The organism is Longimicrobium sp., assembly GCF_036388275.1.
Classification (GTDB): domain Bacteria; phylum Gemmatimonadota; class Gemmatimonadetes; order Longimicrobiales; family Longimicrobiaceae; genus Longimicrobium.
This window is the reverse complement of record NZ_DASVSF010000021.1, coordinates 1-57671: the sequence shown is the minus strand read 5'-3', so window position 1 is coordinate 57671 and position 57671 is coordinate 1. Positions and strand designations below refer to the sequence as shown.

Genomic DNA, 57671 nt, shown 5'->3' with positions numbered 1-57671 from the left:
TTGATTGTCCACGAATACCGGCCCTCCAGGCCCGCCCGGCTCAAGCTAAAAAACGCCGGCTTGCCGATCCCGCCGCACATACCTCGCGCCGGTCGTGCCCCCCGCTGCCATCCCATCGCGACCCTCATGCTGAACCCTGCCTGCTGTCCCTGGGATGCCCTGAGATCGTAGGGCGTCGTCGGACAGTAGCGCTACGGATTTTGGCGAGCGAATGCTGCCTCGTGCCGCGGCTGTACGGTGCGCGGTACGCCGCGTGCTGAAGCGGATGCGAGCGGCCTCAGAGCTGAGTACGAGTTGAATCCTCACGTCGTTGAACCTGCTTGTGATCAATGCCGAACCGAGCCCCATCGCATCAATTAGAAGCGAGGTCGCTACTCGCTTTTCAACAGCGCCTACCTTCCGCGTGGGTGTTCCGCTCTGAACAGCCAGACTACGGAATTGACGGTAGCGTCGAACTGTTCGCTCCAGATGGCAGCCCGACTGGCCTGCGTTTTTGGGTTCAAATCAAAGCCACTCAAAAACCGTCCCGTCGCCCTTCAGTCCGACTGCGCGTCGAGACCGGCCGGTATTATAAAATACTGGATCTCCCCGTCCTAATAGTGCTATGGGAGTTGGAAGATGACCGGTTATTTGCGCAGTGGTTTCACCAATTCGATCCGTTCTATGGCCGTCTAGGCACGAAGACACTCATGATCCCGTTTCGTGCCGAACACGAGTGGGACGAGCACAGGCCTGGGATCCTGGAGCAAGATCTCCAGATTCGCAGGCGTTACACCAAAGGTTGCATTCCGCTCCCGATTCCCGTTGAGATTCGGATTTTCAGCCCGAGTGTCGGAACACTGTCGGCGCCTCGTGCATTGCACAGCATTCGAGCGTATCTGCGGAAATGCGGCGCAATCTTCAACGAACAAAGCACGGACGGAGCCCTTTGGATTCACGCTGAATCTGAGAAGTTGGTCGTCAGTTTCAGAGGTGCGCCGAGCGTGACCATCCACTATTCGACTGCCTCAACCTTCGACAACACGCTTGGTGCTGACGTCGTGATATTGGCTGCGGTGGCAATCTCGCGGGTCGGTGACCACAACCTTGCCTCGACGCTCGCCAACATGGTAGCCGATGACTCGGCGATTCTTACCGCTCCCGAGATGTTGTTGATCATTGGCCATAGCCTCCTTGCCTCTCGTCGATTTGGGTTAGCGTTCGAGATGGCCGACAAGATGCTCAAGAACCCCGATAACCGATTTGCGACGGACCCTCTCCTCGTTCTCGGTCTCATGCCGGGGCTTTCCGATCGGGATCACGAGGCAGTTGAACGGCACCTCCGACGTAAGATCGACAGCTATGATCGTGAAACCGACGCACGCGAACTCGCCATCGCGATCTACAACCTCGGCAACCAGTTGCGCCAAGCGGGCCGTGATCGGGAAGCTCTGCGCCTATACCGGCGCGCTGGGGACATTCATCCACCGTATCTTCAGAGAGACTACTACTGGAAAGAGATTGCCGGTCTACTGTTCGGAGCGAGACGGTATCGTCTTTCGGCGGCCCTGTATGGCAAAGCGATCGCTTTGGGTGGGCGGCCGTCTTGGAGAGCATTGTACGCAGACGCATTGATGTATGCGGGCCGGTTTGCTGCGGCGGGCGATGCGTTCGATTCGTATTTGGACGCTGAGGAGAAATCGGACTACGAATGGGTGTTGAAGCGGCTCGTAGTAAGCATGCTGTCAGAGAGGTACGGAGACGAGGTCCGCAGAGAGACAGCAAGAGCGGCAACGCTACTTGAATTGGATTCGAATCCGGCTGTTGCAGGGGATGCCTTGCGTCTCGATCCGCTGGATGTCAACGGGTGGCTACGTCTAGCTGTCCAGTTGCAGCATCGCAGTGCTGTTGATGAGTGCGCAACCGCGTTGGTCACGGCTGCTGTCCTTGCTAGAAACAGTGCTGACCTTTGGCTGCAAGCGTTCCTGTCGGTCGTACGGATACCGGAACTCGGGCACTTGGTGAAGCCGGTTGCGTTCGCAGCGTTCGGAGCAATCGGAGAACAATGGAACGACTCCATCGATACCTTCGTAGCGCATGAGGAAATGTCCGATGAGGCTACGACTGCTTTGTACCAGGTGATCCTAGACCTCAGGGCAGAATACAACGCGACCTTCAGCCCGGCGCCTCTGGAAATGCGCATCGCGGGTGAAGGCGCGGAATACTCCAGCATCTTCGTGCAGCCTGATGGCCCCGCTACGCTACACCGGACGACTGAGCCCATAGCTCGGGCAGGACGTTTCAGAGGGGCCTCTATCACAGACAACGCCGCTACGCCCGCCGGGTTGGACGAACAGACCTAAACCGACGCGCAGCACCCCCCCCGACCCGATGTCGAACAAAACCCGGCGCTTGCCCGACGTCGCTCCATTCGTTCCTTTTCGTAAATCGGCGTAGCTGCTCCTCCTCCGCACTACCCTCCGGTTTACCCCTTGCTTTGATCTCGATGATGGATTTCTCCCCCCTTTCCGTGCTTCTCCTGCTTGTCGGCGTCGTCATCGGCGCTTTTGTAGCGTATTTCATCCTCCAGGCCCGAGCTGCAGCGGCCTCCAGTGCCGCCGCGGCGCAGCTCGCGTTGGCGACTGCCGCATTGGACGAGCGGGTGCGAGGGAAGGAGGCGCAACTCGCCGAGATGCGGGGCCGTGCGGAGGCCGCCGAGGCCGAAGCCGGGCGGCTGCGCGAGTTGAACACGGCCCTGGATCGGAGCGTCGCGACGATCCAGGCGGAACTGCGCCAGGAGCGGACGCTGGCCGCCGAAAAGGTGAAGCTGCTCGCCGAGGCGGAGCAGCGCTTCAAGGAGGCGTTCCAGGCACTGTCGGCAGAGGCGCTGAAGTCGAGCTCCACCTCGTTCCTTCAATTGGCCACGGAGCGGTTCGGGCGCCTCCACATTCTCTCGCAGAAGGACCTGGAGCAGCGGCACCAGGCGATCGACGCGCTGGTCAAGCCCATGGCGGAATCGCTCGCGAAAGTCGATGCCAAGATCGACGAAGTAGAGAAGAAGCGGGTGGAAGCGGATGGGACGCTGTCGGCGCATCTGCAGAGCATGCAGCAGATGCAGTCTCAGCTGAACACCGAGACCGCCAACTTGGTGAAGCCGCTCCGTGCACCGAGCGTCCGTGGCCGCTGGGGCGAGATCCAGCTGAAGCGCGTGGTCGAGATCGCGGGGATGGTGGAGTACTGCGACTTCGTTCAGCAAGAAACTGTGCAGACCGACGCGGGCAAGCGGCGCCCCGACATGGTGGTGAAGCTGCCCAACGGCCGGTGCGTGGCGGTCGATAGCAAGGCGCCGCTCTCGCATTACCTGGAAGCGCTGGAGGCGCCGGACGAGGAGAAGCGTGTCGCTTCGCTGCAGGCGCACGCGGGGCAGGTGCGGACGCACCTCAAGGAGCTGAGTGCCAAGGCGTACCAGGAGAACATCCAGCCCTCTCCCGAGTTCGTGGTGCTCTTCCTTCCGGGCGAGACCTTCTTCAGCGCGGCGCTGGAGCAGGATCCGTCACTGATCGAGTTTGGTGCGGAGAACCGCGTGGTCCTGGCCACACCGACGACCCTGATCGCGCTCCTGAAGGCGGTTGCGTACGGATGGCGGCAGGAGCAGCTGGCGGAGAATGCGCGCGAGATCAGCAATCACGGACGCGTGCTGTACGAGCGCCTTCGCACGCTGGCGGAGCACTTCACCGGGGTCGGGAAAGGGCTCGACAGCGCGGTAGACGCCTACAACAAGGCCGTGGGCTCGCTGGAGTCGCGCGTGCTTCGCCCGGCGGAACCCATCGCGTGGCGGTGGACGCGGCGACCGGCCGGGACGGCACGGGAGGGGGAGCTACGGGCTTGTCTGCCCGTGTGAAGGAGGAGGCCACGCTACCCAGCGGCAGCGGTGGCACGGGCGTGGCGACGGCGCCAGCAAGCGTCTTTGCAGGTGGCGGCACGGCTGGCGAGGGGAGGACGGCCGGCGGAGCGACGGCTTGCACCTGAGGCAGTGGGTACACCGGCCGCCACGGCACCGGGGGAGACACCGGAACGCCCCGGGGTTCGAGGGCGGGTGGGCGGGTGGGCGATGCGGGGACGCCAGCGGGAGCGGGGGGCGGCGGCGGTGGAGGCGACGCTCGCTCCAGGGGCGGTGCGTCGGACGGCGCCGCGCCGGGACCAGCTTGCGGGTGCACCGGCTGGGAGGCGTTCTGGTTTGGCGGCGTTCCTGGATTCCGGAGCCAGAGCCAGATCAGCCCGGCCGCGCCGGCCGCGATGATGAACCCCATGATGACGATCGATGAGAAAAGGTCGGGCAGGAAGGAAATGGAACATACGGCGCGGCGTCCGCCGAGGAAAGATTCCTGCGGCCGACATCTCTCTTGAAGCTGGCCTCAGGCCGGAGTTCGTGGGTCCCATTCCGGCCGAGCGCATCGGCTTCAGCCGGTTGCGCTGGAGCCCTCGTCGGCGACCACTCTGATGGGCGAAGCACCGTACTCCGGATGCGTGGTCCGCTCCCATTCCCGCTGGCGGGCGACCAGCGCCGCACGAAGAGGGTCCGGCGCCTGCACGCCGCTCGCGACCAGCTCGTCGCGCCAGACCAGCCAGTTCCGCTGCAGTTCGCGCACGAGCGCGGCGGTGCGCGGAGGATGACCGCGTGCGGGCGTCTCCTCCAGGTCCGGGAACCCGCGGTCGTGCAGCAGCACGCGCATGTCGAGATCGGCCGCCAGCTGCAGCCGCCACCGCGCAAGCTCGCCCGAAACCCCCTCCGCGTCATCCGCGGGCTGCCCCACGGGCGCGATTTCCAGCCGGGCCAGAAAGGCTTCGCGTTCCCGAAGTACGGCGGCGGCCCAGGGATATGCAATCCCGTGCGTTTCGTCCAGCCAGCGGAAGTAGTGCCGCAACGCGGCGGGGAGGCGTTCGGCCTCTTCCTCGCTCGCCCGCCCGAACCGCGGGTACCAGTCGTAAAGGAACAGCCGCAGGTCGTACTCCGTGGCCGCTTCGGCGGGGAGCCGTACCTGGTGGTCCAGATAGCGCGACCAGTCCAGCGCGTGAGCCGCGCGGCGGCGTGCCAGCGCCGGGCGCGTGCCCATGTCCAAGAGATGCGCTTCGAACTCCGGAATCCGCTGCACCTCCTCGCGAGGGCGCTCCGGCTGGCCGCGCCCTTCCTCGGCGCGGAGGGTGACCGCGGCCCCGCACGCACACACCGGCCGGGCACGCTTCATCGCGGGCCAGGGTACCCGGTCGAAGTCGAATTCCGGGCGCAGCTCCACTCGGTTGTCGGTGTCCACATACGGCAGGGAGGGGCGCCTACCCCGGCCCGCCGCAATCCATCCGGCTACGGCCGCGAGCACCGCAGCCAAGTGACGGACGTCGGCGGCAGTTTTCCTGCGCCCCAGGGCGGTGCCGTCGCCGATGGCCAGCGGATACGCGCGGGGATCCGGCACCTCCCACCCACCGCGTGCGATCAATCGCCGATACTCGCGCGGAAGGGCGGCCCGCTCCACGAACTTGATCGCCAGCACCGCCTCACGCGACTCACCGAACATGGACTCGTAGTCGGCCGCGTGGGTGAAGAGCGTCAGAACGTGGCCGTGGCCCATGGGATGGTGAAAGACGGCGATGGACTCCCGCCCGCGCCACCTGACCAGCAACGCCTCGCCGTCCGCCACGCGCTCCCACGGCCGGGCGCGGCGAAACCGGGCCGCCGCCCGAAAGAATGCGTCGGGCAGGTGCGGATCGGTGCCGGCCTCGTACCAGCCCTCCAGCGGAACGAGGTCCCACGCCACGTCGGGCTCGTCGATGAGCGTAACCAGGTAGCGGATGGTGTGCCGGACCTCGCGGAGCGAGGGTGAAACGCGCACGTCCAGGTCATACGGCTCGAACTCCGTGCTCAGGCGCGCCGCCACGGCCCAGTCACGGACCAGCAGGCGGGGCGGATACCCGGTGGCGCGGCGAGCGACGTGACGCACGGCGCCGGCAAGGACACGCGCCGCGCCCGCGGAGTCTGCCACCGACGAGAGCGGGACCACCTTGTTGTACGCCACGTCACCCTCCACCATCACTACGACGATGGCGCGGCCCGGCCGCGTGCCGCGCCACGGTTCGTCGAGCGGCTGGACATCGGCCTTCCACTGAAGCGAGTACCGCATCCAGGTCTCGTCGAAGGAATCGCCAGCACCAAAGCCGACTCCCATCATATCTCTCCCACGCTGGCCGATAGGGGGCGCCCCAAGCAAAATCGGGAAGAGCCTGGTGGCTCTTCCCGATGTGACGGATTCGCGCGATCTCGCCGGATCATGCGACGATGATAATGCTTTTTCGGCCAATCGCAATGGATGGCGCAGACCTCGTTGTCTTGTCGTAGGTCGCCCTCGCTCGCTCTGTTGCCGGTGAGGGCGGGCGCGAGTAGCCCATCCAGCCCGTCGGACCTATCGCCCGAACTTCTTGCGCTGCCGGCCGCGCTACCGGGCTTCCCAGTACGACTCGACGGCGTCGGTCAGCAGGTGCAGGAAGTTGTATCCGGTGTTGCTTTCGATCGCGTCGACGGTGGTGCGGTAGCTTTCCCACGAGGCGGTGGAGATGCCGGTGATGTTGGGCATGTCCACCGCGATCACCTGGATGCTGCCCGTCGACGTTGCCTGCGCGAGGCCCTGCCCGTACGGCATCAGCAGCGCGATCTTGTAGTTCCGGCGCGGAATGGCCACCTTGCCCGCGTTGAGCAGCGTGCCGCTGTACGAGTATCCGCCGGCCATCACGTAGACCTCCTTGTTGTTCGTCTGCGCCTGCGTCTGCAGGTACTGCTCGAACTTGTACCAGGGGCCGCCGTTCAGGTCCTGGTACTGCGGGAGGATGTTGGTCATCAGGAACGTCTGCTTGTTGTGCTCCGACGACCAGGTGCGCTCCTCGCTGCGAACCATGTGGCCGCGGCTGTACCCCGAGTTCGTGTAGTCCGAGTTCGTCACGCGGTAGCAGCCGCTGGGAAGCGCGGCGTCGGTGTAGAAGCTCGTCGAGCGCGCCGCATCGCCAAAGTGCGTCTTGTTCAGGTTCCACGAAACCCAGTTGGGCCCGCCGCGCGAGCAGTTGTACGAGATGTAGTGGGTGTTCTTGGAAAGCCGCACGTCGCTGGTGGACGAGCCCGCCGGGGCGCCGAATTCCACGTGGCTGCGGTAGATGGCGCTGGGGTAGGTGTAGAAGCTGGGGCCTTCGGGATTGGTCGTGACTTCGGTCGGTCCGTCGGTGGAGCAGGCGGCCAGGGCCAGCATGGCGGCAAGGCCCAGCACCGCGCGTGCGGTGATGCGAGGGGAAGGCATCAGCGTCCATTCCTTGGGGGTGTCCAGTACTCCGGGGGATACCCGCTGTTTGCAACGTCGATGCCCTGCCACGCCAAGGCCGCCGCATGTTCTCCGGGCTATGGATCGAGAGGCGCCATGCGCACGGGGAGCCGCGTGAGGACCGGATGCGTAAAGAGTTTGGCGGGCGAGCTTTACGATCCGATGGACGCCTGGCTTGCCGCCGGCGGGGAGCACGCCCGCGGCCCCAGGCAGGCGCTAGATCCCCCGCGCGAGGCCGAGCCGGAACAGCCGTGGCGGATGGTGAGCGCCCTTTTCTGAGCAGGCGGGAACACCGTTTTGGTGCAGCTGCCCACGGGAGACGGCGTCGCTCGGCTTGGCTTGCCCGGAGGCGGCCACGCGGCACGGGACAGATCCTGACGAGCCTTGCCCGCTGGTGCCGGCACGGCTACTTGTGAACGCATTCCACCGCGATTCCCCCGCATCGGATCACCCAATGACGCCCGACCCGCCCGCCGCCGCGCCCGAAGGCTTTCAGGCATTGTCCCTGGGGGCCTCGCTCACCGCCAGCGACCTGCGGAAAAGCCTGGCCTGGTACCACGAGGTGGTGGGCTTCGCCATCGAAAACCGTTACGAGCGCGATGGAAAGCTGATGGCGGTGGGGCTCCGGGCCGGCGACGTGCGCATCCTGATCGGCCAGGACAACGGCGACAAGGGATGGGACCGCACAAAGGGAGAGGGCGTTTCGCTGATGATCACCACCGGGCAGGACATCGACCAGCTCGCCGCGGGAATCAAGGAGCGTGGCGGCACCCTGGACACCGAGCCGGCCGACATGCCCTGGGGCCCGCGCATGTTCCGCCTGCGCGACCCCGACGGCTTCCGTCTGGCGATTTCGTCGGATCGATAGCCCCGGCCGTGGAGATCATGCGCACGCGGCACCCGTTCTTTCCGCTAGCCCTGCTCCTCGCCCTCTGCGCCACGGACGGTGCGGCACAGCAGCCCTCCGCCGCGCAGATGGTGGCGGAGGCGGCCCGCGTCGAGCACTCCGACCCCGCGACCACGCTCCGCCTCACGCGCCAGGTGCTTCCCTCGCTCGGGTCGCCTGCCTCCGACGCGCTGCGGATGCGCGCCCTGGTGCTGCGCTGCTGGGCGGCCGCCAGTGATGCGCCCGACTCGATCGCCGCGTGGGCAGAGGCGGGGCTGGCCGATGCCCTGCGGACGGGCGACGGGCGCGCCATCGCGAGCCTGCGCACCTGCCGGGGATACGCCCACCAGGAGGCCAACCGTTTCCGCGAGGCCGCCGCCGACTACGACAGCGCCGAGGCCCTGGCGCGGCGGCTCGGCGCGGCGGAGGAGCGGGCCGAAGCGATGATGCTGCGCGGCGAGCTTCGCTACTACCGCGGCGAGTTCACCGGGGCGATCTCCGACCTGGGCACCGCGCACCGCCTGTTCACCGCCGTCGACGATGCCGCGCAGCAGCGGTACGTGCTCAACGCCATCGCAAACCTGTACGCCGACAGCCGCGTGGCCCAGTACGACCGCGCGCTGGAGTACTACGGCCAGGTGCTCGCGTCGCACGAAAGCAGCGGCAACCTGCGCGGGATGGCCACTTCGTACTACAACCTGGGAAGCACCCTGCAGCGGATGGGAAAGCTGGAGGAGGCGCTCGCCCACTTTCGGCGCGGGCTGGCGATGGACCGCCGCCGCAACGACCCCGGTGAGGTCGCCACGGACCAGCGCGCCATCGGCGAAGTGCTGTACAAGCTGGGGCGCCCCGCCGAGGCGCTTCCCATCCTGGACGAAGCGCTCGCGTACTACCAGCGGGCGGGGGATGAGGAAGGCACCGCGCACGTGCGCCTGACGCGCGGCGTGACGCTCCGCCTGCTCGGCCGGGCGGACGAGGCGCTGGCCGACCTGGAGGCGGCGCGCCAGCGGTATGCATCCACCGACAACCGGCGCTTCCTCGAGAAAGTGCACGAGGAGCGGGCGATGGCGTTCGCGGCCGCGGGCGACTGGCGCCAGGCGTACCAGGCGCGCACGGAGCAGCTGGCGCTTCAGAGGGAGCTGAGCGAGCGCGGGCGCCAGGAGCAGACCTCGCGCCTGCGCGTGCAGTTCGACGCCGAAAAGAAGGAGCAGGAAAACCGCGCCCTGCAGCGCGAGAACGACCTTCGCGGGCAGGCGCTGGCCGCCGGTGCACGCGTACGCCGCCTGCAGGCCGCGGTGCTGGTGCTGACGGCTATCGTCATCGTCGCGCTCGCGCTGCTCATCACCCGCCAGTTGAAAGCGTCGCGCAGGCTGCGCATCACCTCTCTCACCGACGAGCTGACGCGCCTCCCCAACCGCCGCCACCTGCTGATGGTGGCCGACGAGCAGGTGAAGGCCGCCCGCGCGCGCGGAACGGGGTTCGGCGTGCTGGCGCTGGACATCGACCACTTCAAGCGCATCAACGACGACCTGGGCCACGACGTGGGCGACGCCGTCCTTCGCAAGGTGGCGGAGGTGCTGCAGGGGTCGCTGCGGGATGGCGACCACGTCGGCCGCACGGGGGGAGAGGAGTTCGTCGCCATCCTCCCCGGCGCCGCCGCCGGCAACGCCGCCGAGGCGGCCGAGCGGGTGCGCCGCGCGGTGGAGCAGGCGCCCTTCGCCGAACTCCATCCAACCCTCTCGGTTTCCGTCAGCGTGGGCGCCACCGTGTGGCACCCGCGCGACGGTACGTTCGCCGCCACCTGGAAGCGCGCCGACGAGCAGCTGTACCGCGCCAAGGCCGCCGGGCGCAACCGCGTAGAGGTGGACGCGCTGTAGTCCGGCATCACGCCGGGGCTGCCGCGCGCCTGTATTCCCGCCGGAGTAGAGACGGGGCGGGTCAGCGGGCCACGGTTCGCATCGCAACCCGTTCCGGCTCCGCCGCGCTCCCGCGCGTTACGGCGGGAACGCCGCCCACTGGCCCTGCCGGGTGATGATGGCCGGCTGCTGGCTGTAGCTCACGGCGACTCCGCCGGCATCCATGGAGCCTCTCAAGTCCCAGATCTGGTTGAAGAACTCGACGCACCACAGGCGGCCCTCGGTATCCACCGCGCAGGTGGTTTCGCCGCCGCCCGACATCCGCACGAAGGTGGGAGGCGTGACGCCCGCGCTGAAGCTGCCGCAGGTGTTACCACCGCTGCCGAGGCGGAAACAGTGCACCCTGCCGGCCGCGACGTCCACCGCGTTCGAGGCAACCCGGACGACCGGAACGCTGGTCTGCGGGAGGTTGCGGAACGTTCCCCAGCACTCGCCCACCCCGTCGAGGGTGATGGCGCAGGTGCCGTTGTCCCCCGCCACGATCCGCTGGTAGGCCCGTCCGCCGAGGACGGGCGTGGGCGACTGGCGCGCGGTCAGGTCGCCCACGCCGAGCGCGCCCGTATTGTTGCGCCCCCAGCAGAATGCCTGTCCGGACCCGGTAAGGCCGCAGGCGAAGGAGCGGCCCACCGTCACCTGCGTGAACCCGGGGTTCGCCACCAGCCGCGTGTGGGTGGCCCCCGCGCCCGGAAGGGTGCCCTGGCAGTAGGTTTCTCCTCCGGTGGTCACCCCGCACGACGCGTCGTAGCCGCGCGAGAAATCGGTCCACACGTGGCCGCCGGGCACCAGGCCGTCGGTGCCCGTTCCCGTGCACCACGCGTCGCCCCTGGTGCTCAGGGCGCAGAACCCGATCTCCCCGGTGAGGGATTCGGGGCGGAAGGTGAGCGGGGCCGGGGCGACCGAGGCCACCTTCGCCGTGTCGGCCAGCGACCCGAAGGTCGCGACCACGTACGTGACGCCCGCGGAGCGCCCCACCACACGCACCCCGTCGTACGCCGAAGCGGTGTCGGCTTCCACCACGGCGATGGCGGTGTCGAGCGTTCGCCACTGGATCGACGCGTCGTAGGGACTGCCAGCCGGGTCGGTGTGGAGGACGGTGCCCAGCGAATCCAGGAGCACCGAGGTGGGCCGGGCCACCACGTCACCGTCGGCGGTCACGCGGACCGAGTCGGGGCTCACCACCAGCCGTGCCGGCACCGGCGCGATCACGATCGTCGCGGTGTCGGCCAGCTCGCCGTAGCGCGCGGAGACGAGCGCGCTTCCGCCCGTCCCGCTGGTGGTGACGAGCCCCGCCTGCGTCACCGTCCCCGGCCCGGAGACGGTGGTCCACACCACCCCGGACACCGCGATCACGTTTCCGCTGGTGTCGCGCACCGTGGCCGTCAGCTGCACGGTGCCGCCCACGACCGTCACGGTGTCCGCAGAAGGGGTGACCTCGAGGCGCTCGAGGCTGCCGCCCAGGTCGGCGTTCACGTAGGTGGAATCGGCCAGGTTCCCGGTCTGCGCCACGATCCAGGTAACGCCCAGGCCGGTGGCGGAAACCAGGCCCGTGGAATCGACCGAGGCGATCCCCACGTCACGGGAAAGCCAGGTGATCCGCTTCCCGGCGATGGGCGCCCCGGCCGAGTCCCGCACCTCCGCGATCAGCCGGGCCGTGTCGCCGTACGCACCCAGGCGAACGGTTTCGGGAAGCACCGACAGGCTCGCCGCCACCGCCGAATCCGCTTGCGCCGTGAAGACCGCCGCAAGCCCGGCGGCGGCCACCGAAAACCGCTGTTCGCCCGTCTGCGGCCCCAGCACGGCGGACGCCTGCGTGTAGCCGGCCGAGTCGGTCGGCGTACCGCCGTTCACGCTGCCGCCTCCCGAGACCACCGTCCACGCCACGGCGGCGTTCGCCACGCCGTTCCCGTTGCGGTCCACCACCCGGGCCACCAGCGGCGCGGGGAGCGGCTGGCCCACCCGGGCGCGCTGTCCGTCGCCGGACGACTTCACGAGCTGCGACGGTGCCCCGGCCGTGACGGTGGTGCTGAAGACGACCGTGGCGCCCGACGCCGTGGCGGCGCGCAGCGTCTGCGTGCCCGGCGCCACTCCGCGCGTCCACGTGGCGCTCGCGCCCCCGGTCCCGGTCACGGATTCCGCGGGAGTGACCGAGCCGCCGCCGTCCACGACCGTCCACGAGACGGCGACGCCGGTCACCGGCCGCCCGGCCGCGTCGCGGGCCTCCACCGTCACCCCCTGGGCCGATCCCGCGGTGTCCGCCGCCACGTCGCCCGCCGTCTTCACCAGCGTCAGGCCTGCCGAGGTCGCGGTGGCCGTGAACTGGGCGGAGAGGGTGCCCGCCGTCGCGGTGAGCTGCTGGGCGCCGGCCGCCGGGGCCAGCGTCCACGCCGTGGAGGCATTCCCCGCCGCGTCGGTGGTGGAGGTGCCGGGAGCAGCGGTTCCCCCCTGCGCAGGGCTCCATGCGACGGCCACGCCCGCCACGGGGTTGCCCAGCGCGTCCACCACGCGCACCGTCAGCGGCTGCGGGAGCGCCGAACCCGCGGGCGCCTCCTGCCCCTGCCCCCCAACGACCTGCAGGGCCGTCGCGACCGCCGTTACGCTCACCCGCGCCTCACCGCTGGCGGAGTCTACCACGGCGCGGATGATGGCCGTGCCCGCGCTCAGCGCCGTCACCCGGCCCAGGCTGTCCACCCGCGCCACCGACGGCGCCGTGCTGGACCATGCGGCGGAACGGCCTTGCAGAACCGTTCCCGCCGCGTCGCGCGCGGTCGCCCGCAGCGTGGCGGTGTCGCCCGTGGCGAGCGCCAGGCTGTCGGGAGCCACGGCAACGGCGGCGGCGAGCACCGGGAGCGGCTGGCCGATGGGGAACTGCGACACGTCGCGGTCCACCGTGTAGCTCAGCCCGATCAGCGCGTCGACCGCGGTGATCTGCCCGTCTCCGTTGTTGTCGCCGTTCGGCATGATCCGGAAGCCGGCTGGCAGGGGGCGCCCCACCGTGTGCGACAGGATGGCCAGGGCGTCCAGCGCGGTGATCTGCCCGTCCTGGTTTACGTCGCCGCGCAGGGCCGGAGCCGCCTGCCCCGCAAGGGGGGCGGCGGTGCCGGACACGAGCGCCAGGGCAAGCGCGAAGGCATACAGGAGCGGGCGGGGCATGGCGGCCAGATGGGCTGCGAGAGATACCAGCGGGGGCCGTTCGGCCGCCGCAGATTCTGGTGCGGTGGCTACGGCGCCGAGCGCGACAGCCGCGGCTGCGCCGAAAGCTGCCGAATCCGGGGCTTCAGGTCGGTGAAGCCTTCGCTGGCGACGAGTTCTTCCAGCGACAGCTCGAAGGCCTCGGCCGTGACCGGGGCACGGGTGCTGAACCGGAGAGAAAGCACCGCCCCGCCGTCGATCCCCTCCATGGAGATTCCCGCGAAGCGGATCGTGCCGGCCTGCGGCTCGTTGGCCGCACCGGTGATGCCCCGCGGAATGCTGGAAGCCTGGAGCGTGTAGCGCCCGGCGTCGTACTTCAGCTGGCCCTGGTAGCTGCCGATGCGCTCGGCTACCTGCACCCGCTGCAGGTGAAGCTCCACCGTGGCCTCGCCGTCACCTTGGCCAATCAGCACCAGCACCGGGTGGATCCCCGCCTCCTGCACGGCCGGCTTCTCCGGGTCGGGGCGCTGCCCCGAGCCCAGCAGGTCGCCGCAGCCCAGCAGGGTCCCCAGCCCGATCCCCATCGCCGCAAGGGCCAGCCGCGTGCGGCCGGTCCGGAACACTCCGTTGATCATGATGGAACTCCTGTGGATGAACTGAACCTGCTCTAGGGTGCCACGACGAGAACGCGGCCACCGGCCGAAAGCGGGATGCCGTACACGTGGAACCCGGTGCTCGCGGGCGGTGCCGTCCAGGTGAGCGAAAAGGCGCGCTCGGTGCCGGGCTGCGCGCCGGCTGCCACCTGGAAGGTCACGGTGACCAGCGTGGGCCGCGGCGTGTTCTGCGGCTCGGTCGCCGCGAAGCTGAACTTGAAGACACCGGGGGTGGGCACGTGGGTGGCTACGGACCCGCTCACCCCCGCCTGGGCCGACTGGAAGCCGAGCACCGCGGGGTCGTACACGAGGTCGAACTGCGCGGCTCCCAGGTTGCCCGCGGCGCTCACCCGCGAAAGGTCCAGGACCACCGCGACCACGACCGTCTGGCCGGGCCGCACCGCCAGCTTCGGCTGGCCGCCCGCGAAGGCCGTGGCGAGCAGCGTCGACGGGCCCAGCACCGCGACGAGGGCCGTGTCCGCGGCGCCGTTCACCTGCGCCGCCACACCGGCCAGTCCCGCCGCCACGCCGCGCACGCTCCCGTCGGCCCCCACCGTGGCCACCGCCGCGGCGGTCGTGGTCCAGGTGGGCCGCGGGTCGGGGATGGCCGTGCCCGCCGCGTCGAAGGCCGCCGCGGCCAGCGGCGCGGTCGCCGCCGCGTCCACCACCAGGAACCGGGGAGTAACCTGCACCCGTGTGGCGATACGCGCCGCCACCGTCACCTGCGCCGAGGCGCTGCGTCCCTCCACGGTGGCGGTGATGGCCACCGGCCCGCCCGCCGCCACCGCCGTCACCACGCCCGACCCATCGACCGACGCGACGGCGGGATTGGCGCTGCTCCACGAAACGCTCCGCCCGGCCAGCACGTTGCCCCGGGCGTCGCGCACGGTGGCCACCAGCGTTCGCGTGGAGCCCTGGTCCAGCTGCGCGGACTCGGGTGAAACCGTCACCGAGGCGGCGGCCGCGGGGGTCACCGTCAGGGTGATCGTCCCCGACTTGCCGGACCCGGTTTCGGTGGCCGTGATCACGACGCTTCCGGGCGAAACGGCCGTCACCAGCCCAGCCGCCCCGACCGTCGCCGAGCCGCTTCCGCTGGCCCAGGTGAAGGTCTTTCCGGCCACCGGCATGCCCGCGCGGGTCAGCGCCGCGGCCGACAGCTGCAGGGTGGCGCCGGCCTCCACCGTCGTCGCGGGGGCCGTGACGGAAACCGCCGTCACCCGGGTGTCGGGGCCGGAGGTGTCACGGCAGGCACCGCCCGCCAGCAGGACGATGGCGGCGACCACTGCGGCCGCCCCCCTGGCGAGGGGCGCGCGCGAGGTCCATGCGCGCAAATTGCGGCGGGTGGCGATAAGGAGCATTCGGCCGGGGGAGAAAGCGTGGGGGTGGCGCACGCGATGGGTGCCCCCAACGATACCCCGAAGGCCGGGCAAGCACAAGCGCGGCAACGGTTTTCCAAGGTTGGCCGCCGCCCGCGCCCAGACGCCCGCCGAGTCGATGAGCAGCGCTCATTGCGCCGCCGCGCGCCAGCAGTCTCCGCAGGGCGCGAGCCTTGCACGGGGGTTGCGCCACCGAATCACATGGCGCTCGCGCCAGATCTTGTCCACCCGCGCACCGCGGTCCATGTCAACACGCCAGCCGCTTCCCGACGACGACGAGACGGGGGGCCTTCTGCGCGCCATGCAGCAGCGCGAAGACTGGTTCCGCGCCGTGTTCGAGGGCTCGGCCATGGGCATCGCGGTGGTCGACATGCAGGGCCGGGTGATCGAGGCGAACACGCCGTTCCAGCGCATCGTGGGCCGCACCGCCGGGGAGTTGAAGGACACGCCCTTCGTGGACCTGGACCACCCCGACGACCGCGAGCGCAACCAGGCGCAGTTCAAGCGCCTGGTGACGGGGCATATCTCCAACTACCAGATGGAGCTGCGCTACGTGGACCGCGCCGGAGAGCCATTTCCGGTGCGGCTGACCACGTCCGTCGTTCGCGCGGCGGACGGCCGCGCGCGCTTCTGCGTGGCGATGGTGGACGACCTGACGCAGCGCACCCGCGCCGAGGAAGAGCGCGAGGAGCTGGAGGAACGGCTTCGGCACCTGGCGCTTCACGATCCGCTGACCGGGCTTCCCAACCGCGTGCTGCTGGCCGAGCGGATGACGGAGTGCGTCACGTCGCTCAAGTCCGAGCCGGGTTCGCACTGCGGGGTGCTGTTCCTGGACCTCGACCGCTTCAAGAACGTCAACGACTCGCTGGGCCACGGCGTGGGCGACGAGATGCTGCGGCAGGTGGCCGTCCGGCTCGCCACCTGCGGCCGCCCCGGCGACACGGTGGCGCGCTTCGGCGGCGACGAGTTCATCATCTTCCTGTCGCGCGTCACCGGGCGCGAGGAGGCGCTGGCGGTGGCGGCCCAGGTGCGCGAGGTACTTTCGGCGCCGCTGGAGCTGGGCAGCTACCGCACCTACACCAGCGCCAGCATCGGCATTGCGCTCACCGAGTCGACGGACGAGTCGCCCGACGAGCTGCTGCGCAACGCCGACATGGCCATGTACCACGCCCGGGCCGTGGGCGGAAGCCGCACGGCGGTGTTCGACGCGTCCATGCACAAGGCCGTGCTGGAGCGCCTGGGGCTGGAGAACGACCTTCGCGCGGCGCTCACCCGCAGCGAGCTGAGGTTGTTCTTTCAGCCCATCGTCTCGCTGCGCACGGGCGAGGTGGTGGCGTGCGAGGCGCTGGCGCGATGGGAGCACCCCATTCACGGCCGCGTGCCCCCGGACCGCTTCATCAGCCTGGCCGAAGACACGGGGCTCATCGGCCCGCTGGGCTCGTGGGTGCTGGGCGAGGCCGCGCGGCAGCTGGCCGAGTGGCGCGCCACGCTTCCCATGGCCGCCAAGCTCGAGGTGACGGTGAACCTGTCGCCGGCGCAGCTGCGCGAGCCCGGCCTGGTCGACGAAGTGGCCGACACGCTGGGCGAGCACGGCCTGCCCCCCGCCGCGCTCAAGCTGGAGCTGACCGAAAGCTCACTGGTGGAAGACCCCGCGACGGCCGCCGGCGTGCTGCGAGCGCTCAAGAAGCGCCAGGTGCAGGTGTACCTGGACGACTTCGGCACCGGGTACAGCAGCCTGAGCACGCTTCACCGGCTGCCGCTGGATGCGCTGAAGATCGACCGCTCGTTCGTGGCGGGAATGGACGGCGGCACCACGGGGGCGCACAAGGGCGCCGAGATCGTGCGGACCATCGTGGCCCTGGCGCGCAGCCTGGGTGTGCGCGTCGTCGGCGAAGGGGTGGAGTCGCACGAGCAGCTGGCGGCCCTCCATGCCCTCGGGTGCGACTTCGCGCAGGGCTACCTGATCTCGCAGCCGCTCCCCGCGGACGAGTTCGCCGAGTCCTTTCTGACGGGCGATCCGCCGCTGGCGTGGCGCGAGGGCCATCGCTTCCTGTAAAATCCCGCGCGGCGTACGGTCGGCGGCCCCGTCCCACCCCATCCATGACCCGACCTCCCCAGCGCGCCACGGCCTTTGCGCCGGCCAGCGCCAGCAACCTGGCCGTGGGCTTCGACATCCTGGGCCACCCCGCCGGCCCCACGGGCGACCGCGTGACGGTGACGCGCCGGGGCGAGCCGGGCATCGTCATCACGGGGGTGACGGGCGTCGCCGGCCCCTTGCCCATGGACCCCGCCGCGAATACGGCCACGGTCGGGCTCCTGCGGATGCTGGACGAGGTGCGGCCGGGATTCGGGCTGGAGGTTTCGATCGAGAAGGGGATTCCACTCGGCTCGGGGACGGGCGGATCCGCAGCGTCGGCGGTGGCGGGAATCGTCGCGGCCAATGCGCTGCTGCCGGAGCCGCTGGAGCCCGCGGCGCTCTTCCGCTACGCGCTGATGGGTGAAGCGGTGGCCAGCGGCGCCGTCCATGGGGACAACGTGGCCCCGTGCCTCTTCGGCGGCTTGGTGCTCGTGCGCTCCGCCGAGCCGATGGACGTTGTCACGCTGCCCGTACCCGCAACGCTGCGCTGCGCGATGGCGCGCCCTCACCAGCGGCTGGACACGCGCGCCGCCCGCCAGGTGCTCCCGTCCGCCTACCCGCTGCACGACGTCATCCGCCAGACGGCGAACCTTGCGGGCGTGGTCGCTGGCTGCTGCACGGGCGACCTGGCGCTCGTGGGCCGCTCGTTGCGCGACGTGCTGATCGAGCCGCACCGGGCCGCGCTGATCCCCGGCTTTTACGAGGTGAAGGAGGCGGCGATGAAGGCGGGCGCGCTCGGCTGCTCCATTTCCGGCGCCGGGCCCAGCCTCTTCGCGTGGTGCGATGGCGATGCGATCGCGGATGCGGTGTGCGACGCGATGGTGGCCGCGTTCGCCGCGTGCGGGGTGGCGTCGGATGGATGGACGTGCGCGGTCGGCGGCCCGGGCGCGCGGGTGGAGGAGGTCTCGTGAGATACGTCAGCACGCGCGCTCCGTCGCACGCCGTCTCGCTCTCGGCCGCCATCTCCCGCGGGCTGGCACCGGATGGCGGGTTGTACGTCCCGGAGCAGCTTCCCACGATCGATCCCGCCACTTTCGACGCGGACTCATTGCTGCCGGAAGTCGCCACGCGCCTGCTCGCGCCGTTCTTCGCGGGGGACGTGCTGGAGCCCGAGCTGGGCGCCATCTGCCGCGAAGCCCTCTCGTTTCCCGTGCCGCTGAAGGACCTGCGCGAGCGGACGGCGGTGCTGGAGCTGTTCCACGGGCCCACCGCCGCGTTCAAGGATGTCGGCGCGCGGTTCCTGGCGGCGTGCCTGTCGCGCATCGCCGCGGAGGACGAGCGGCCGCTGACGATCCTCGTCGCCACCTCCGGCGACACGGGTGGCGCGGTGGCGGCGGCGTTCCACGGGCGGCAGGGGGTAGAGGTCGCGGTGCTCTATCCCGCCGGAATGGTGTCCGCGCGGCAGGAGAAGCAGCTGACCGCGTGGGGCGGCAACGTGCGCGCATTCGCCGTCCGCGGCGACTTCGATGCCTGTCAGCGGCTGGTGAAGGCCGCCATGGCGCACCCGGAGCTGCGCGCGCGGCGGCGGATGTCGTCGGCGAACAGCATCAACGTGGGGCGCCTGCTGCCGCAGATGGCGTACTACGCCTGGGCCTCGCTGGAGTATCACCGGCGGCACGGCGTGGACCCGGGGTTCATCGTCCCCTCGGGCAACCTGGGGAACGCCGCCGCCGCGTCGTGGGCGCGCCGGGTGGGGATGCCGGTGCGCGAGGTGGTGCTGGCGACGAACGCCAATCTCGCGATCACCCGCTTCCTTTCCGGCCACCCGTGGTCCCCCCAGCCGACCGTCACCACGCTGGCGACGGCGATGGACGTGGGCAGCGCGAGCAACATGGAGCGCCTGCTGCACCTGTACGGCGGCGAGGACGGGACGCGCTCCGCACTGCGAGCGTTTCTGGTGGACGACGACGAGATCCGCCGCGTGATCCGTGAGGGGCCAGGGACGTGGGGCGAAGTGTGGGATCCGCACACCGCCACCGCCGTCGCCGTGCGCGAGCGCCTGGACACCCCCGACTGGATCGTGGTCTCCACCGCCCATCCCGCCAAGTTCGAAAGCGTGGTGGAGCCGCTGATCGGCCGCGAGATCCCCGTCCCTCCGGACCTCGCCCACCTGCTGGACCGCCCGTCCCACGCGACCTCCATCGACCCCGACCTCGACACCTTCATCGCCGCGCTCGAAGCGTCTTGATGGGTTGACGGCCGAGCGCCAGATTCGAGTCGCGGATCACGCGGGAGGCATGATGATGATCAAGAAGGACCGCGACGAGGCTGCTCCTCATCAGGAGCAGAGAGCGTCGGCTGACCGTGAGCAGCAAGCCTTGGATGTGCTGCGGACTGAGCTGCGCGCGATTCAACGCAGCTACGCCAGCCTTCCCGTGCTGGATGACCGGCCCGCGGACGAGATCCTCGGGTACGACGAGCACGGGTTGCCCCCGTGACTTCTACGCGGCCGTAGTGCCGGCGCTCTGATCCGCTACGGTGCGCATTCCTGGGCCGGCGTCTCGCATGGACGCCGGCTTTCGTGTACCTTGCAGCGCATGCAAGTCGTGTGTGCAGGCTGAACTTCCGCACTCACGCACTCACGCACCCAACGCCCTCACGCACTTTCGTACCGACGTACTTTGAATATGCAAGCCTCCGAGCGCGACCAGGTGCTCCGCCGCGTCGCCGCCGCGCTGACCCTGGTGCTTCACCCCACGACGGGCGACGACGTGGTTTCGTCGGGCCGCGTCCGCGAGCTGGACGTTCTGGAAGACGGCACCGTGCGCTTCAAGTTCGCCCTGCAGGCCGACGACCCCGGCACGCTGGTGCGCCAGGCGCGCGCCGCCGCCGAGACGGTGGAAGGCGTGGCCAAGGTGAAGATCGACATCGCCCTTCCCGCCGCCGGCGCGCCGCAGAAGAAGGGCGCGCTGCGGGCCGGCAACGTCCCCGCGCCCACGCCCAACCCCAACCTGATCCCCGGCGTGCGGCAGATCATCGCCGTCAGCTCGGGGAAGGGCGGCGTAGGCAAGAGCACCGTGGCGGTAAACGTGGCCGCGGCGCTGGCGCAGTCCGGCCGGCGGGTGGGGCTGCTGGATGCCGACATCTACGGCCCCAACGTGCCCATCATGTTCGGCGAGAAGCGCAAGCCGTCGGTGGTCGGCCCCAAGGGCAAGGAAAAGATGCAGCCGCTGGAAGCCTACGGCGTGCAGCTGATGAGCCTGGGATTCCTGCTGGACGCCGAGCAGCCCGCCATCATGCGCGGGCCGATGATCGCGGGCATCCTCAAGCAGTTCCTGAGCGAGGTGGAGTGGGGCGAGCTGGACGTGCTGGTGGTCGACATGCCGCCGGGCACGGGCGACGCGCAGCTGTCGCTGGTGCAGACCATCCGCCTGGACGGGGTGGTGATGGTCACCACGCCGCAGGACGTGTCGACGGGCGACGTGCTGCGCGGCATCAAGATGTTCGAGCGCACCAACACGCGGGTGCTGGGCATCGTCGAGAACATGGCAGGGTTCATCTGCCCCTGCTGCGGACAGCGGTACGAGATCTTCGGGCGGGCGGGCGGTCAGCGGCTGGCGGAGCAGACGGGGCTGGAACTGCTGGGCGAGGTGCCGCTGGAGATGATCGTCCGCGAAGGCGGCGACGAGGGAGTGCCGGTGGTCATCGGGCATTCCGAGTCGCCGTCGGCCATGGCCCTGCGCGCACTCGCCGAAAACGTTGCGTCGCGCCTGGAAGCCCTGGTTCCCGCGGCCGTGTAGAAGACACTGCGGGTCTCACACGGAGGCCACGGAGGGCACCGGGGAAAAGACGAAGGAGGAACAGACGAGGCGTTTTCTTGCCTCTTCTTTCCTCCTCCGTGCCCTCCGTGTGAGGCTTATTTTGCCTTTACGCGTGGTCCAGCCAGCGCTGGTCCGCCGAGGTGAGCACGCCGCGCGGGCGCCGGGCCGAGCGCACCAGCTTTACCGCGATCCACGCCACGAACACCAGCGCCGCCACCTTGGCCGCCAGCACCGCCAGCCCCACCACGATCCCCACGATGGCGCCCACGATCGCCAGCGCCACCACTCCCAAAACGGCCGCCACCACCAGGCCGACCAGTCCCTCGATCATCGTCGTGTCTCCGTGAAAGAAGCGTTTCAGGCCGTGTGCGCGCTGCCCGTACCCAGGTCGTCCATCCCGTCCCAGCCGCGCCGGTAGCTGCGCTCGCGCCAGGCGCGAACCGCTACGATCAGCACCGCCCCCGCACCCACGCTGGCGGCCAGCCACAGCATCATCCCCGCGAGCATCCCCACCAGCCCGCCCACCCAGCCGACGAAGGGCGTCATCACCAGCACGTTGCTCACGAGCAGCGGCGCCAGCAGCACCACGAGCCCGGTGACCAGGTACGAGTACGCGTTGCGATGGATGGGCTCGTACGATCCGCTCCGCTCGGCCGTGCGCTCGCCCAGCGCATGCGCCACGGCCAGGATGCCCACGCCGGCCAGCGCGCACAGCACCGTCCAGAACAGCGGAACGAACACCAGCAGCAGCGGGATCCCGATGATCGTCAGCGCCAGGGCCGCGATCCCCGCCAGGAAGGCCGGAAGCGCCAGCACGTTGGCCGCCAGGCCAATGCCTCCCGCCGCCAGCGGCGCGCGCCGCACCACGTCGCTGGCCTGCTCCAGGTACGAGCGGCCGTAGAACGTCAGCGCCAGCCCCAGCCCGCCCAGCACCAGCCCCAGGGAGAGCGTGCGCACCAGCCCGGCCCAGCCCTCGCCCAGCGCACCCAGCCAGCCGCGCCGCATGTGGATGGCCTGCGTGGCGCCCACGGCCTTGGAGCGCGGCGTTCCCTCCTGCACCTTGCCCAGCACGCTGCCCCCGTTGTTCACCAGCTTGCCGCCGGTGACCACCGCGTCGCCGTAGACCACGGCGCCGCGCTCCAGCACCAGGTTTCCGGCGCCCACCACCGCGTCGCCGTGCACTTCTCCGCTCACCGTCAGCGAGCCGTTGGCCACCACCACGTCGCCCTCGATCACCTCGTCGGCGCCGATGGAGCGCTGGCCGCTGAACCATACGCGGTCGCCGTGATGAAGCGTGCGCCCCTCCAGCCCCGTGTGGGGGTGCCCGGCCGGGGCCTGCGCCGCCAGACCGGCAGCGAACGCCACCCCCAGGGCCAGCGCGGCGCTCGTGATCGCAAGGTTACGCATGGATCATCCCTCCCGTGTGCGGCGTGCGCAGCAGGCGCGCCATCGCCCAGGCCGAAGCCGGGATCGCGGCCAGCAGCACCAGGAGCAGCACCGGCACTCCGCCCGCCGTGGGGCCGGGGATGGCCGCCAGCGCATCGGCGCCCCACTGGAACAGCCCGGTGCGGATCAGCGTTTCGGTGCCCTCGGAAAGCAGGTTCCACGACACGTCGCGCGCCCAGCCGCGGACGGCGTTCCACAGCGAGCCCATTCCCGTCACGGGGTCGCCGCCCATCCAGGTGCCCAGCCCCGCCAGAACCGGCAGCGGCACCAGCACCATGGCCAGCAGCATCATCCATCCGCGCCTGGCGCGCGGCAGCCGCTCCGCCTTCACAGGCAGGGCCGCGGCGGCCGGGGCCGCCTGGGGCTGCACCACCACCCGCGCCATCACCAGGTCGGCGAAGCGGGGCGAGGGCTCCAGTTGGGGAAGGGCGGAAAGCGCCGCGAGCAGGGAGCGGGCGCTCTCCAGCTCGGTTGCGCAGTGCGCGCACCGGTGCAGGTGCTGCTCGGCCAGGGTCCGTTCCACGTGGGAAAGGCCGCCCTCGGCGAGCTGCTCCAGCGTCCAGTACGGCAGGTGTCCGGTTGCGTCCGTCACGATGGCCTCTGATCTCGTTCGGTCCGTTGCATGATAGGAGTACGGAGCCACCGGCCCCGGAGTTTCAGGTTGCGATTCATCCCACGCACCGCTACACCCGCAGGTGCTGCAGCGTGTCGCGCAGCTCGTTGCGGCCGCGGTGGATGTAGGTCTTTACGGTGCCCAGCGGCAGGGCCATGATCTCGGCGATCTCCTGGTACTCGCGCCCTTCCACGTGGCGCAGCAGGATGGCGGCGCGGTACTCCGGCCGCAGCTTGCCGATGGCCTGCTCGATCTCTTCGCCCAGCTCCTTGGCTTCCAGCAGCTCCTCGGGATTTTCGTCCTCGGACACGATGGTGATGGCCGAGGCCTCCATCTCGTCGCTGGTCACCGCGTTGCGCGAGCCGTCGATGGACACCGTCTTCAGCTCCTTACGCCGGATCCAGTCGATCGTCAGGTTGGTGGCGATTTTGAAGATCCAGCTGCTGAACTTGTAGCGCGGATCGTACCGCCCGATGTGGTTGAACACCCGGACGAACGTTTCCTGCGCCAGGTCTTCCGCCTGCTCCCGGTCGCGGATCATCCGGAAGATGATGGAAAACACCGGCCGCTGGTAACGGTCCAGCAGCTCTCGATACGCCGTCTCGCTGCCCAGCTGGGCGCGAGTGACGAGCTCGTGGTCGGATACAGGTGTCGCGTTCACCGCTTGTATTTGTGGGTCCGAAAAGAATCAGACTCGGAAGGGCTGTACGCGCGGGCCGGGCGCGAGGTTTCAATCCGCGCCTTTAGGCTTGCTCGCGGCTTGGGGGGGCGGCTACTTTCACCGGCCTGTATTCTAAGTTGCACAACGGATTTACGACATGCCGAGCACCCCCGCGCCGCGTACGGCGCTTCCCGCGCCGGGCCACAAGGCGGCCCACGTGCGGCAGATGTTCAGCTCCATCGCGCCCAGCTACGACCTGCTGAACCACGTGCTGTCGATGAACATCGACCGGCTGTGGCGCGCGAAGGCGGTGCGCCGGCTCAACTGGGAACGCGCGCCCGACGGCGTGTACCTGGACAACTGTTCCGGGACGCTGGACCTGGCCGTGGCCCTGGCCGGCCGCAAGGGCTTCGGCGGGCGCGTGGTGGGGAGCGACTTCACCTGGGAGATGCTGGAGCGCGGCGTGGCGGCGGGGAAGACGCGAGGCGCCGCGGTGGCCCCCGCCTGCGCCGACGCCCTGTCGCTGCCGTACCCGGACGTGGCGTTCGACGGCGCCACGGTGGGGTTCGGCGTGCGGAACCTGGCGGACCTGGATGCGGGGCTTCGCGAGATGGCGCGCGTGCTGAAGCCCGGGGCGCGGCTGGTGATCCTGGAGTTCACCACGCCTTCGTGGCAGCCGTGGCGGTCGGTGTACCTGTTCTACGCCCGGCGCATCCTTCCCGTGGTGGGCGCCATGATCTCGCGAAACCGCAGCGCGTACACGTACCTGCCCGAGTCGGTGATGGAGTTTCCGCCGCCCCCGGAGCTGGCGCGAAAGATGGAGGCGGCCGGCTTTCGCGGGGTGAAGTGGGACACGCTGTCGGGGGGCATTGCGGCGATCCACTACGCGGAGCGGGCCGGGTGACGCTCTTTCGGGTGATTGCGGCCACGCTGCTGCTGAGCTTCTTCGGCTGCTGCGTTGCTTCGGCGGTGCTGCAGGTGGTGGCGTGGCGGCACGTGCGGCCGGGGATCGGGCCGTCGGTGAAGGGCATCTACAAGCCCGACGACATGCTCGACGAGGTAGGCATCCGGCAAATGAAGCTCGCGCGCTGGTTGCTGATCGTGGGCGCGGTGGCGTTCGTTTCGCACATCGTCGTGCTGCAGCTCGGAGTGCGGCTTTCGGGGTAAGAGAAGGCCGGTGCCGTCGCCATGTCATCCCGATGAAGCGGCCAAGCCGAACCAGCCCGCACGTCGCGAAGCTCCGGAGCACACCCGGGCAAGGGCGCGCACGAGGGCACCGGATGCACGAAGGCGTGCAGTCCACGAAGGTGGACATCGTGTGGTTGTTGCAGCGAATTCATTCGCCCGTGGGGACTGCTCCCCCAGCTGAGGGACCGAGTCTCAGGGCTTCGTGACCGCTGCCGCGCCCGGTTTGAAAGGCGCCTCAGGCTAGATCCTTCGGCCCGCGGGTGCCGGTGTATGGGTGAGTATGGGGCGCCTGGGCCTCAGGATGACAGGCTTCCGCGCAGAGTCGGCCGGAGCGCGGTCGAATTCTCCCTTTCCCCCGCTTGCGGGGGAAAGGGCCGGGGAGAGAGGGCTGCCAGGGGCATGGGCCGGGGCTGCCGAAGTGCACTCCAGGATGACAGGGTCTCGTGCCGTTCCGGGGCGGCAGTCCGCGAAGGCGGACTTCGTGATGTTCCAGACGCGGTTTCAACCGCCGGGATCAGGCGTGGGACCAGCACCGATCCCGGTGATACCCATAGAGTGAGAAGTAGAAGTCGATGATCTTCCAGAACCTGCGGGAGTTCCTTCGCTACCTGGACCGCACGGGCCAGCTCGTGCGCGTGCGCGAGCCGGTGTCCGTCGACCTGGAGATGGCGGAGATCACCGACCGCACCATGAAGCTTCCCGGCGGCGGCCCCGCGCTGTTCTTCGAGCGCCCGATCCTGATGGACGGCACCGAGAGCGACATCCCCGTCGCCATCAACGTGTTCGGCTCGTGGCGGCGCATGTCGGCCGCGCTGGGCGTGGACGACGTCGAGGTGCACGCCCGCCGCATCGCCGAGCTCATCAAGCCCGAGGTGCCCAAGGGGCTCTGGGGCAAGATGCAGATGCTGCCCAAGCTCATGGAGCTCACCAAGGTGCCGCCGCGGCCGTACAAGGGCGCTCCCCCGTGCCAGCAGGTGGTGCTGCGCGAGGGCGAGTTCGACCTGACCAAGCTGCCTGTGCTCAAGACGTGGCCCCAGGACGGCGGCCCGTTCATCACCCTGCCCATGGTGATCACGTCCGATCCCGACACGGGCGTGCAGAACATCGGCATGTACCGCATGCAGGTGTTCGGGCCCACGACCACGGGAATGCACTGGCAGCAGCACAAGGGCGGCGCCGCCCACTTCCGCGCGTGGAAGCGCGGCCCCGGCGGACGAATGCCCGTCGTCGTGGCCATCGGCGGCGACCCTACGACCATGTACACGCCCAGCGCCCCCCTTCCGCCCGGCATCGACGAGTACCTGTTCGGTGGCTTTCTGCGCCGCGAGCCGGTGTACACGGCCAAGGCCTTGACGTGCGACCTCACCATCCCCGCCGAAGCGGAGATCGTGCTGGAGGGGTACGTCGATACCGGCGAGGATCTGGCCATCGAGGGCCCGTTCGGCGACCACACCGGCTTCTACACGCTCGAAGATCCCTATCCCGTCTTCCACGTGACGATGGTGACCATGCGCGAGGATCCCGTCTATCCCGCCACGCTCGTCGGCCGGCCGCCGGTGGAGGACGTGTACCTGGGCGGCGCCACCGAGCGAATCTTCCTGCCGCTGGCCAAGCTGACGATCCCCGAGATCGTGGACTACCACATGCCGCCGGAGGGCGTGTTCCACAACCTGGTGTTCGTTTCCATCAAGAAGGACTACCCGGGCCAGGCGTTCAAGGTGATGCACGGCCTGTGGGGGATGGGGCTGATGTCGCTGGCCAAGGTGATCGTGGTGGTGGACGAGTGGATCGACGTGCGGAACGTGCAGGAGGCGTGGTGGTACGCGCTGGGCAACATCGATCCCGAGCGCGACGTGCGGTTCACCAAGGGGCCCATCGACGACCTGGACCACGCGTCGCAGATCCCCTCGTTCGGCAGCAAGATGGGGATCGACGGCACCAAGAAGTGGGCGCAGGAAGGATTCGTGCGCCGCTGGCCGGAGATGATCGAGATGGATGCCGACGTGAAGTCGTCCATCGACCGCCTCTGGCCCCTGCTGGGCATCAAGCCCATCGACTGAGCCGATGAACGCGGCCGGGGCGATCCTGCTGGAGGTGATGGACAAGGAGATCTCGATCCCTCAGATGTGGGTCGGCTACCTCCTGTTCGGTGCTCTCGCGGTCTACCTCGCGCCACGGTCGATCGCGTGGCCGGTGGCCATCGCGCTGTGGCTCGCCGTCGTCGGCTGGGGCCAGGCGCTGGAGTTGAACGACCTGTGGGTCGGCCCGGCGATTCGCCGCGAAGCGGGTGAGGTGTACGTCACGCACAGCTACGCCAGCTTGATTGTTGGCCTGTTGCTCTGCGTAGCGGGGATTGCGCGACACATCAGGCGGCGGCTGGTCACCCGTGCTTCGGCCGCAAACGCCTGAGTCGAGAACGGAGCCGGATGGAGACGTCGAACCTGAATCCACCGGCCAGCCAGATTGCGGAGTTCTGCCGTAAGTGGAGCGTAACGGAGCTCTCGCTGTTCGGCTCCGTGCTCCGCGCCGATTTTGGACCGGACAGTGACGTGGATGTGCTTCTGACGTTCGCGCCGGAGGCGGGGATCTCGCTCTTCGACTACGCCGCGATGCAGGACGAGTTGGAGGCGATCTTCGGGCGCACCGTCGACGTGGTGAGCAGGAGTTCGGTTGAGCGCACCGAGAACCCGTTCCGGAAGAACGCAATACTCGGATCGGCACGCACCATCTACCCGCATCGTGGCGCCGATTTGCCCTCCGCGCCCGGCGCTTCGGTGCGGCTGGATCGTGATCCCGGGCTGCTGTACGATATGGTGGCTTCTGCCCACGCGGTGCGGAAGTTCATCGATGGGATCACCCGTACGGATTTCGCACGGGATGACATCACGATCTCGGCCGCCAGCCAGGTACTAGGTGTCCTGGGACGTGCCGCGGAGAAGATCTCGGCAAAGTTGCGAGAGCAGCATCCCGAGATCGACTGGATAGGCATGGCCTTGTTTGCTGATCGGCTGCTGCGGGAGTACCGCGAGGTATCGGCAGATGAGGTCTGGGGGGCAGCACAATCAGCTGTGGCAGCGATTCCCATTCTGGAGCCGCTGGTTCCACCGTACGAAACCGAGTCGAAGAGCAGCAGTGACTACGCATAGATTGGAAGGGCAGCACATCGGGGGGCGGGGCAGGCTGGTGGACTACTCCAACCTGGTGAAGCTGCCCCACACCGTGTTCGCGATGCCGTTCGCCCTCGTGGGCGCGACGCTGGCGTCGTACCGCTACGCCGTGAGCGGCTGGGACGTGCTGCTGATCCTGGCCGCCTTCACCTGCGCGCGGTTCGCCGCCATGGGCTTCAACCGCATCGCCGACCGCGCGATCGACGCCAAGAACCCGCGCACGGCCATGCGCGAGATTCCCGCGGGGAAGCTGTCCGTGCGCGAGGCCACGGCCGCGGTCATAATCGCCAGCGCGCTCTTCTTCGTCTGCGCGGCGCTGCTGAACCCGCTCTGCTTGTACCTGGCGCCGTTCGCGCTGGCCATCATCCTGGCGTACTCGTACACCAAGCGCTTCACCCGCTACGCGCACCTGGTGCTCGGCTTCTCGCTCGCCATCGCTCCCGTGGGCGCGTACCTGGCCGTGGCGGGTGAGTGGAGCCGTCCGCCGTCCGCGCTGCTGGTGCTGGCGGCGGGCGTGCTGTGCTGGGTGGCGGGCTTCGACATCCTGTATTCGCTGCAGGACATGGAGTTCGACCGCGGCGAAAAGCTGCACTCCATCCCCGCCGCGCTGGGCGCACGAGGCGCGCTGGCCTTCTCGCGCGGGCTGCACCTGCTGTCGGCGGCCGCGTTCGTGGCGCTGGGGTTCATCCTTCCCGAGCTGGACGTTGGCTACTTCATCGGCACGGGGGTGATCGCGCTGATGCTGGCCTACGAGCAAAGCCTGGTGCGCTCCGACGACTTTTCCAAGATCGACGCGGCGTTCTTCAACATCAACGGGGCCATCTCCGTGCTCTTCTTCGCGATCGTGCTGACGGAGCGGCTGCTCGCGTGAGGGTGGCCCTGGACGCGCCCATCACCTTCGGCATCACCGGCGCGTCGGGCGCGCCGTACGCCGTGCGCGTGCTGCGCGCGCTGAACGAGGCCGCGGTGCCCGTGCGGCTGATCGTGTCCAGCTACGGGCTGCGGCTGCTGAAGGAAGAGTCGGGGATCGACGGCGTCGACGGCCTGCGCGCCGCGACGGGCGACTGGTCGCGGGTGGAGTTCTACGATTCGCTGGACCGCGGCGCCACGCCGGCCTCCGGCTCCGCCCCGTCGCGGGGGATGCTGGTCTGCCCCTGCTCCATGGGCACGCTGGCCTCCATCGCCGCGGGCACGTCGCGCAACCTGGTGGAGCGCGCCGCGGACGTGGCCCTCAAGGAGCGCCGGCCGCTGATCCTGGTGCCGCGCGAAACGCCGCTCTCGCTGATCCACCTGGAGAACATGGCCCGGCTGACCCGCGCAGGGGCCACGATCATGCCCGCGGCCCCGGGGTTCTATCACCGCCCGCGGAGCATCGACGACCTGGTGGACTTCGTGGCCGCGCGCATCCTGGACCACCTGGGCGTAGAGCACACCGTCGGGCGGCGGTGGAAGAGCGGGGAAGCCCCCGCCGCCGCGGACGCTTGATCCCTCCTGTCATCACCTACCGTTCCCGAACTCGACGCATGTGGAAGAAGCTTCTCGCCCTCCTGGTCCTCGCCGCCACCGCCGGCTGCGTGGCAGTCCGCGCCCCGGAACCGTATCCGCTGCAGGAATTTGCGGTCGCGACGGCGGGGGACACGCTGGTGGTTTCCAACCTCAGCTCGGAGCCCATCTACTACGCCGTGCTGGAGGAGGAATTCTCCACCCGCGCGCGCTGGGCGCCGTGCGTGCCCCCGGCGGAGTGCCCGCGGGTGGAGGCGGGGCAGGGGGCGCGCGTGCCGTACGCGAGCATCACCGGGTACCAGCCGGGTGCCCGCAAGGCGATGGTCTTCTGGTACCGCCTGGAGGCTGGGCGCCCCGGCGAGGTTCGCAGCCGCTCCGTGACGCTGTAGCGCCGTGAAGATCGGCATCATCTCCGACACGCACGGGCTGCTGCGCCCGCAGGTGTTCGACGTGTTCCAGGGCGTGGAGCACATCCTTCACGCGGGCGACATCGGCAACCTGGACATCATCACCGAGCTGGAGGCCATCGCCCCGGTGACCGCCGTCTGGGGCAACGCGGACGGCCTGGAGGTGCGCGGCCGCGTCCCCGAGGTGGCGGAAGTGGAGCTCGGGGGCGTCCGCGCGGTCGTCATCCATGGGATGCAGGTGGGCTCGCCCACGCCGGAGAAGATCGCGGCCCTGCATCCCGGCGCGGGGCTGGTGGTGTTCGGCCATTCGCATCGCCCGCTCATCAAGCAGGTGGGCGCCACGCTGGCCGTGAATCCCGGGAGCGCGGGCCGCCGCCGCTTCCGCGATCCCGTTACGGTCGCCCTCGCGGAGATCGGCGACGGATCGGCCTCTGCCCGGCTGGTCGAACTGGATCTGGAAAAGCGATGATCTCTCGTGTCCGCCTTGCGGTGATCGCAGCCGCGGTGCTCGCCGCCACTCCGCTCGTAGCCGCTGCGCAGGAGGGCTGGACGACGGGTGACCCGGTGCTGCGCGCGATCTGGAGCGAGGGGATGGAGCGCTCGCGGCTGGAGCCGATGGCGCAGGCGCTGATGGACAGCATCGGGCCGCGGCTGACGGGGTCGCCGGGGCAGCGGGCCGCGCACGAGTGGGCCGCCGCGCAGTTCCGCGGCTGGGGGATCGAGGCGCGCAACGAGACGTACGGCTCGTGGGTGGGCTGGCGTCGCGGAACGGCGCACGTGGACTTGGTGCAGCCGCGCGTCCGCTCGCTGGAGGCGCGGCTGCTGGCGTGGAGCCCCGGGACCGCCGACGCGGTGACCGCCGAGGTGGTGGCGATCCCCGAACTGGCGGACACGGCGGCGGCCCGGCGCTGGCTGGGCACCGTGCGTGGCAAGTTCGTCCTGGGCGCGGCCGAGCCGGTGACCTGCCGGCCGGTCGAGAACTGGCAGAAGTGGGCGCAGCCGCAGATGCTGGGGCGGCTGGCGCAGGACGTGGCCCGGGCTGATTCCAGCTGGCGCCGACGGCTTTCCCGGTTGCGGGTTCAGCCCAACGAGCTGGAGATGCTCCTTACGCGGTCGGGCGCCGCGGGCGTGGTGACCAGCGAGTGGACGGGCGGATGGGGCACCCAGCGCGTGCACGATGCGCTGGGCCTGCCCCTGCCCGTGCTGGATGTGACCTGCGAGGACTACGGGCTGCTCCACCGGCTGGCGTCGCGCAACCAGGGCCCGGAGATCCGCGTGAACTCGCAGGCCGAGTTCACCGGTGCCGCCCCGGCGATGAACACCGTCGCCACCATCCCCGGCCGCGCCCTGCGGAATGAATACGTGGTGCTGTCCGCCCACTTCGACTCGTGGGACGCCGCATCGGGCGCCACGGACAACGGAACGGGTACGCTGGTGATGATGGAGGCCGCGCGGATCCTCCGTGCCGTGTATCCCAATCCGAAGCGCACCATCGTCGTGGGCCTGTGGGGCGGCGAGGAGCAGGGCCTGAACGGGTCGCGCGCGTTCGCCGAAGACAATCCGGAGATCGTGAGCGGCATGCAGGCGCTGCTGAACCAGGACACGGGCACGGGGCGCATCGACCGCATCTCGCTGCAGGGGTTCACCGAAGCCGAGCCGTTCTTCCGCCGCTGGCTTTCGCGCGTGCCCCCGATGTTGGCGGACAGCATCAAGCTGGACGCCCCGGGGCTGCCCAGCGCGGGCTCCAGCGACCACTCGTCTTTCGTGTGCCGCGGCGCGCCGGGGTTCTGGCTGCTTTCCACCTCGTGGGACTACGGCACCTACACCTGGCACACCGATCGCGACACGTACGACAAGATCGTGTTCTCCGATCTGCGCCGGAATGCGGTGCTGCTGGCCATGCTGGCCTACCAGGCCGCGGAAGACGAGCGCATCCCCCGGACGCAACGCACCGAGTTTCCGCCCAACGTGGCGGGGCAGCCGGGCAGCTGGCCCGCCTGCCGTCCTGCGCAGCGGTCGCTGAACTAAAGCGCAACGCCACCGGCCCTGCCGCGCGGCGCACGCCGGACCCTTCCGGCACCACACGTGAGAGACTCATCGTGATGAAGAGAACCGCACTGGCAGTGCTGTCCGTCGGCGCCCTCCTGGCCGGCCCCGCCGCCGCGCAGCAGGAGTGGACGAGCAACGACCCTGTGCTGCGCGCCATTTGGCAGGAGGGAACGCAGAACTCGCAGTTGGAGCGCCTGGCGCAGCCGCTGCTGGACTCCATCGGCCCGCGGCTGACGGGGTCGCCGGAGATGGATGCGGCGCAGCGCTGGGCCATCGCCCAGTACGCGCAGTGGGGCATCACCGCCCGCAGCGAGCGCTACGGCACCTGGCGCGGCTGGCAGCGCGGCCACACGCACGTGGACCTGATGACTCCGCGCGTACGCTCGCTGGAGGGCATGATGCTGGCCTGGAGCCCGGGCACCAACGGCCCCGTGTCGGCCGAGGCCGTGATGCTTCCGCAGATGGCGGATTCCGCGGCGTTCAAGGCCTGGCTGCCGAGCGCGCGCGGCAAGTTCGTGATGATTTCGTTCCCCCAGCCCACCTGCCGCCCGGACGAGAACTGGCAGCGCTGGGCGGTCGCAGCCGATTGGGAGCGGTTCCGTGCGGAGCGCACGGCGGCGCAGAACGCGTGGAACCAGCGGGTGTCGGCCACGGGGTTGGCGGCCCGCGACTTCCAGCTGCGGCTGGAGGCGGCGGGAGTAGCGGGGATCGTCACCAACCTGTGGTCGCAGGGGTGGGGCGTCGACAAGATCTTCAACGCGCGCACCCGCCAGGTGCCCGTCATCAGCCTGAGCTGCGAGGACTACGGCCTGGTGGCGCGGCTGGCGACGAACGGCGACGCGCCCAGGCTGCGGCTGGACGCGCAGTCGCAGTTCACCGGCGAGGCGGTGCCGGTGTCCAACGTGATCGCGCAGGTGCGCGGGCGCCGCAAACCCAACGAGTACATCATGCTGTCCGCCCACTTCGACTCGTGGGACGGCTCGTCGGGCGCCACCGACAACGGCACCGGCACGGTGGTGATGATGGAGGCCATGCGCATCCTTTCCAAGGTGTACCCGCGGCCCAACCGCAGCATCGTGGTGGGCCACTGGAGCGGCGAAGAGCAGGGGCTGAACGGGTCGCGCGCCTTTGCCGCCGACCACCCGGAAATCGTCAGCGGCCTGCACGTGCTGTTCAACCAGGACAACGGCACGGGCCGCATTCGCAACATTTCCATGCAGGGGCTGACGGGCACGGCGCCGTACTTCCGCCGCTGGCTGGGCGCGATGCCGTCGTTCGTGACCGACAGCGTGCAGATCGACGATCCGGGGATGCCCAGCGGTGGCGGATCGGACAACGCGGCGTTCGTGTGCTACGGCGCGCCGGCGTTCGGCCTCGGCTCGCTCTCGTGGGATTACGGGACGTACACGTGGCACACCAACCGCGACACGTACGACAAGATCTCGTGGGACGACGTGCGGCGGAACGCGCTGATGGTGGCCATGCTGATCTACCAGGCCGACCAGGAGGCGAACATCCTTCCGCGCGACCGGCGGACGGAGTTCCCGGTGAACCAGCAGACGGGGCAGCCGGGCAGCTGGCCCGCCTGCGCCGCTCCCGCCCGCAGCGCGGCGGAAAGTCCGCGGATGTAGGCCCGCGGGTCCAGCGGAATCGAAAAGGGGCGGGGATGCGCGTGCATCCCCGCCCCTTTTCGTTGCCGAAGGGACCGGACCAGGGACACCAGCGGCCCGGCATCACCTTTCAGAGCGTTGTGGAACACGGTACGGGAGGGATCCACAAGCGCTGCGCGAACCGCCCGCGGATGCCCGAGCGTTCGGCCCGTGAGTTTACGTCAGGTGTGAGATTTGTGTCGCTTGCGGATCGCGCCACACGTGACTACCCTTTCCAGTGAGGATGGACAACGTAGCCAGCCCCTCGGCCATCGCCTCCCGTTTCGACCCCGGGTCTACACCGAAAGAGTTACCATGCGTGGACGCCGATGGGAAATTCCGCTGGACCGCCTCTGGGCAATGCTCGAGTTCGAGAGAGACATCTTTGCCGTGCTGGATTCCTCTCTCTCTTTCGGATACGTAAGCGATTCGGCGGGATCGGTCCTGGGGCTGTCCCCGGACGCGCTGATCGGCCAGTCACTCCTGTCCCTGGTTTATCCGGACGACGAGCGCAACCTGGAAATGGTGCTGCGTTCGTTGTTGGCGACCAACGAGGGGAGGGCGACCTGGGTCAGCTTCCGATGCCGGCACGCTGACGGGACGTGGCGTTTCATGGAAGCACGTCTCAACCATCGGCTGCTGGCGGGCGAGCCGGCCGTTCTGCTCCTCGCGGCCGACGTGACGGAACGGCGACAACTCGAAATCCAGCTGAGGGAGGCCCAGCGGATGGAGGCCGTGGGGCGGTTGGCGGGCGGGGTGGCGCATGATTTCAACAACCTCCTCACGGTGATCCTGGGGAATGCCGAGCTCTTGCTGCTCGACATGCCATCCGACGATCCCCGTCGCACGGACGTCGAAGACATCCGGGGAGCAGGCGAGAGAGCGAAGTCCGTGACTCAACAGCTGCTCGCCTTCTCCGGTCAACGAACGGTCGATCTGCGGATCGTGGAACCGGGGAACCTGGTCCTCGCCGCCCGGCGTCTCCTGGACCGGCTGCTTGGGGAGGATATCTCGATCGAACTCACCATCAACCCGGACGTGGGGCTCGTCCGGGTCGATCCTTCGCAACTGGAGGAGGTGCTGATCAATCTGGCCATCAATGCCCGCGACGCGATGCCCTCCGGCGGGGTGCTGAGGTTCGAGGTCTGCCGGGCGGATGTGCGCCGGCCGAATGAAGAATCGGTCCCGTACTACGTACCCCCGGGTAATTACATCGCGATTCGAGTCCACGACACGGGACTCGGAATGGCGCCGGACGTGCTTGCCCGCGTGTTCGAGCCGTTCTTCACCACGAAAGGGCCGCTCAAGGGCACGGGCCTGGGACTTTCCACCGCGTATGGCATCGTCAAGCAATCCGGCGGGTTCATCTGGGCCCAAAGCAGGGTGGGGGAGGGAACCGTCTTCCACCTCCTTATGCCGGCAGAAGACGGACCCGCCGACCCCGCCTCACCGGCGAGGATGATCTCGAGCCTTCCGGCCGGCCTGGGGCGGATCTTCCTGGTAGAGGACGATATATCGGTACGGCGATATTGCATCCGCGTGATGGAGCAGGCGGGCTTCGAAGTTTCAGGGTTCGGAAGACCTGAGGAGGCACTGGGCGCATTCACGGCGGTCGCCCCGAAAGTCGATCTGCTGGTGACGGACGTCGTAATGCCCGGAATGAGCGGCCCCGAGCTCGTCGCGGGCTGCAGGGCGATCCGACCCGGGATCCCAGTCCTGTATCTAACCGGCTACACGGGTGATGCATTGCGCGAGCGTGGATTGCAGAGCGCCACCGAGAACATCTTGCAGAAGCCGGTCACGCCCGCGCAGCTACTTGCCGCGGTGGGCCGGTCTATTGCGGCGGGGGGTGTTGACGAGCAGAAGGACGGGTGAGGGTCCGCAGATGTAGAGCCGCGGGTCAAGGGGATCGAAACGAGGGTAGGGTCTGCGCTTGCGTCCCCGCCCTCGGCCGTTGTCCGAAGAATGGGAATCAGCAATCGCTCTCGCCATTCCTGATCGATGGCACAAAGCGTCGGATTCGCGTCGTGAACCAGGCATAAGTTCCGCGGCAGGGAAAAGCGGTTCGATGCGGTCAGACCGGCACGTACCAGGGTGGTTGGGGAGTCGCATTCCGGTAGTCGTTGCACAGTATGTGGTTACGCCACGGCGCATTCAGAACGGCCCTGGAGGAACAGCGCGGGTACGAAAATTCCGGTTTCAGGTTCATCCCTGATGTCCCTCCCCTCCCGTACCCGCTCGAGGCACGATGAACCATCCAGGCACGCTCCTCCCGCTGTTCGCGCAAGCCCCGAATCTCCCCAGGCGCCGCCTTCCACGATTCGGACGGGCATCGTGCCTTGCCGTGCTCGCGGGAATGCTGGCGCTGGCCGGGTGCGACGGCGCGGCGGCCCCGCTGACCCCCACGCCGGAAGGCGCACGGAAGACGCTCTCCGGCACCGCCACGATCGCGTGGGTGAGCCCCACCGGCACCACCGCCACCAACCCGGTCACCTTCAAGGCCGACGCGACCAGCGACATCGTCACCATCAAGTACTTCGCCGACGGAACCTATCTGCTGGGCTCCAGCACGGACCGCGCGAACTTCTTTGCGGTGACGTACAAGTTCAGCGGCGTGGGGGTGCGGCGGATCTACGTGCGCGGCTACAACTCGGCGGGCACGCAGGTGGCGGGCGCGTACAAGGACTTCACCATCCGCGACCTGATCGCGAACGTGCCGTACTTCTTTCAGTACAACAACGTGTACGAGCCCGGCGCCACCTGCGCCAACACCACGATGGCGATGCTGCTGAAGTACTACGGGGCCAACTACACGCCGGACCAGATCTACACGGAATTCCGCAAGCAGTCGCAGGACGAATTCAAGTTCGACACGATCTTCAACCGCCTCGCGGCGCGCGCCGGGCTCAAGCAGCGCATCCGCGTGCACATGGAAACCGGGTCCGTCGCGCAGATGGAGGCGGAGCTGAACAAGCAGCGGCCGGTGATCATCCACGGAAAGTTCACCAGCTCGGGTCACGTGATGCTGTTGATCGGCAACGACGGAACGAACTACACGATGAACGATCCCGCCGGGGTATGGGGACAGAGCCTGTGCAACGGCGCGGGTTACGGCGGATCGGGCGGGGCAGGGGTGCGCTACGGGAGGTCGATCGTAGGCAAGGCGATCACCACGCCATGGCAGGGCAACTGTACCTACTTCGATCCGAACACGGTGCGGTACCACGAGACGTACCTGGTGCCCTGACCACGGGGCACCATAATGAGACGATGAAGGGCCGGCTCCCCGCGCGGGAGCCGGCCCTTAGTCCGCTGGGGAAGATGATTCCGCGGCTGTAAATGCGGTAAGCTCCCGAGACGGGCCGCTCACGCGTCCCGTTCGGGGCTTTTACCTCACGCGCACCACAGCGCTGCCGAAGCGCGCCTGTCATCCCGACGGAGCGGCCACGCCGAACCTGCCCGTGCACTGTCGACGGCAGCGACCGAGGAATCCGCCACACATTCCTCGAGGCGCACCGGGGCTGTCGCGTGTAACCCTCCACGGGCGGGTGAACCCGTAGAGCCGAGGCCTCGGCTTTAGTGACCGCTGCCGCGCCCTGGCTGGGACGTATCCGCGGCTAGATCCTTCGGCCCGCGAGGCTTGTCCTACAGGCAGGTTCGGCGCGCCTGGGCCTCAGGATGACAGGTTTCGAGGTGCGCCGCGACCGCCGGGCGTCAGCCCTCGTCCGCCGTCGTATCCTCCTCCGTGCGCGCCGAGTCGGGGGTGAACTGCTGGATCAGCGAGTCGACGTTCACGCCGCCCTTCGTAGCCGCCGTGTCGCGCTGCACCCCGCCGACCGTGCGCAGCGTGATCATCGCCACCTCCGGCGGCGAGCCGAACCGCACCGGGACGAACGAGAATCCCAGGCCGCAGGTGACGAACAGCGTGGACCCGCGCACCCGGTAGATGCGGTTGCTCGCCGCGTTGGCCTCCTGCGGGAACAGCTCGGTGTTCACCCACGTCAGCCGGGGCGTGCCCGGCACCTCGATCTGCCCGCAGAAGGTGTGGCCGGAGATGACGGAGGGGTACTTGTCGGTGGGCACCGTCAGCGCGGCCACCGGCATGTGCGCCAGCAGCACGGGCGTGGAGCCCCCGCCGGGGATGCCGCCGTACATCTCGGCGCGGCGCCAGTCCGGCCGGCGCGCGATGTAGGGATCCACCCCCGCGATGAAGGCCGTGTCGTTGTTGCGGATGAACCGCGCGCGCGCGTTGTGGAGCAGCTGCACCCCGTTGCGGGCCAGGGCGGCGCGCGTCAGGATGGCCAGGCTGTCGGGCTCGTCGGGATCTTCCAGCATGTCCTCGTTGCCCAGCACCGCGAACACGGTCCTTCCCCTCAGCGGCGCGAGGACGCGGTCCAGCGCCGTGAAGTCGCCGCGGCGGCTGCCCACGTAGTCGCCCAGCAGCACGAAGACGTCGGGTTTTTCGGCGATGGCCCGCTCCACGGCCGCGCGCGCCACGTTGGCGTTGTCGGGCCACATGGACAGGTGAAAATCGGAAAGCGCGGCGATCCGCATTCCGTTCCACCCCTCGGGAAGGCCGATCACCTCGATCTCCACCGGCACCACGCGCACGTTCTGCGCGCCGGTGGCGCCGTAGGGCGACTGCGGGGGAGGGCCGGTGGTATCGCCCCCCGCCATGCCGGCGGTAGCGGGGCCGCCCTCCCCGCAGGCGGAGAGCAGGGCGGCGGCACACACGAAAAGCAAGCGGAAGCTGGTCCGCATCAACGGCTCCGTCAGGATGGTTCGAACGCGTCGGGGGCTCACGGCGTCACCGTGCCCCGCGGGCCGGGCGCAACGCATGTGCCACGCGGCTCACGCGCTCAGCGGCAGCGCCTCCACGCGGGCCGGCGGCACCGTGTTCTCCATCTCCTGCGGCCGCGCGCGGAACCAGCGCGCCAGCAGCAGGATCTCGTCTACCTGGTGCCGCTGAACGAGGGCGCCCGCGCCCTCTGGCCGGCCGAAATGCTCATCGCACAGCCGCGAAAGGCGCCGCCGCTCGGCGGTGCTGCGCGGCACGGGAACGCTGGCGCGCACGGTGCCGCGCCGCACCAGGTACACGCGGTCGTCGCCGTCCGTCCCGGGAACGCGATACACGAAGGTCAGGGTGTCCAGCGCCTCGCGCAGCTGCGCGAACTCGTCGCGCAGTCCCTCCAGCCTCCGCAGGCGCTCGCGCAGGGACGCCGCATACTCGAACTCCCACCGGTCCGAGGCCGCCTGCATCCGCTCGTTCAGCCAGCGCACGGGCTCGTCCGCCCGCCCATCCAGAAAGGCGCGGGCAAGGTCCACCCTCCGCTGGTACTCGGGCTCGCTGCACCGTCCCGCGCAGGGGCCCAGGCACAGCTTCAGCTCGAACCGGTGGCAGCGGGGGGCGTGCTCCCACGCGAACAGGTCGGGCTGGCCGGCGAAGCGGATGGGCGTGTTCACCGGGCAGTCGCGAAGCCCCAGCAGGTCGTTCAGCTCGCGGACCGCTTCCTGGACCCGCTTGCCGCCGCGGAAGGGTCCGTAGTAGCTGGCCGCATCGTCGGAGACGGCGCCCACCACGTACAGGCGCGGGGCGCGCGCGGTGGTCACCTTCAGGAACGAGTAGCGGCCGTCGCGCTTGTGCTGCTGGTTCATCCGCGGGCGGAACCGCTTGATGAGCTCCAACTCGCGGAGCAGCGCGGCGAACTCGCTGGGCTCGTAGTCCCACGAGAGCGAGGCGGCGCCCTGGACGATGGCGTGCTGCTTGTCGCCCCGCTTGGCGCGAAAGTAGGTGAGCAGCCGCGTGCGGAGCGACTTGCTCTTGCCCACGTACAGCACTTCGCCGTCCGTGCCCAGCCAGCGGTACACGCCGGGAACGTTGCGGGCTTCACGCACCAGCCCTCGCAACGGATGGGTGGGGATGACCTTCACTGCAGGGCGGAGTTCGCCGGGGAAGAAAAACCGAATCAATGGCGAAGGTAGCGCGCGGAGGCCGGAAGCGAAAGAGCGTCCGCGCGCGTCCGGCGGGATCTCTCGGCGCGGTGCCACAAATCGGTCGCGCGGCGTACTACGGCGCTGGCGTAAACGGTCTGAAGAGTCGCTCGCACCGGGTCGACCAGCGCCATGAACCATGCAGGACGCAGTCGATGAACTTGAAAATTTGGCGGCATGAAAAGTATGCCCTTACCCGCGTTCCAGCGGGCCTGTCACCGAGAGCCCGTAAATTCTGTGGCCGTGGGGCTGGCGCTTCGCTGGCGGACACACCATCTTTCCCGGTGGGAAGTCGCGAATGGAGCGATGCGATGTTGCGCACGCGTGGCGCAAGCCGCTCCTGCATGTTAAGATGCTGTCATCCCGCCTCAACATCATTCCCCCACCCGATCCTTGGAGAGCCTGCAATGAAGAACGTACGCACCCTGCTTGTGGCCGCGGTGCTGGCGGCCGCGGCTGCCTGCTCCGGCGACGCCACCGCGCCGGAAGCCGTGCAGCACCCCTCGCGTCCTTCGCTGGACAATGCCGCCTCGGACTCCTCCAGCGTCATCCAGGGCGAGGGAGAGCCTGGACCCGGGCGGAGCGGGCTCATCGGCTCGAGCGGATGACTCGCGCCGCGGGTAACGAATAGAAGAGCGGGCGTGGTCAGCGACCACGCCCGCTCTTATTCAAGACCGTCCAGCAGGATCAGCTGGGGGCGTAGGCACTGAGCGAACGCACCAGGTCGCCGGCCAGCACCTCGCTGCCTTCCTCGGACGCCGGGACGCGCTTGCGCGTCTCTACCGCACGGTGGTGCCGTACCGAGTCCATCAACGCCTCGGCGGACAGGCGGATCTTCGCCTCGTTGCGGCGGACGCCGGTATCCAGCGCCTCGCGCGCGGCCGTTTCGGCCTTGTCCCACAGCCCCAGGCTCGCCGCGCCGTGTGCCAGGTCCAGCAGCCCCTGCGCGGCACGCTCGTCGACCGACGAGTTGTACAGCAGGTCGTGGCAGGTGTCCCACGCATCCCGGAACGCCTCGCGGTCGTTCATGCCGCCCGCCGCGCGTGCAAGGTTGCCGAACACCATCAGCCGGTCCGACGGATGCGGCAGATGGGGAAGGACGGAGCGGAGCACCGGTACCGCGCGCGAGAAGTGCCCCTGCGTGATCCACCAGTACGCCACGTCCTGCGCCAGGCGGGGAAGCTCCGCGTTCTCCGGCCCGTACGCCGCGTACGCCGCGCGGGCCAGCTCCTGCGCCTCTTCCGGGCGATCGGCCTCGACGGCCACCCCGAACAGGTCGTGAAGCCCCTTGCCCTCGAGCGTGTGAAGGCTGTTCCGCTGCGCCGCACGGATGGAGCGGATCAGGAACTTGCGGGCCACCGGCAGCTTGCCGCGCTGCATGTACAGGCGCCCAAGGCCCAGGAACGACCTCGAATACGTGGGCCAGTCGCCGATCTGGCGCGCCAGGGCGATGGCGCGGCGGAACCACGTCTCGGCCCGCGCGTACTCGGCGCGGCGGCGCGCCAGCTGGCCCACCGCGAAGGCGGCCGAGGCGTCGCCCGGCGTCACGGTGGCGGCGGCCTGCGCGAACGAGAGCGCGGTGGTCAGCAGCCCCTGCTCGTCGGCCCACTGCGCCACCCGGCGGCAGGCCAGCGACACCATCTCTTCCGACGTGGCGTTGGGCTCGCCCACCATGCGGGCCAGCGCGGCCAGCGGCTCTTCCAGGTCGGCGGCGGGCGCGGCGGCCATTAGCATGGCCATGCGTACCCGCTCGGCGTCGGCGGCGAAGAGCGACGCGCGGTCGCCTTCCGCCGCTTCGGCCCAGAGCAGGGCGTCGCGCAGCGACTGCCACAGCAGCAGCCCCTTTTCGCCGGTTACCTCGTCGAGAAGCCCGAGCCCCTCGAACACCTCGTCGCCGCGCTTGAGAGCGGGCGGAACGCGCCAGCGGCGCTGCGTCTTTCGCTGGGGAACCCGAAACTTACGTGATTGCATGGCGTGTGCGAGTGGGCTTGGAGGAGGGGACCACGCGGCAGATGTGCCCGAATAATAATGTAGCAGATGAAAAAAGCCAGACATTCATCGCACACGGTGGCGTAAAAGTCGGGCCGATGTACCGTCATCGCTGGCAGGAGCCGCAGAAGAACGTCGATCGTCCGGCCTGGACGAGCCGCTCCAGCGGGGTTCCGCACACCGGGCACGGCTCCCCCCCGCGGTCGTATACCTTGAGCCGTTCCGCGAAGCCCCCGCGCTCGCCGCTGGCGTCGCGGTAGTCCAGGAACGTGGTGCCCCGGAACTCAATGGCGTCGGTGAGCACCTGGCGCACGCCCTGTACCACTCGAGTGGCCTCGCTGGCGGAAAGGGTGTTTGCGGGCCGCCGGGGATCGACTCCCGCGCGGAACAGCGCTTCGCTCGCGTAGATGTTGCCCACGCCCACCACCCGCCCCTGGTCCATCAGCCAGGTCTTGATCGGCACCCGCGACCGGCCGGCGGACTGGTGGAGCCAGTCGGGGGTGAACTCGTCCGACAGGGGCTCCACCCCCAGGCCGCCGTCGAACGAACGCCACGCATCCTCGCCCACCACCCACAACCGCCCGAACCGCCGCACGTCGTGGTAGCGCAGCTCGCGCCCGTCCGCCAGGGAAAGCCGCACACCCAGGTGGCTGGGGTCTTCGTCCCCGGCCCTGGCCATCAGCAGCCGCCCCGTCATCCCCAGGTTCACGATCAGCCGCTCGCCGCCCAAGCCTACGACGATGTTCTTGGCCCGGCGCGCCACGTCGTGCACGGTGCGCCCCTTCAGCCGCGCGGCGAAGGCGTTCGGATCGTCCCCGTCGATCAGGTCCGGCCGCAGCACGTCCACGCCGCCGATTCGCGCACCGGGAAGCAGCCCCGCCAGGTCGTGAACGATGGTTTCGACTTCCGGAAGCTCAGGCATGGAAGTTCGCGCGCTCGATTTCCCGCCACCCGATGTCGCGGCGGAAGTGCTTTCCGTCGAACTGGATGGACTCTGCCGCCGCCCGGCTGCGCTCCGCCGCGGCGGCCACCGTGGGGGCCAGGGCGGTGACGGCCAGGACCCGGCCGCCGGCGGTGACCAGGGCGCCGTCGTCCGCACGGCGTGTTCCCGCGTGAAAGACGATCACGTCGTCGCTGCCCTGGAACTCGGCGGTGAGGTGGATGGGCACGCCGCTGGGGTAGTCGCCGGGGTAGCCGCCGGAGGCCAGCACGGTGGTGGCGGCGGCCTGCGGGCTCCATCCCAGGCGCAGCCCGGCGAGCGAGCCTCCGCGGGCGATCTCCAGGATCGGGTCCAGCAGGGACGAGCGCAGGAGGGGCAGCACCACCTGCGTTTCCGGGTCGCCGAAGCGGCAGTTGAACTCCACCACCTTGGGCCCGTCGGGAGTGAGCATCAGCCCCGCGTAGAGCAGGCCGCGGAAGGGGCATCCCTCGGCCGCCATCGCGGCGACGGTGGGGCGCAGGATCTCGCGCTCCACGCGCTCCATCAGCTCCGGCGTGGCAAGCGACACCGGGGCATAGGCGCCCATTCCGCCCGTGTTGGGCCCCGTCTCCCCCTCGCCCACGCGCTTGTGGTCCTGCGCGGGGACCATGGGTACCACGTCTTCGCCGTCCGTCAGGGCGAACACCGACAGCTCCTCGCCGGTCATCCGCTCCTCGACCACCACCTCCGCGCCCGCCACGCCGAATGCGCCGCCCTCCATCGTTTCCCGCAGCGCGGTGAGCGCCTGGTCCGTGTCGTCGCACACCACCACGCCCTTGCCGGCGGCCAGCCCCGAGGCCTTGACGACGACGGGGCCGGTGAGGGAGCGCACGTAGTCCTCCGCGTCGCTCAAGGCGGTGAACACCTGGAACGCCGCCGTGGGGATGCCGTGCCGCGCCATCAGCCCCTTGGCGAAGGCCTTGGACGACTCGATGCGCGCGGCCTGCTTGCTCGGGCCGAAGACCGGCAGGCGGTGGTTGCCGAAGTGGTCGGCGATCCCCTCCGCCAGCGGGGCCTCGGGGCCCACGATGGTCAGGTCGATCTGGTTCTGCTCGGCCCACCCGGCGAGCGACTGGAGTTCGCCCGCGTCGAGCGGAATGGAGGTCGCCAGCGCGTCGGTTCCGCCGTTGCCGCGGGTGATGAACAGCTCCGCGTTAGGCGCGTCGCGCCGCAGCTTCCACAGCAGGGCGTGCTCGCGCCCGCCGTTGCCTACGACCAGGATCTTCAAGGAACGCCGCCGTTTGGGTGCAGGGGTGCAGAACGCGGGGATGATAGTACCCGCGCCGCGTGCACAGCAACCGCCCGAAATGTGGTGTGAGGGCGTCGGTCCAGCCGCGGGTTCACCCGTCCTGGTGTCGACCCCGGCACGGGCGACTGAAGTCGCTGCAACAACGACCCGAAGTCCGCCTGCGCGGACTGGCTTGCTTCGGAGTGTAGGAGATCGATGTGGCACGTCCCGGCTTCCCGTGGCAGGTCCGGCGAGCGGGACGCGGCCGGTGCAGGACCGCAGGTGTGTGGCGGATCTCTCAGTCGCTGCTGTCGTCGGCGCGGGGGAAGGTTCGCCGGGACCGCTCCTTCGGGATGACAGGGTGCGGGTCGGCAGGTAGGATGTCATCTGCACTTCCCACGGTTGCCCGGAGTCGCGATGCGGACCATCTTCCACCTCCGACCCACGACGGTCCCTCCCCGTTCTCCCGGAAATCGCGCGATGCTGCGGATGATAGCTCCTTTCCCTGGTCGGCTCTTCGTCCGCGTGAGCCTCGCGCTGGCGATTGGTGGCGCAGCCCTGTCGCCGCAGGTGGCAGCGCAGAGTGCCGTCACGGGTCCGGCCGCGGACAGTGCGACGATTCCCCTCTCGTCCGCACTGGGCGAATTCTCGTGGCGCGTGGCGACGAGCGTTCCCGAGGCGCAGGCGTACTTCGACCAGGGAGTGCGCCTGATGTTCTCGTTCACCCCGGCCGATGCGCGCCGCTCGTTCGTGGAGGCGCGGCGCCTCGATCCCGCGTGCGCCATGTGCTGGTGGGGCGAGGCGTGGTCCCTGGGTCCGTACCTGAACGGCCCCATGGATGATGCCAACGCCGCCGGCGCGCACGCCGCGGCGACACGCGCGCAGGAACTCGCGGACCGCGGCGGCCCCCCGCTTGAACGGGCGCTGGTCGATGCGATGGCCGCGCGCTACCTCCCCGCGCATCCCGCGTCAGGCCGAAAGAGCCTCGACTCCGCATTCGTGAACGCGATGGCGGCCGTGTACGAGCGCAACCCGCGGAACGCGGAGGTGGCCACGCTCTACGCCGACGCGCTGATGCTGCTGGAGCCGCGGCGTGGAATCTGGCCGCTCACCAAGCCCTCCATCGCCCGCATCCACCAGGTGCTCGAAGGCGTGCTGGCGGCGGATATCGGGCATCCCGGCGCCTGCCACCTGTACATCCACGCGACGGAGACCACGCCCAGGGCCGGCGAGGCCCAGCGGTGCGCGGACCTGCTGGGGAGCGCCATTCCCGGCGCCAGCCACATCAACCACATGCCGTCGCACACGTACAACCGGGTGGGGCGGTGGGGGGATGCGACGCGCTCCAACATCCTGGCGTGGCACTCCGACCAGAAGGCGGCCACGGGCGAGGGGTTCGCCATCTACCCCGCGCACAACCTTCACATGCTGCTCTTCTCCGCGTCGGTGGATGGGCAGGGGGCGATCGCCATCCAGGCGGCGAGGGACTACACGAAGCTGGTGCCGGCGGACGGGGCCTCGTTCCAGGCGCTGACCCTGCTGCGCTTCGGGCGGTTCGCCGAGGTACTGGAACTGACCCGCAGCCCCGCGCATCCGATCCACGAAGGGCTGTGGGCGTTCGCGCGTGGACATGCGCACCTGCGCCTGGGGCAGCCAGACAGCGCGCGGGCGTACCTGGCGCTCGTCGACTCTCTCGCGCGGACCACGCCCGCCACGCGGACGTTCCGGCAGCATCAGCCCGCGCGCCTGCTGGGCGTCGTGAAGGGGATTCTGCTGGGCGAGCTGCTGCGCGGCGAAGGGCGGCCGGACGAGGCCGCCGCCGCGTTCCGGGAGGCGATCGCGCTGGAGGACGGGCTGATGTACGACGAGCCGGAGCCGCTTCCCTTCGCCGTGCGCGACTGGCTGGGGACGCTGCTGCTGGAGACGGGAAAGCCGGCGGAGGCCGAGCGGGTGTTTCGCGAGGGGCTGGTGCGCCGGCCGAACAACGGGTGGAGCCTCGTGGGGCTGGAGAAGGCCCTGCGCGCGCAGGGGCGCGAGGCCGAGGCGAACCAGGCGATGGAGGAGTTCCAGCGGGCCTGGGTGCGGTCGGATACCTGGCTCCCCGCCGCGCGGTTCTAGATCAGGGCTCGGCGTCCATCTCGGCGATGCGCCGCTGCAGGAAGCGGCGCTCCGGCTCCAGGCGCGCCAGGGCGAGCGCCCGCTCGTAGGCTGCGCGCGCCTCCGTCGTGCGGCCGAGCTGGCGGCAAAGGTCCGCCCGGGCCGCGTGCGCCAGGTGATAGTCGGCCAGCTCTCCGCCGGCGAGCAGCGGGTCGATCAGCGCCAGCCCCGCCGCCGCCCCGTCGCGCATGGCCACGGCGACGGCGCGGTTCAGCTCCACCACCGGCGATGGCTCCACCCTGGCGAGCACGTGGTACAGCCCCACGATCTGCGCCCAGTCCGTGGACTCGGCGTCCGCCGCCTCGGCGTGCACGGCCGCGATCGCGCCCTGCAGCGTGTACGGGCCGAAGCGCCGCGACGAGAGCGCCCGCTGCACCCGTGCGCATCCCTCCTCCACCTGCTCGCGGTTCCACAGCGACCGGTCCTGGTCCGCCAGAAGGACCAGCTCGCCACCGGGAATCGTTCGCGCCGCCCGCCGCGACTCGTGGAGCAGCATCAGCCCCAGCAGCCCTTCCACTTCCGGCTCCGGAAGCAGCTCCACGATCAGCCGCGCCAGGCGGATTGCCTCGCCGGAAAGGTCCGCGCGCGTCAGCGATTCGCCGGCGGAGGCGGAGTATCCCTCGTTGAACACCAGGTAGACTACGCGCAGCACCGCGTCCAGCCGCTCGGGGAGGTCGGCGCGCGAGGGCACCTGGTAGGGGATGCGCGCGTCGCGGATCTTCCCCTTGGCGCGGACGATCCGCTGCGCCAGCGTGGAGGGGGGAACCAGGAATGCGCGGGCGATCTCCTCCGTCGTCAGCCCGCAGACTTCGCGCAGCGTCAGGGCGATGCGCGCGTCCGGCGCCAGGGCGGGGTGGCAGCAGGTGAACACCAGGCGTAGCCGGTCGTCTTCCACGCCGTCGCCGTCCCACGTCTCCGGCTGGACGGCCGCCTCCATCTGCAGGGCGAGTTCGGCGACACGCGCGTCGAAGCGGGCGCGCCGGCGCATGGCGTCGATGGCCTTGAACCGTCCCGCCGAGACCAGCCAGGCGCGCGGATTGGTCGGCATTCCCTCGCGGGGCCACCGCTCCAGCGCGGCCGAAAAGGCGTCGTGAAGCGCCTCTTCGGCCGCGTCGAAGTCAGACAGCAGGCGGATGAGCGTGGCGAGCACGCGGCGCGACTCGGAGCGGTAGACCGCCTCCACCCGCTCGCGCATCCCGTCGGCCGCGTGCTCGTCCACGATCGAAGCCCTACTCGTCGCCGAAGTCGACCACCGGCCGCACCTCGATGCTGCCGATGCGCGCGGACGGGATCTTTGCCGCCACCTGGATGGCCTCGTTCAGGTCGCGCGCCTCGATCAGGTAGAACCCGCCCAGCTGCTCGCGCGTCTCGGCGAACGGCCCGTCCGTCGTCGACATCCTGCCGTTGCGAATGCGGACGGTGGTGGCCGTCGACACCGGCTGCAGCGCCTCGCCCGCCACGTACTGGCCGCTCTCGCGAATCCCCTGCGTAAAGGCGAAGTACTCGCCCATGAAGGCTTCGGACTCGCTGGCGGACATGGCGTCGATCGCCTTTTCCTCGTCGTAGATCAGGCACAGGTACTTCATGGGATTTCCTCTCGTGCGGGGGTGGGAACTGCCGTGAACATCCCATAGTCGTCCGGGGGAACGCCAAATCGACAATCCCCCGGACCTATCCGCAAGCATTTCAATTTTGCCGGCACCCGCTGCGGGCACCGCGGTCGGGCGGGATGGCAGCTCCAGAACCTGCCGGACCGCTTCGCCGCGCCTCCGGTGAAGTCGGGTTCGGGCTGGACGCGCAATACGTGGTGGATCATCACGCTGGTCCGCAGGTATCTCCTGTGCCGGTGGCACGCGGAAGTCATGCGAAAGAATTCCCCTGGATGGAGACGCTACCTGTGAGCACGCGAATGAAGGCGATGCGGGGAGCGGCCCTCGCCCTGGCGGTCGCGGCGGCGCCGGCCGCGGCCCAGGCGGTGGACACGGCAGCGCTGGGCGCCGCCGTCGCCGCGGAGCTGGCGCGCACGGGGATGCCCGGCGTGGCGGTGGTGATCGTGCGCGGGGGCGAGGTGGAGTTCGCGCGCGGGTACGGCGTGGCGAACGTGGAGACGGGGCAGGCGATGACGCCCGACCTGCTCTTCCAGGTGGGATCGGTGACCAAGCCGTTCACCGCCGCCGCCGCGCTGACCATGGTCCACGATGGACGGCTGGAGCTGGATGCCCCCGCCGGGCGATACGTCTCCGACCTGGCGTCGCGGATCGCCCCGCTGACGCTGCGCGAGCTGCTGGCGCAGACCACCGGCCTGGCGGACGAGTCCGCGGAGCACGGGGTTCACGGCGAAGGGACGCTGGTGCCCTACGTCCAGGGCTGGACGGGCGCGGAGGCCGTGCTGGAGCGCGGGGAAGCGTTCTCGTACTCCAACCGCAACTTCACCCTGGCCGGGGCGCTGGTGGAAGCGGCGTCCGGAAAGCCGTACGACGAGGTGGTGCGCGAGCGTGTGCTGGCGCCGCTGGGCATGCGCAACGCCACCTTCCGTCCGACGGAGGCAATCACCCAGCCCGTGGCGCAGGGCCACGCCGCGCGCCCCGGGCAGCCGCTGGCGGTCGTGCGTCCCCGCGCGGACGACACGCGCCAGTGGCCGGCCGGGTACCTGTACGCCAGCGCGCCCGAAGTCGCCCGGCTGGTGATCGCGCTGCTGAACCGCGGGAGGGTGGATGGACGGCAGGCGATCCCCGCCGCGGTAGTGGACTCCATGCTCGTGGCCCGCGCCGCCGTCCCGGGGCTGCCGAACGACGCCCGCTACGGTTTCGGGCTCTTCCACGACCGCATCGGGGGGATGGCCAGCAGCTGGCACTCGGGGACGATGCCCGGGTTCACCGCGATTTTCCGCGTCATCCCGGAACGGCGCGTGGGCGTGGTGATCCTGGGCAACCGCGAAGTGCGGCTCGACGCCCTGGCCGAGGCCGCCCTCTCCGCCGCCTTTCGCGAGCCTCTGCGTTCGCCCGCGACGGACGTGGCCGCCGTGGCGATGAGCCGCGAGGAGCTGGCGCGCTACGCCGGACGGTACACGGGGCGCTTTCCGCTCGTGCTGCGGATGGGAAACGGCGGGCTGCTGCTGGAGCGGTTCGGCGCCACGCTGTCGGTGACGCCGCTGGGCGGCGGCCGGTTCGCCGTGCAGGCCCCGGGCGCGCCGAGGCCGGACGTGTTCACGGTCGTGCTGCCCCGGGACGGGCGCCCCGGCTACCTGCAGATGTTCCTGTGGGCGTTCCCGCGGGACCCCGCCCCCTGACGGGCCAGCGGGTGGGGCTCAGAGTCCTGCGAAGACGACGACCATCAGGAAGAGGAAAATCATGATGGTGCTGCCCAGCCACACGACGCCGACGTACAGGATGGGGTAGATGAAGAAGGCCACCCAGCGAGCGTACGGCGGAAGCCGCTGGATCGACTTGGTAAAGGGCCGTTCCATCCTGCGGTACGAGCGCAGCAGCAGGTTGCGCGAGCTCTTCGCTTCGCGCAGCCCACCGTGCACACCGTGGGCGGTGGGATTCAGCCGCAGCCCCTCGTGAAAGGCCACGATGGCTGCGTGCGGATCGTTCCGGTCCAGCAGGTACCAGCCGCGGAGAGCATGCGCGGCGCCGCTTTCGGGATGGCGCACCAGCAGGCGCTGGATGGTGTCGTTCGCCTGGTCGTAGTAGCCCATCTCCAGCAGCGCCGCCGCCCGCACGGTGCCGCATCCCTCGTCGTCGGGGTTGTGCGCCAGCCCCTCGTCGGCGGAGGCGACGGCGGCCCTCCAGTCCTTCTGGTCCAGCCGGATCATCGACAGCAGGTGCCACGCGGCCACGAACTCCGGCGCCAGCTTCACCGCCTCCAAGGCCGACGCCGCGGCCTGCCGGGCGTTGCCGCGCGCCTTGACCACGCTGGCGCGCACGTAGTGGCAGAAAGCGTCCTCCGGCCACGCGGCGACGGCGGCGTTGGCGTGGCGCTCGGCATCCACCAGCTTTCCCTGGTTTTCCAGGCACAGCGCCAGCAGCGCGTGGGCGTCGCCGTAATCCGGGTCGTCCGCCAGCGCCGGGACCAGCTCCGCCGCGGCCAGGTCGTAGCGGCCCATCCGGTACAGCGCCCGCGCCCGGTCGGTGGGGGAGGCCGTCGCCATGCGGCGTGCGCCCGCTACATCCCCAGGTAGGCGCGGACCGGGTCGTACAACCCGCTCTTGTCCGCGTACAGGATGTAGTTGCGGGCCGTGTCGAACCACTCGCGGCTGGACGGCCTCACCTGCTTGGCGGCGGCCAGCAGGTCGCGCGTGGAAAGCGGCTCGGGGATGCCGGAGCGGATGGCGCCGCGCAGCTTGCCCTCTACCGCGCGGTCCACCACGTCCTTCAGGTCCGCCCCCGACAGCCCGTCCGTACGCTGCGCCAGGGCGGCCACGTCCACGTCGCGCGTGGGCTTGCCGCGCAGCAGCAGCTCCAGGATGGCGGTGCGCGCCGCGGCGTCTGGCGGCGGGACGAAGATGATGCGGTCGAAGCGCCCCGGGCGCCGGAAGGCAGAATCCAGGTGCCAGGGCGCGTTGGTGGCGGCGAGCACCAGCACGCCCTCGTTGGCGCTGGTCAGCCCGTCGAGCTCCGCAAGGAACTGGTTGACCACCTGCCGCCCCGCGCTGGTGCGCAGGTCTGCCCGGCTGCCCGCGATGGCGTCCACCTCGTCGAAGAAGAGGACGCTGGGCGCCGTGGAGCGCGCCTTTTCGAACAGCTCGTGCAGCTGGCGCTCGCTTTCGCCCAGCCACATGTCGAGCACGTCGTGGATGCCGACGGAGAGGAACGACGCCCCGATCTCCCCGGCCGTCGCGCGCGCCACGAAGGTCTTTCCGCACCCCGGCGGGCCGTACATCAAAATACCGCCGCCCGCCGTCTTTCCGTACGCGCGGTACAGCTCCGCGTGCTGGATGGGATGGATGATCTTCAGGCGGATCTCGTCCTTCACCCCGTCCATCCCGCCGACGTCCTGGAACGTCAGCTTCGGGCGCTCCACGCCGATCTTGCCGGGTGCCGAGCCGTAGTCCTCCTCGATCTCGTCGAACTCGTCGTCGTCCGGCTGCCAGTCGGTGGTGGCGGGCTGGCGCACGCGGCTGTCCTCGATCTCCGGTGCGGCGGCCGGCTGCATGGTCCCCAGCGCCTCGTCCAGCGCGGGGTCCGCCGAGCGCGGATCGGCCTGGCGGGCGCGGGCGTACGCGAGGGCGGCGGCGGCGCGGTCGCCCGCGCTCAGCAGCAGGCGCGCGTGAAGCACGTGCGCGTCGGCGGGGGCGCGACCGGTGGACATCACGTCCTCTATCACCACCAGGGCGGCGGAGCGCTTGCCCTGGGCGTGGAAGGTGCGCGCCAGCCCCAGCTGGATGCGCTCGTCCGTCGGGTCCATGCGCAGCGCCGCGCGGTAGTGCTCTTCGGCCTCGGAGAGGGCGTCGGCGGCCAGCAGCTGCTCCGCCAGCAGGGTGCGGAGCAACGGGTCTTCGGGCGCGGCGCGGACGGCCTCGCGCAGGCCGTGCAGGCGGCCCTGGTCAGCGCTCATTGGGTCCGTTTCCGGGAAGGTTGCACGGATGATGGGGCGGACATGGTACGATGGACGGACGGCGCCGCGCCAGAGCCGTCCGTTCCCGGCGCGTGTCGATCGGCTTCGGTGATTCAACGGGGCGCGTCCGCCTGGAACACGATCTCGCCGCCGATGATGGTCGCCGTCACCCGTGCTTCGCGGATGGCCTCGGGCGCCACGCGGCGGATGTCGCGGTCGATGATCACGAGGTCGGCCAGCTTGCCGGGTTCGAGCGTGCCCTTGATCCCCTCCTCGAACGAGGCGTAGGCAGCGGTGGCGGTGTAGGCGCGCAGGGCCTCTTCGACGGTGATCTTTTGCTCCGGCACCCACCCGCCGGGGTTCCGGTCGTCCAGCGTGCGGCGGGTGACGGCGGCGTAGATGCCCTCCAGCGGCGTGGGCGGCGCCACGAACCAGTCGCTGCCGAACGCCAGCCGCGCCCGCGCGTCCAGCAGCGCGCGAAACGCGTAGGTGCCGCGGCTGCGCTCCGGGCCGATTACCGCCGTGGCCCAGCGGCCGTCGTCGATGGCGTGGTACGGCTGCATGCTGGGGATCACGCCCAGCGCGGCGAAGCGGGGGAGGTCGGATGGCGCCAGGTGCTGCGCGTGCTCGATGCGGAACCGGCGGTCGCGGGCGCCGTTCCGGGCCGCCACCCGCTCGTACGCGTCCAGCAGCAGCGTGTTCGCCCGGTCGCCGATGGCGTGCACCATCACGTGGAGCCCGGCCGCGTCGGCGCCGCCGATCCACCGCTGCAGGGTGTCGGGGTCCACCACCAGTAGCCCGCGGCTGGTGGGATCGTCGGTGAACGGCTGGTGGAAGGCAGCGGTGTGCGAGCCCAGCGACCCGTCCACGTAGCCCTTGAGCCCGCCGATTCGCAGCCACTCGTCACCCCGTCCCGTGGCGGCAACGGTGTCCGCCAGCCGCGCCCACGTGTGCAGGGGCACGGCAGCGTACACGCGCGTCTTCAGCCGTCCCGCGGCATGCGCCCGGCGGAAGACCTTGAGATCGCCCCATCCGCCCACGTGGTGAACACTGGTGACGCCCTGCCGCGCCACGTACCGCATGGCGGCGTCCAGCGCGCGGTCGTTCAGCTCCGCGGGCGGCGCAGGGACCACGCGGTCCACCATCGCCATCGCGTTGTCGCGGAACACGCCAGCGGGCGAACCATCCGCGCGGCGGACCACCTCGCCGCCCTCCACCTCCGGCGCGGCGCGGTCCACCCCCGCGGCGGCCAGCGCGGCGGAGTTGGCCAGCGCCATGTGCCCGTCCAGCCGGCTCACCCACACGGGATGATTCGGGGTGACGGAGTCGATCCACTCGCGCCTGGGCAGCTCGCCGCCCCACAGCGAGTGGTCCCAGTCGCCGCCGGTGATCCACGTGCCGGCGGGGACCGTCCGCGCGTAGTCGCGGATGCGGGCGGCGAACTCCGCCGGCGTGCGCGCGTCGCGAAGCTGCACCTGGCTGAGGCGGAAGCCCCCGTCCACGAAGTGCACGTGCGCGTCGATGAACCCTGGTACCACCATGCTGCCCGCGGCGTCCACCACCCGCGTCTCCGGCCCGGCCAGCCGCCGCACCTCCGCCTCGCTCCCCACGGCGACGATCCGCCCGTCCCGAACCGCCACCGCTCGCGCGTCCGGCGCACCATCCACCCCGGTCCACACCGTCCCGCCGACCACCACCAGGTCGGCGGCGGGGGAGAGCGCCGCGGCCACGGCGAGGCCGGGCGCCGCCGGGGCACACGCGGCGAACAGGGCGGCGACTGCGACGAGCCGGAGGGCACGGGCGCGCGCGCCGGCATGGCGGAGCGGGGGGCGCGGGGAGCGCGCGGCGCGGCGGTGGATGGTCGTCACGGATGCGGTCGCGTGGGGAGTGGCGGGCGGTAAACGGGGCCAGACGGTCGCGCGGATGGAGCGCGCGGGTCCGAAATCCGAATGTAGCGCCGGGCTCGCAGCCACGCACGCGCGGCGTCCTGGCGTGCCGTGGCGTGCATGGGGATGTTGTTGCATCCACGATGGCGGATTAGGTTTCCCGCCAGGTACACCCCGGGCGACACCATCGCGCCTTTTCCTACCTCCGTCCCGAGCATGCTGGACCGGCACCAGGCCGAGCACCTGTTCCTGGAAAACCTCGGCTGGATCGAGCGCGTGCTTGCCACGCTCGCTCGCCGGCAGGGGCTTTCCGGCGACGACGCCGACGACTTCGCGTCGTGGGCCAAGCTGCGTCTGATCGAGGACGACTATTCCGCCCTCCGCCGCTTTCGCGGCGAAAGCGCGCCGTCCACGTACCTGACCGTGGTGCTGTCGATGCTCGCCCGCGACTACCGGGTCCGCGAGCGGGGCCGCTGGCGGCCCTCCGCGGCGGCGAGGCGGCTGGGGCCCACGGCGGTGCGCCTGGAAACGCTGGTGCACCGCGACGGGTTCACGCTCACCCAGGCGGCCCAGCTGATGCGCACGACGGGACACGGCGAGCTGGCGGACCGCGACCTGGCCGAGCTGTGGCGGCAGCTGCCAGCCCGCGCGCCCCTGCGCCCGGTCGCCGCCGCCGAGGAGGTGACCGCCGCCCTCCCGGCGGACGAGCAGGCGGACGTGCGCGTGCTGGCGCAGGAGTCCGAGCAGCGGCGGAACGAGGCGGAGCAGGCCGTCGCCCAGGCCGTCGCCAGCCTGCCGGACGAGGACCAGGTGATCGTGAGGATGCGCGTGTGGCACGAAATGACCGTTGCCGACGTGGCGCGCGGCCTCAACCTGCCGCAGAAGCCGCTCTACCGGCGGATGGACCGCATCTTTTCGCAGTTGCGGCGCACCTTGGAAGCGGGTGGGCTTTCGCGCGAGCGGGTCCGCGGGTTGCTGGAGGATCGCGCGCCATGACCGAACGGGAGCGGGATAAACACCTGACGGGTCCATCTAACAAGGGTGGACATCCTGACGAAAGGGCGTGGGTGAAGGAGGAACGCGGGGCCGGTACGGGCTCCGGCGATTGGGACGAGGCCGAGCGCCTGGCGGCGCTGCTCGATGCCCGCCTGGACGCGGACGCGCACGCCGACGTCCTGGCGCACCTGGCGACCGACGACGAGGCCCTGGCCGCCTACGCCGAGGCCGCCGCCGTAACGCGCGCCTTGGAAGAAGAGGACGCAGCAGCCGGCGTGACGCCGCTCCGTCCCGCCGCGCGCCGCGCTTCACCGTTCTCGGGACCGCGACGCTGGGGCGCGGTTGCCGCCGTCGTGGCCGCCGTCGCGCTGGCACCGCTCGCGTGGAATCTGATGCAGCCGCCCGGCCTGCAGGAGCCGGGTGCCCTGGCGGAGCGGCTGGCCTCGACCGGCACCGTGCTCCCGGCCGGCTGGGACCCGAGCCCTTGGGGCAGCACCCGTTCCGCCTCGGACCCGATGACGCTGCGCGCTCGCGCCATCCGCATCGGCGCTCGGCTCGTGGAACTGGAACTCGCGCTGCGCGGCCAGGATCCGGCCGCGGCGCGCACGGCGGCGCAGGTCGCCATCCTGCTGGGCGAGCTCCCGGGTTCGGGCTTCGCAGTCTCCATCTTCCGCGACATCCAGGCCCGCGCCGGCGCGCCGTGGGCAGAGTTGGAGCCGCTGATGGAGCAGGGCAGCGAAGCCGCCGCCATGGCCGGGGACGACGACGTGCGGCTGGGCGCCTGGCTCCAGGCGGCCCGCATCGCCGCCGCCCGAAAGGATGCGGAATTTTTCCGCACGCGCGCCATCGAAGCCGCGCTCGACCGCCTCGACTCCGACCCTGCCACGAGCGAGCACGCCCAGCGCATCCGCGCCCTCACGAACGCCGAGGGCGCCCGGGATTGGGACGCCCTCGAAAGACAGCTGGCGGAGATCCTCGATCAACTGGGGTGACTCCGCCCTGCGTCTGAGGTGAGCTGGACGCCGCGCCGGAGCCCGGTCCGGTGGGCCCAGGTGCTCGGCAAGATCATTGTCGGAGGGGCGCCGCCGGCGCCCCTTCGTGCCTCGTGGTCATCCGCGCCGGTCATTTGCGGCGCCGGAGCCCGCCGGTTATCATCCCCGCTCTTATACCCGGCACCGGAACTCAGCGCGGATCGGCGAGACGAGGCATGGCGGACAACGATTTGATGGAGAAGCTGGTATCCCTGTCCAAGCGGCGGGGCTATGTCTTCCAGTCGTCCGAAATCTACGGCGGCACGGGCTCCGTGTGGGACTACGGCCCGCTGGGGGTAGAGCTCAAGCGCAACGTCAAGGAGGCCTGGTGGCGCGCGATGGTGCACGAGCGCGACGACATCGAGGGCCTGGACGCCGCCATCCTGATGCACCCCAAGGTGTGGGAGGCCTCGGGGCACGTGGCCGAGTTCACCGACCCGCTGGTGGAGTGCCGCAACTGCCACCGCCGCTACCGCGTAGACATCCTGCTGGCCGAGAGCAAGGCCCAGGAGCTGGAGTCGGCGCAGTGCCCCAGCTGCGGCAAGACGGGCGAGTGGACGGAGCCGCGCAACTTCAACCTGATGTTCAAGACGTTCATGGGTCCCGCCGAAGACTCGGCGAACGTGGTGTACCTGAGGCCCGAGACGGCGCAGGGCATCTACGTGAACTTCCTGAACGTGCAGCAGAGCGCCCGTCAGAAGGTGCCCTTCGGCATCGCGCAGATCGGCAAGGCGTTCCGCAACGAGATCACGCCCGGCAACTTCACGTTCCGCACGCGTGAGTTCGAGCAGATGGAGATGCAGTTCTTCGTGGAGCCGGGTACGGACAAGGCGTTCTTCGAGGAATGGCGCGAGCGCCGGCTGGCGTGGCACACCGACGTGCTGGGATTGTCGCCGGACCGGCTGCGCTACCATCCGCACGAAAAGCTGGCGCACTACGCCAGCGCCGCGGGCGACGTGGAGTTCTTCTTCGGCGGCACCATCGGCGACGAGGGGTGGGGCGAGATCGAGGGCATCCACAACCGCACCGACTTCGACCTGAAGCGCCACCAGGAATTTTCGGGGAAGCGGCTGGAGTACATCGATCCCGCCGCGGGCAAGCGGTACATCCCGTACATCATCGAGACGTCGGTGGGCGCCGACCGCGCGACGCTGGCGGTGCTGGCCAACGCCTACCTCGAAGAGGCCGTGGAGGGCGAAACGCGCGTGGTGCTTGCCATCAAGCCCTCGCTGGCGCCCATGAAGTGCGGCGTGTTTCCGCTGGTGAAGAAGGACGGCATGCCGGAGCGCGCCACGCAGATCCACGAAGACCTGCGGCGCCGCGGCATCCCCAGCTTCTACGACGAGGCGGGCGCCATCGGCCGGCGGTACCGCAGGCAGGACGAGGCGGGAACGCCGTTCTGCATCACGGTGGACGGCGAGACGATGGAGCAGGGCACCGTCACCATCCGCGACCGCGACACCATGGAGCAGTCGCGCATCTCGCAGGACGAGATCGTCAACTGGCTGAAGGAGCGCATCGGCTGATCGTCTGGGGCCGGGGCGGGGGAGTGCGGACGGCGGCTCGCGGTGCGGGCCGCCGTTCTGTTGGCCCCACCCCCGGCCCCTCCCCGCACAAAACTGCTGTGCGGAGAGGGGAGAACTTCGATGGGGGTTCGATACGCTGCCGGTGCATGCCTCGGGAGCCCCCCTCTCCCGGCCTCTCCCCCGCAAACCGCGCGGGAGAGAGGAGAACGTCGATCCGGGTTCGACGGGCTGCCTCGCATGCCTCGGGAGCCCCCTCCCCCCGGCCCCCGTCCCCCGCTTCGCAGGCTACCCATTACCCACATCTCTGATAGGGGTGTCAGGGCCGAAATACAAGGCGCAGTCTGCAAAAATGCCGTGGGAGCGTAGGTTTGAGGCCGCGTCAAACCCGTCGTCGACGTAGGAGTGTGTGGCGTCTACGCACCGGAATGCGCGCTGCTCCGTCTCCCGAGTGGAC

The 57671-nt window shown here is 69.8% G+C and carries 47 protein-coding genes; 28 read left to right on the top strand and 19 right to left on the bottom strand.

Annotation, left to right across the window (positions count from 1 at the left end):
• Positions 1-329 precede the first annotated feature (329 nt).
• Together VF632_RS05880 and VF632_RS05875 are read left to right on the top strand one after the other, a co-directional pair.
• The gene (locus VF632_RS05880; protein ID WP_331021930.1) at positions 330-2342 is read left to right on the top strand and encodes a DUF4365 domain-containing protein; all 2013 of its coding nucleotides are present in this window, start codon (positions 330-332) and stop codon (positions 2340-2342) included.
• A 272-nt stretch (positions 2343-2614) separates the two neighbouring features.
• Positions 2615-3880 carry a DNA recombination protein RmuC gene (locus VF632_RS05875; RefSeq protein ID WP_331021929.1) on the top strand — a complete coding sequence of 422 codons (1266 nt, stop codon included), beginning with the start codon at positions 2615-2617 and terminating at the stop codon, positions 3878-3880.
• A 559-nt stretch (positions 3881-4439) separates the two neighbouring features.
• Here the strand turns inward: VF632_RS05875 and VF632_RS05870 are convergent.
• Both VF632_RS05870 and VF632_RS05865 read right to left on the bottom strand, forming a co-directional pair.
• Complete coding sequence (locus VF632_RS05870; RefSeq protein WP_331021928.1) at positions 4440-6152, bottom strand: hypothetical protein; 1713 nt, start codon at positions 6150-6152, stop codon at positions 4440-4442.
• A 312-nt stretch (positions 6153-6464) separates the two neighbouring features.
• Entirely contained in the window at positions 6465-7313 is an 849-nt protein-coding gene (locus tag VF632_RS05865) for a DNA/RNA non-specific endonuclease (protein ID WP_331021927.1), read from the bottom strand.
• Between the two features lie 475 nt (positions 7314-7788).
• Here VF632_RS05865 and VF632_RS05860 point away from each other — a divergent pair, with 475 nt between their 5' ends.
• Both VF632_RS05860 and VF632_RS05855 read left to right on the top strand, forming a co-directional pair.
• Positions 7789-8202, top strand: coding sequence for a VOC family protein (locus VF632_RS05860; RefSeq protein WP_331021926.1), 414 nt, complete (start codon positions 7789-7791; stop codon positions 8200-8202).
• 17 nt (positions 8203-8219) lie between these two features.
• Entirely contained in the window at positions 8220-10097 is a 1878-nt protein-coding gene (locus tag VF632_RS05855; protein WP_331021925.1) for a GGDEF domain-containing protein, read from the top strand.
• Positions 10098-10214: 117 nt separating this feature from the next.
• Here the strand turns inward: VF632_RS05855 and VF632_RS05850 are convergent, their stop codons facing one another.
• The 3 genes from VF632_RS05850 to VF632_RS05840 all read right to left on the bottom strand — a co-directional run bounded on the left by VF632_RS05850 (position 10215) and on the right by VF632_RS05840 (position 15276).
• Complete coding sequence (locus VF632_RS05850; RefSeq protein WP_331021924.1) at positions 10215-13286, bottom strand: Ig-like domain-containing protein; 3072 nt, start codon at positions 13284-13286, stop codon at positions 10215-10217.
• Between the two features lie 68 nt (positions 13287-13354).
• Positions 13355-13900 (bottom strand): hypothetical protein, encoded by a 546-nt coding sequence (locus VF632_RS05845; RefSeq protein ID WP_331021923.1) that lies wholly within the window; start codon positions 13898-13900, stop codon positions 13355-13357.
• A gap of 32 nt (positions 13901-13932) precedes the next feature.
• On the bottom strand, positions 13933-15276 hold the full coding sequence (locus tag VF632_RS05840) for an Ig-like domain-containing protein (protein ID WP_331021922.1): 1344 nt from the start codon (positions 15274-15276) through the stop codon (positions 13933-13935).
• Positions 15277-15538: 262 nt separating this feature from the next.
• On the opposite strand from VF632_RS05840, the gene VF632_RS05835 reads away from it, so the two are divergent.
• The 5 genes from VF632_RS05835 to VF632_RS05815 all read left to right on the top strand — a co-directional run bounded on the left by VF632_RS05835 (position 15539) and on the right by VF632_RS05815 (position 21171).
• A complete protein-coding gene (locus VF632_RS05835) occupies positions 15539-17350 on the top strand; it encodes a putative bifunctional diguanylate cyclase/phosphodiesterase (protein WP_331021921.1) in 1812 nt (603 codons plus the stop codon).
• Positions 17351-17394: 44 nt separating this feature from the next.
• Positions 17395-18342 carry a homoserine kinase gene (locus tag VF632_RS05830; protein WP_331021920.1) on the top strand — a complete coding sequence of 316 codons (948 nt, stop codon included), beginning with the start codon at positions 17395-17397 and terminating at the stop codon, positions 18340-18342.
• A complete protein-coding gene (gene thrC / locus VF632_RS05825; protein ID WP_331021919.1) occupies positions 18339-19619 on the top strand; it encodes a threonine synthase in 1281 nt (426 codons plus the stop codon). Before VF632_RS05830 ends, thrC begins: the two co-directional genes overlap by 4 nt.
• Before the next feature lie 49 nt (positions 19620-19668).
• A complete protein-coding gene (locus VF632_RS05820; RefSeq protein WP_331021918.1) occupies positions 19669-19869 on the top strand; it encodes a type II toxin-antitoxin system VapB family antitoxin in 201 nt (66 codons plus the stop codon).
• 189 nt (positions 19870-20058) lie between these two features.
• A complete protein-coding gene (locus VF632_RS05815) occupies positions 20059-21171 on the top strand; it encodes an Mrp/NBP35 family ATP-binding protein (protein ID WP_331021917.1) in 1113 nt (370 codons plus the stop codon).
• Between the two features lie 127 nt (positions 21172-21298).
• Here VF632_RS05815 and VF632_RS05810 read toward each other — a convergent pair whose 3' ends face one another.
• From VF632_RS05810 to VF632_RS05795, 4 genes are all read right to left on the bottom strand, one after another.
• Positions 21299-21523 carry a hypothetical protein gene (locus VF632_RS05810; RefSeq protein ID WP_331021916.1) on the bottom strand — a complete coding sequence of 75 codons (225 nt, stop codon included), beginning with the start codon at positions 21521-21523 and terminating at the stop codon, positions 21299-21301.
• 26 nt (positions 21524-21549) lie between these two features.
• Positions 21550-22599, bottom strand: a complete 1050-nt coding sequence (locus tag VF632_RS05805) for a polymer-forming cytoskeletal protein (RefSeq protein ID WP_331021915.1) — start codon at positions 22597-22599, stop codon at positions 21550-21552.
• Positions 22592-23230, bottom strand: coding sequence for a hypothetical protein (locus VF632_RS05800; RefSeq protein ID WP_331021914.1), 639 nt, complete (start codon positions 23228-23230; stop codon positions 22592-22594). Before VF632_RS05800 ends, VF632_RS05805 begins: the two co-directional genes overlap by 8 nt.
• 91 nt (positions 23231-23321) lie before the next feature.
• Positions 23322-23912 carry a sigma-70 family RNA polymerase sigma factor gene (locus VF632_RS05795; RefSeq protein ID WP_331021913.1) on the bottom strand — a complete coding sequence of 197 codons (591 nt, stop codon included), beginning with the start codon at positions 23910-23912 and terminating at the stop codon, positions 23322-23324.
• Positions 23913-24069: 157 nt separating this feature from the next.
• On the opposite strand from VF632_RS05795, the gene VF632_RS05790 reads away from it, so the two are divergent.
• The 13 genes from VF632_RS05790 to VF632_RS05730 all read left to right on the top strand — a co-directional run bounded on the left by VF632_RS05790 (position 24070) and on the right by VF632_RS05730 (position 37122).
• A complete protein-coding gene (locus VF632_RS05790; protein WP_331021912.1) occupies positions 24070-24816 on the top strand; it encodes a ubiquinone/menaquinone biosynthesis methyltransferase in 747 nt (248 codons plus the stop codon).
• Entirely contained in the window at positions 24813-25079 is a 267-nt protein-coding gene (locus tag VF632_RS05785; RefSeq protein WP_331021911.1) for a hypothetical protein, read from the top strand. Before VF632_RS05790 ends, VF632_RS05785 begins: the two co-directional genes overlap by 4 nt.
• Before the next feature lie 593 nt (positions 25080-25672).
• Complete coding sequence (locus tag VF632_RS05780) at positions 25673-27160, top strand: menaquinone biosynthesis decarboxylase (protein WP_331021910.1); 1488 nt, start codon at positions 25673-25675, stop codon at positions 27158-27160.
• A gap of 4 nt (positions 27161-27164) precedes the next feature.
• Positions 27165-27509 (top strand): hypothetical protein, encoded by a 345-nt coding sequence (locus tag VF632_RS05775; RefSeq protein ID WP_331021909.1) that lies wholly within the window; start codon positions 27165-27167, stop codon positions 27507-27509.
• A gap of 17 nt (positions 27510-27526) precedes the next feature.
• Entirely contained in the window at positions 27527-28246 is a 720-nt protein-coding gene (locus tag VF632_RS05770; protein ID WP_331021908.1) for a nucleotidyltransferase domain-containing protein, read from the top strand.
• Entirely contained in the window at positions 28233-29138 is a 906-nt protein-coding gene (locus VF632_RS05765) for a UbiA-like polyprenyltransferase (RefSeq protein ID WP_331021907.1), read from the top strand. Before VF632_RS05770 ends, VF632_RS05765 begins: the two co-directional genes overlap by 14 nt.
• The gene (locus VF632_RS05760) at positions 29135-29752 is read left to right on the top strand and encodes a flavin prenyltransferase UbiX (protein ID WP_331021906.1); all 618 of its coding nucleotides are present in this window, start codon (positions 29135-29137) and stop codon (positions 29750-29752) included. The genes VF632_RS05765 and VF632_RS05760 overlap by 4 nt, the downstream gene beginning before the upstream one ends.
• 38 nt (positions 29753-29790) lie before the next feature.
• Positions 29791-30159: a hypothetical protein gene (locus VF632_RS05755; RefSeq protein WP_331021905.1), complete on the top strand. Its 369-nt coding sequence runs from the start codon at positions 29791-29793 to the stop codon at positions 30157-30159.
• 4 nt (positions 30160-30163) lie between these two features.
• On the top strand, positions 30164-30646 hold the full coding sequence (locus tag VF632_RS05750) for a metallophosphoesterase family protein (RefSeq protein ID WP_331021904.1): 483 nt from the start codon (positions 30164-30166) through the stop codon (positions 30644-30646).
• On the top strand, positions 30643-32205 hold the full coding sequence (locus tag VF632_RS05745) for a M20/M25/M40 family metallo-hydrolase (protein WP_331021903.1): 1563 nt from the start codon (positions 30643-30645) through the stop codon (positions 32203-32205). Before VF632_RS05750 ends, VF632_RS05745 begins: the two co-directional genes overlap by 4 nt.
• 74 nt (positions 32206-32279) lie before the next feature.
• Complete coding sequence (locus VF632_RS05740) at positions 32280-33857, top strand: M20/M25/M40 family metallo-hydrolase (RefSeq protein WP_331021902.1); 1578 nt, start codon at positions 32280-32282, stop codon at positions 33855-33857.
• A 333-nt stretch (positions 33858-34190) separates the two neighbouring features.
• The gene (locus VF632_RS05735; RefSeq protein ID WP_331021901.1) at positions 34191-35750 is read left to right on the top strand and encodes an ATP-binding protein; all 1560 of its coding nucleotides are present in this window, start codon (positions 34191-34193) and stop codon (positions 35748-35750) included.
• 373 nt (positions 35751-36123) lie between these two features.
• Complete coding sequence (locus VF632_RS05730) at positions 36124-37122, top strand: C39 family peptidase (protein ID WP_331021900.1); 999 nt, start codon at positions 36124-36126, stop codon at positions 37120-37122.
• 467 nt (positions 37123-37589) lie between these two features.
• Here VF632_RS05730 and VF632_RS05725 read toward each other — a convergent pair whose 3' ends face one another.
• Both VF632_RS05725 and VF632_RS05720 read right to left on the bottom strand, forming a co-directional pair.
• A complete protein-coding gene (locus VF632_RS05725) occupies positions 37590-38636 on the bottom strand; it encodes a metallophosphoesterase (protein WP_331021899.1) in 1047 nt (348 codons plus the stop codon).
• Positions 38637-38726: 90 nt separating this feature from the next.
• On the bottom strand, positions 38727-39770 hold the full coding sequence (locus tag VF632_RS05720; protein ID WP_331021898.1) for a GIY-YIG nuclease family protein: 1044 nt from the start codon (positions 39768-39770) through the stop codon (positions 38727-38729).
• 503 nt (positions 39771-40273) lie between these two features.
• On the opposite strand from VF632_RS05720, the gene VF632_RS05715 reads away from it, so the two are divergent.
• Positions 40274-40474: a hypothetical protein gene (locus tag VF632_RS05715; protein WP_331021897.1), complete on the top strand. Its 201-nt coding sequence runs from the start codon at positions 40274-40276 to the stop codon at positions 40472-40474.
• A 79-nt stretch (positions 40475-40553) separates the two neighbouring features.
• On the opposite strand, the gene VF632_RS05710 is transcribed toward VF632_RS05715, so the two are convergent.
• The 3 genes from VF632_RS05710 to purD all read right to left on the bottom strand — a co-directional run bounded on the left by VF632_RS05710 (position 40554) and on the right by purD (position 44062).
• A complete protein-coding gene (locus VF632_RS05710) occupies positions 40554-41837 on the bottom strand; it encodes a tetratricopeptide repeat protein (protein WP_331021896.1) in 1284 nt (427 codons plus the stop codon).
• A 124-nt stretch (positions 41838-41961) separates the two neighbouring features.
• Entirely contained in the window at positions 41962-42777 is an 816-nt protein-coding gene (mutM, locus tag VF632_RS05705) for a bifunctional DNA-formamidopyrimidine glycosylase/DNA-(apurinic or apyrimidinic site) lyase (protein ID WP_331021895.1), read from the bottom strand.
• Positions 42770-44062: a phosphoribosylamine--glycine ligase gene (gene purD / locus VF632_RS05700; RefSeq protein WP_331021894.1), complete on the bottom strand. Its 1293-nt coding sequence runs from the start codon at positions 44060-44062 to the stop codon at positions 42770-42772. Before purD ends, mutM begins: the two co-directional genes overlap by 8 nt.
• Before the next feature lie 489 nt (positions 44063-44551).
• On the opposite strand from purD, the gene VF632_RS05695 reads away from it, so the two are divergent.
• A complete protein-coding gene (locus tag VF632_RS05695) occupies positions 44552-46180 on the top strand; it encodes a hypothetical protein (protein WP_331021893.1) in 1629 nt (542 codons plus the stop codon).
• A gap of 1 nt (position 46181) precedes the next feature.
• On the opposite strand, the gene VF632_RS05690 is transcribed toward VF632_RS05695, so the two are convergent.
• Together VF632_RS05690 and VF632_RS05685 are read right to left on the bottom strand one after the other, a co-directional pair.
• Entirely contained in the window at positions 46182-47414 is a 1233-nt protein-coding gene (locus VF632_RS05690; RefSeq protein ID WP_349263971.1) for an RNA polymerase sigma factor, read from the bottom strand.
• A gap of 34 nt (positions 47415-47448) precedes the next feature.
• The gene (locus VF632_RS05685) at positions 47449-47805 is read right to left on the bottom strand and encodes a YciI family protein (protein ID WP_331021891.1); all 357 of its coding nucleotides are present in this window, start codon (positions 47803-47805) and stop codon (positions 47449-47451) included.
• Positions 47806-48128: 323 nt separating this feature from the next.
• Here VF632_RS05685 and VF632_RS05680 point away from each other — a divergent pair, with 323 nt between their 5' ends.
• Positions 48129-49508 (top strand): serine hydrolase domain-containing protein, encoded by a 1380-nt coding sequence (locus VF632_RS05680; RefSeq protein ID WP_331021890.1) that lies wholly within the window; start codon positions 48129-48131, stop codon positions 49506-49508.
• Between the two features lie 18 nt (positions 49509-49526).
• On the opposite strand, the gene VF632_RS05675 is transcribed toward VF632_RS05680, so the two are convergent.
• The 3 genes from VF632_RS05675 to VF632_RS05665 form a co-directional block, all read right to left on the bottom strand.
• The gene (locus VF632_RS05675; RefSeq protein WP_331021889.1) at positions 49527-50372 is read right to left on the bottom strand and encodes a tetratricopeptide repeat protein; all 846 of its coding nucleotides are present in this window, start codon (positions 50370-50372) and stop codon (positions 49527-49529) included.
• A 14-nt stretch (positions 50373-50386) separates the two neighbouring features.
• The gene (locus VF632_RS05670) at positions 50387-51778 is read right to left on the bottom strand and encodes an AAA family ATPase (RefSeq protein WP_331021888.1); all 1392 of its coding nucleotides are present in this window, start codon (positions 51776-51778) and stop codon (positions 50387-50389) included.
• Positions 51779-51891: 113 nt separating this feature from the next.
• Complete coding sequence (locus VF632_RS05665; protein ID WP_331021887.1) at positions 51892-53646, bottom strand: amidohydrolase; 1755 nt, start codon at positions 53644-53646, stop codon at positions 51892-51894.
• 234 nt (positions 53647-53880) lie between these two features.
• Between VF632_RS05665 and VF632_RS05660 the strand changes: the two genes are divergently transcribed.
• The 3 genes from VF632_RS05660 to VF632_RS05650 all read left to right on the top strand — a co-directional run bounded on the left by VF632_RS05660 (position 53881) and on the right by VF632_RS05650 (position 57217).
• Positions 53881-54660: a sigma-70 family RNA polymerase sigma factor gene (locus VF632_RS05660; protein ID WP_331021886.1), complete on the top strand. Its 780-nt coding sequence runs from the start codon at positions 53881-53883 to the stop codon at positions 54658-54660.
• Positions 54657-55652 carry a hypothetical protein gene (locus tag VF632_RS05655; RefSeq protein ID WP_331021885.1) on the top strand — a complete coding sequence of 332 codons (996 nt, stop codon included), beginning with the start codon at positions 54657-54659 and terminating at the stop codon, positions 55650-55652. Before VF632_RS05660 ends, VF632_RS05655 begins: the two co-directional genes overlap by 4 nt.
• Before the next feature lie 215 nt (positions 55653-55867).
• A complete protein-coding gene (locus tag VF632_RS05650; protein WP_331021884.1) occupies positions 55868-57217 on the top strand; it encodes a glycine--tRNA ligase in 1350 nt (449 codons plus the stop codon).
• Positions 57218-57671: the final 454 nt, after the last annotated feature.

Excerpts from the sequence above, each read along its gene's own strand:
- VF632_RS05820 (WP_331021918.1), top strand. The coding sequence starts at position 19,669 with ATGATGATGATCAAGAAGGACCGCGACGAGGCTGCTCCTCATCAGGAG.
- VF632_RS05865 (WP_331021927.1), bottom strand. The coding sequence starts at position 7,313 with ATGCCTTCCCCTCGCATCACCGCACGCGCGGTGCTGGGCCTTGCCGCC.
- VF632_RS05770 (WP_331021908.1), top strand. The coding sequence starts at position 27,527 with ATGGAGACGTCGAACCTGAATCCACCGGCCAGCCAGATTGCGGAGTTC.
- VF632_RS05710 (WP_331021896.1), bottom strand. The coding sequence starts at position 41,837 with ATGCAATCACGTAAGTTTCGGGTTCCCCAGCGAAAGACGCAGCGCCGC.
- VF632_RS05680 (WP_331021890.1), top strand. The coding sequence starts at position 48,129 with ATGAAGGCGATGCGGGGAGCGGCCCTCGCCCTGGCGGTCGCGGCGGCG.
- VF632_RS05840 (WP_331021922.1), bottom strand. The coding sequence starts at position 15,276 with ATGCTCCTTATCGCCACCCGCCGCAATTTGCGCGCATGGACCTCGCGC.
- VF632_RS05790 (WP_331021912.1), top strand. The coding sequence starts at position 24,070 with ATGCCGAGCACCCCCGCGCCGCGTACGGCGCTTCCCGCGCCGGGCCAC.
- VF632_RS05845 (WP_331021923.1), bottom strand. The coding sequence starts at position 13,900 with ATGATCAACGGAGTGTTCCGGACCGGCCGCACGCGGCTGGCCCTTGCG.
- VF632_RS05685 (WP_331021891.1), bottom strand. The coding sequence starts at position 47,805 with ATGAAGTACCTGTGCCTGATCTACGACGAGGAAAAGGCGATCGACGCC.
- VF632_RS05670 (WP_331021888.1), bottom strand. The coding sequence starts at position 51,778 with ATGAGCGCTGACCAGGGCCGCCTGCACGGCCTGCGCGAGGCCGTCCGC.
- VF632_RS05735 (WP_331021901.1), top strand. The coding sequence starts at position 34,191 with ATGCGTGGACGCCGATGGGAAATTCCGCTGGACCGCCTCTGGGCAATG.
- VF632_RS05780 (WP_331021910.1), top strand. The coding sequence starts at position 25,673 with ATGATCTTCCAGAACCTGCGGGAGTTCCTTCGCTACCTGGACCGCACG.
- VF632_RS05775 (WP_331021909.1), top strand. The coding sequence starts at position 27,165 with ATGAACGCGGCCGGGGCGATCCTGCTGGAGGTGATGGACAAGGAGATC.
- VF632_RS05740 (WP_331021902.1), top strand. The coding sequence starts at position 32,280 with ATGAAGAGAACCGCACTGGCAGTGCTGTCCGTCGGCGCCCTCCTGGCC.
- VF632_RS05855 (WP_331021925.1), top strand. The coding sequence starts at position 8,220 with ATGCGCACGCGGCACCCGTTCTTTCCGCTAGCCCTGCTCCTCGCCCTC.
- VF632_RS05850 (WP_331021924.1), bottom strand. The coding sequence starts at position 13,286 with ATGCCCCGCCCGCTCCTGTATGCCTTCGCGCTTGCCCTGGCGCTCGTG.
- VF632_RS05835 (WP_331021921.1), top strand. The coding sequence starts at position 15,539 with ATGTCAACACGCCAGCCGCTTCCCGACGACGACGAGACGGGGGGCCTT.
- VF632_RS05755 (WP_331021905.1), top strand. The coding sequence starts at position 29,791 with ATGTGGAAGAAGCTTCTCGCCCTCCTGGTCCTCGCCGCCACCGCCGGC.
- VF632_RS05655 (WP_331021885.1), top strand. The coding sequence starts at position 54,657 with ATGACCGAACGGGAGCGGGATAAACACCTGACGGGTCCATCTAACAAG.
- VF632_RS05815 (WP_331021917.1), top strand. The coding sequence starts at position 20,059 with ATGCAAGCCTCCGAGCGCGACCAGGTGCTCCGCCGCGTCGCCGCCGCG.
- VF632_RS05805 (WP_331021915.1), bottom strand. The coding sequence starts at position 22,599 with ATGCGTAACCTTGCGATCACGAGCGCCGCGCTGGCCCTGGGGGTGGCG.
- VF632_RS05650 (WP_331021884.1), top strand. The coding sequence starts at position 55,868 with ATGGCGGACAACGATTTGATGGAGAAGCTGGTATCCCTGTCCAAGCGG.
- VF632_RS05660 (WP_331021886.1), top strand. The coding sequence starts at position 53,881 with ATGCTGGACCGGCACCAGGCCGAGCACCTGTTCCTGGAAAACCTCGGC.
- VF632_RS05675 (WP_331021889.1), bottom strand. The coding sequence starts at position 50,372 with ATGGCGACGGCCTCCCCCACCGACCGGGCGCGGGCGCTGTACCGGATG.
- VF632_RS05830 (WP_331021920.1), top strand. The coding sequence starts at position 17,395 with ATGACCCGACCTCCCCAGCGCGCCACGGCCTTTGCGCCGGCCAGCGCC.
- mutM (WP_331021895.1), bottom strand. The coding sequence starts at position 42,777 with ATGCCTGAGCTTCCGGAAGTCGAAACCATCGTTCACGACCTGGCGGGG.
- VF632_RS05810 (WP_331021916.1), bottom strand. The coding sequence starts at position 21,523 with ATGATCGAGGGACTGGTCGGCCTGGTGGTGGCGGCCGTTTTGGGAGTG.
- VF632_RS05730 (WP_331021900.1), top strand. The coding sequence starts at position 36,124 with ATGAACCATCCAGGCACGCTCCTCCCGCTGTTCGCGCAAGCCCCGAAT.
- VF632_RS05860 (WP_331021926.1), top strand. The coding sequence starts at position 7,789 with ATGACGCCCGACCCGCCCGCCGCCGCGCCCGAAGGCTTTCAGGCATTG.
- VF632_RS05690 (WP_349263971.1), bottom strand. The coding sequence starts at position 47,414 with ATGCGCGAGCGGGTGGAGGCGGTCTACCGCTCCGAGTCGCGCCGCGTG.
- VF632_RS05725 (WP_331021899.1), bottom strand. The coding sequence starts at position 38,636 with ATGCGGACCAGCTTCCGCTTGCTTTTCGTGTGTGCCGCCGCCCTGCTC.
- VF632_RS05715 (WP_331021897.1), top strand. The coding sequence starts at position 40,274 with ATGAAGAACGTACGCACCCTGCTTGTGGCCGCGGTGCTGGCGGCCGCG.
- VF632_RS05870 (WP_331021928.1), bottom strand. The coding sequence starts at position 6,152 with ATGCGGTACTCGCTTCAGTGGAAGGCCGATGTCCAGCCGCTCGACGAA.
- VF632_RS05695 (WP_331021893.1), top strand. The coding sequence starts at position 44,552 with ATGATAGCTCCTTTCCCTGGTCGGCTCTTCGTCCGCGTGAGCCTCGCG.
- VF632_RS05745 (WP_331021903.1), top strand. The coding sequence starts at position 30,643 with ATGATCTCTCGTGTCCGCCTTGCGGTGATCGCAGCCGCGGTGCTCGCC.
- VF632_RS05880 (WP_331021930.1), top strand. The coding sequence starts at position 330 with ATGCCGAACCGAGCCCCATCGCATCAATTAGAAGCGAGGTCGCTACTC.